The organism is Kribbella lupini (assembly GCF_039529595.1).
GTDB classification, from domain to species: Bacteria; Actinomycetota; Actinomycetes; order Propionibacteriales; family Kribbellaceae; genus Kribbella; species Kribbella lupini.
The window spans coordinates 1,293,711-1,351,381 of sequence record NZ_BAAANC010000001.1; the positions used below are offsets into that span (position 1 = coordinate 1,293,711).

A 57,671-nucleotide genomic window follows, 5' to 3' on the forward strand; every position below is an offset into this window, starting at 1 on the left:
GCGGCCGGCGGTGGCGTCGCGACCGCCGTACCGAGCTTGTTGGCCGCTTCGCGCAGCTCCGCGACCTCCGACCGGCACGACGAGCAGTCGGCCAGGTGCGCCTCGAACCCGATCCGCTCGTCCTCGGGCAGTGCGTTCAGTACGTAGGGACCGGTCAGCATGTGCACGTCCGGTGTCGTCATGGCCCTCACCTCCCCGTCACGCCCAGGCAGTCGCGCAGCCGGATCAGGCCGTCGCGCATCCGCGCTTTGATCGTCGCCAGTTTCGCGTCCAGCAGTTCGGCCACCTCGCGGTAGGAGTAGCCGCCGTAGTAGGCCAGTGTCACCGACTCGCGTTGCAGCTCGGTCAGGGCCGACAGGCAGTGGCGGACCTGCTCGACCTCCAGGTTCGTGGTGACCGCTTCGGCCACCTCGTCGTACGCCGTGGTGGAGCTGGCCGCCGCGACCGCCTGCTCCCGGTCGGTGGCCGACTGCTCCGAGCGGACCCGGTCGATCGCGCGCCGGTGCGCCATCGTCAGGATCCAGGAGGTCGGGGAGCCGCGGTCGGCGTCGTACCGGGTGGCGGTCCGCCAGACCTCCACCATCACCTCCTGGGTGACCTCCTCGGACTGGGCCGGGTTGCGCAGCACCCGGCGGACCAGTCCGAACACCCGCGGAGCCATCTGGTCGTACAGGTGCGCGAACGCGTCGGTGTCACCGCGCGCCACCCTGGCCATCAGCTCGGCAGGCGTCGTACCGCCGGTGCCGGTCACCACCGGCCACGGGAGGGCTGTCGACTCCTCGCTCACGGGCATCCTCTTCGCTCGTCGCACACTCGGTCGGAAGAGCTTCGGAGCAGGAGCCTCGGCGGATGGGTCTGTCTGCTACCTGATTATGCGCTCGGGTGCGCTGTAGATCACGCAGCGCTCGCCGCGGGTGAAGCCGGCCAGGGTGATGCCGAACTTGCGGGCCAGGTCGACGGCCAGGCTGGACGGGGCTCCGACGGCGACGATCATGCCGATGCCGGCGGCGACCGACTTCTGGACCAGCTCGTACCCGGCGCGACCGCTGAGGGCGAGCACCAGGCCCTTGCGGCTGTGCTGGTTGAGCACGGTCCACCCGATCACCTTGTCGACCGCGTTGTGCCGGCCGACGTCCTCCTTGACGACCACCTTGCGACCGTCCGTCGTGAACAGGCCGGCCGCGTGCAGCCCGCCGGTCCGGCCGAACGTGGGCTGGGCGTCGCGCAGCAGGTCCGGCAGCCGCAGGACGAGGTCGAGCGGGGCCTCCACCGGGTCGACCGGCTCGTACTCGCGCTCGGCCAGCTCGTCGAGGCTCTGCTGGCCGCAGACGCCGCAGGCGGCCGAGGTCACGCCGTACCGCTGCGGGGGCTCGCGGTCGGGCGGGCCGTCGAAGGTGACGGTGACCGTGTTGAACTGCTGCTCGCGGGTCAGCACGACGTCGGTGCAGTAGGCGACCGTACGGATGGCGTCCGGCCGTACGGCGAAGCCCTCGGCGAGGCAGAAGCCGGCGGCCAGCTCGAAGTCGGACCCGGGCGTGCGCATCGTGACGACCAGCGGCTCGGGCGGTCGGCCCGGCCACTCCAGCCGCAGCTCGAGCGGCTCCTCGGTGACCACGACGTCCTCGCGCCGCGACGTCCTCCCGCCGTCCTGAACCTCGACTTTGTAGCGCGTCACCGGGCCTTTGGTCATGTATACAATCCTATGCTGTCGGTGGTGACCCGACGATCGGAGGCTGCTGTGCGGATGTCGCGCCGGATGCTGCTCACGAGTTCGCTGGTCGGCACCCTGACCGTCTCGGCGGCCGGTGTCGGTCGCGCGACCGCCTTTCGAGGAGCCATGAGCACACCGCGCACTGTCAAGGACCGCGTCGAGGCGCTGGTCGAGCTGTACCGCGACGACGTCGCGCCGATCGTGGCGCTCGGCGACCCGGTCCTGCGACACCAGGCCGAGCCGTACGACGGGCAGCTGGACGGCGAGCTGCTGCACGAGTTCGTCGACCTGCTCCGGCGGACGATGAAGGCGGCGCCGGGCGTCGGGCTGGCCGCGCCGCAGGTCGGGATCTCGTTGCGGATGGCCGTGATGGAGGACCCGGCGACCGTGCCGGAGGAGATCGCGGAGGCGCGGGAGCGGTACCCGCTGGAGTTCTTCGCGGCGCTCAACCCGTCGTACGAGGTGGTCGGGCGGGCTCGGCGCGGGTTCTACGAGGGGTGCTTGAGCATGCCCGGCTACACCGGCGTGGTGAACCGGGCGCTGAAGGTCGACGCCGTCTACACCGATCTGACCGGCGAACGGCGGAAGCTGGCGCTGTCCGGCTGGCAGGCGCGGATCCTCCAGCACGAGACCGATCACCTGAGTGGGACGGTGTACGTCGACAAGCTGGAGCCGCGGTCGCTGGCGACGTCGGCGAACTACACGAACCGGTGGGCCGATCCTGTTCCCACCAAGGCCGCACGGGAGCTGGGCTTCCACCTCGACTAGCTGGACCAACCTCTGCGCAGGGCCAGCCAGTCGAGGAAGGTCCAGGCGTAGAGGCGCTGGTGACGGCGGAGCTCGGGCGTGCAGCCGGGTGGTGGCGGGGCGTCGAGGTTGTCGAGCATGTACGCCGCCACGACGGCCGCGCCGCAGTCCAGGTGGTCGGCGGGGACGTCGGCGGTGAGTGGTGAGCTGCTGATCGCTGCCTGCGTGTCGATGCCTTCGTACTGGGCGATCGGGAGCAGGCAGAACCAGTCGAACCACTTCGGGCCGAGGGACAGCCAGTTCCAGTCGACGGTCCAGCAGGTGCCGGCCTCGTCGATGAGGAGGTTGTCGGGGCGCAGGTCGCTGTGCATCGCGGTGTCGCCGGCGAGGGCTTCGGGGTAGAGCGCGATGAGGTCGGACAGCTCTTGGAGTACGTCGGGCAGCCAGGGCTGGAAGCCGGGCGGGAGTGGGCGGTCGCCGGTGTGGAGCTGGTCGGGAAGGTCGACCGGCCAGCCGCCCGAGGCGAGGTCGTCGACGAGGGCGTCGAGGTCGGCCAGGGGTGTGGGGGTGAGGGCGTCGGCCATCAGTTCGCAGGCCGTGGTGACGGCGGCGAAGTCGTCGGCGGTCCAGGGGGAGCCGGGCATGCGGCCGTCGATGCGCTCGGAGGCAACAGCAAACCATTTGGTTTTGTCAGTCTCAGTGGTTGCTGTCGCGACGATCTGGGGGACACGGATGGCGTCCGGCAGCTGCGGGACGATCTCGGCTTCGCGTCGGTAGGCGCCGTACGCGTGCAGGGTGTCCGGTGCGGCCTTGACGAAGAGCTCACGGCCGTCGGCGAGGGTGACGGGTGCTGCGAAGCCGCCGGTGAAGCCGGAGCCGACGGGGTGGCCGGCCTCGGTGATCTCGGTGCCTAGGGCAACGGCCAGGGCATGCTGGAGAGCCGCCGGCAGGGTGTCCCAGCCGGGGCGGTGCGAGGTGGCGGTGTAGTCGACGACTGGTGGACCGGACATGCGCAGACCCTAGCTGCCGGGTGCCCCAGCGAGCCTGTCGATTCCGGCGGGCTGTGGACGGTTAGCGTGCGCTGCATGGACGGGTCTGTGGTGCTGCAGGTGCTGGATCTGGTGGGGATCTTCGTGTTCGGGATCACCGGGGCGCTGGTCGGGGTCCGGAAGACGCTGGACGTGTTCGGGGTCCTGGTGCTGGCGATGGTGACCGGGCTGGGCGGTGGGTTCCTGCGGGACGTGCTGATCGGCGCGACGCCGCCGGCCGCGTTGCAGGACTGGCGGTACCTCGTCGTACCGGTGCTGGCCGGGCTGCTGACGTTCTTCCTGCACCCGCGGATCGGGCGGGTCGAGCGGCTGGTGAACATCTTCGACGCGGCCGGGCTGGCGCTGTTCTGCGTGACCGGCGCGGTGAAGGCGACCAGCTTCGGGCTCTCGCCGTTGCCGGCCGCGCTGCTCGGGACCATCTCGGGCATCGGTGGGGGAGTGGTCCGCGACGTCCTGTCCGGCCGCGTGCCGGTGGTGCTGCGCTCGGAGATCTACGCGACCCCGGCCCTCCTCGGCGCCGGCATCGTGGTCGTCGCGTCGGCGCTCGACTACGAGGAGCTGTGGGTGCCGATCACCGCCGCGGTGATCTGCTTCGTGATTCGCCTGCTCGCCATCCGCCGCGGCTGGAACGCTCCGCTGCCGCGCTAGTTGTGGGCGAACACGGTCTTCGGCCGGGCGAACGTGATCGACACCCCGGCGACGCCCGCGCACAGCACACCGATCGACACCGGCACCCAGTACGCCGACGAGGCGCCCCACAGGTCGACCGCGTGACCGGCGGCCGCGTTGCCGGGGGCAACGCCGAGCAGGATGCCCGTGACCGTCCAGGTGATCGCTTCGGTCAGCCGCTGCGGCGGCACCCACTCCTCGACGCAAGCGGTGACCGCCACCATCGTCGGGGCGATCGTCAGGCCCGCGCAGAACAGCACTCCGCCCAGTACGACGGTGTTGCCGACCCAGGGCAGTGGCGCCAGCGAGATGGCCAGCAGGATCGTCCCGATCAGCAGCCGGCGCTCCACCGGAGCCCGCCAGTGCACCGAGCCGTACCAGAGCCCGGCCAGCAGCGACCCGAACGCCCACACCGCCAGTACGACGCCGGACATGCCCGGCTGGCCCTGTTCGGCCGTGAAGGCCACCGTGACGACCTCAGCGCTCCCAAGCGTGGCCCCGAGCCCCAGGCCGATCAGCGACAGCAGCAGCAGCGACAGCCACGGCAGCGGCGCCTGCTCGGCTCCGTTGGCCTTGCCGCGGCCAGGCGGGTCGGAGCGTCGCAGGAGCGCCAGCCAGATCCCACCGGCCAGTCCCAGCACGCCGGCGGCCATCAGCGCGACGTACGGGCTGACCTGGGTCGCCAGTGCGGTGACCAGCACCGGGCCGATGATGAAGACCACCTCGTCGCCGACCGCCTCCAGCGCGAACGCGGTCTGCAGGGCCCGGCCGCGACCGAGCAGGTGGGTCCAGCGGGCCCGGACGAACGAGCCGACTTGCGGGCGGGTGCCGCCGGCAAGGAACGACAGCAGGTAGAGCAGGGCGGTCGGAGCGTCGGCCCGGACCGCCAGCAGCAGTCCGGCCAGGCCGATCGTGCAGAGCACGCTCCCGGCGAGCAGCAGGCTGCGCTGGCCGAAGCGGTCGACCAGCCGGCCCTGGATCGGCCCGGTGATCGCACCGGCGACCACCGCGACGCCGGAGACCGCGCCGGCCAGTCCGTACGAGCCGCTCTCCTGCGCGATCAGGATGACGATGCCCAGCCCGATCATCGAGATCGGCATACGCCCGAGGATCCCGGCGGCGCAGAAGGCGGCGGCACCGGGACGGCGCATGAGGTGGACGTAGGGCATCAGCATGGGGGACCGTGCACACCGTATAGGGGCGGCCTGACAAACTCGTGACATGCCCCACCCCGTGTCGCCTGATCCTTCCCCGTACGACGCCGTCCTGCTGCTGTCCTTCGGCGGTCCCGAGAAACCCGAGGACGTGCTCCCGTTCCTCCAGAACGTCACCCGCGGCCGGGGCATCCCGGACGAGCGGCTCAAGGAGGTCGGCGAGCACTACTACGGCTTCGGCGGCCGGAGCCCGATCAACGACCAGAACCGAGCGCTGCTGGCCGCGCTGCGGGAGTCGTTCGACGAGATCGGGCTCGACCTGCCGATCTACTGGGGCAACCGCAACTGGGCGCCCTACCTGACCGACACGCTGCGCGAGATGGCCGCGGACGGGATCCGCCGCGCGGTGGTGATCGTGACCAGCGCCTACCCGTCGTACTCGGGCTGCCGGCAGTACCGGGAGAACCTGGCCGACGCGACCGCCGAGGTCGAGAACGCGCCGGTGATCGACAAACTGCGGCACTACGCAAACCACCCGGGCTTCGTCGGGTCCTTCGTCGAGTCGACCGCGGCCGCGCTGAGCGAGCTGCCGGAGGGTGCCGCAATCGCCTACGTGACGCACTCGATCCCGACCGCGATGAACGCGACCAGCGGCCCGGACGGCAACGGGTACGTGACCTGGCACCTGGACGTCGCCGCCGAGATCACCGCCGAGCTGGAGCGCCGGACCGGCGTCACCCGCCGGACCGACCTGGTCTACTGCTCGCGCTCCGGCCCGCCGCAGGTCCCGTGGCTCGAGCCGGACGTCAACGACCACCTGGAGGAGCTGGCCGCGACCGGTGTGCCCGGAGTGGCCGTCGTACCGATCGGGTTCGTCAGTGACCACATGGAGGTCATCTACGACCTCGACACCGAGGCCGCGGCGACCGCCGACAAGCTGCGCCTGCCGATGGCCCGGGCGGCGACGCCCGGCACCGACCCGCGGTTCGTGACGATGCTGCGCGACCTGGTGGTCGAGCGGGCCGAGGCCGAGCGCGGTGAGCACCCGGAGCGGCCCTGCGTGGGCAAGCTGGGCCCCGGCTGGGACAACTGCCGCCCGGACTGCTGCCCGCCCCTGCGCCGGCCCACGACCCCCACCCAGACCGCCGTACCGACGACAGCAGGACCGAAGGAAACCGCATGAGCACCCCGCAGGAACTGCTGAAGCTGGCCGTCACGGTCGCCACCGAGGCGGCCGAGCTGATCGTCGAGCGGCGCCGCGGCACGATCACCGTCGCCGACACCAAGAGCACCGCGACCGACATCGTCACCGCCGTCGACCGCGAGTCCGAGGAACTGATCCGCGCCCGCGTGCTCGAGGCCCGGCCGGACGACTCGTTCCTCGGCGAGGAGGGCGACGACATCGACGGGACCAGCGGCGTGCGCTGGGTCGTCGACCCGATCGACGGCACGGTCAACTACCTGTACGACCTTCCGACGTACGCCGTCTCGATCGCGGTCGAGCAGGACGGCGTCACGGTCGCCGGTGTCGTCGTGGACGCGCCCAAGGGCGAGGTGTTCACCGCGACGCTCGGCGGCGGCGCGTTCCTGGACGGCAAGCCGATCCGGGTGTCGGACTGTACGTCGCTCGACCGCGCCCTGGTCGGCACCGGCTTCGGCTACGACCCGGACCGGCGGGTGGTGCAGGCCGAGGTGGTCCAGCAGCTGATCGCCAAGGTCCGCGACATCCGGCGGATCGGGGTCGGCGCGATCGACCTGTGCTACGTCGGCTGCGGCCGGCTCGACGCGGTCTACGAGCGCGGGCTCAACCCGTGGGACTACGGCGCCGGCGCGCTGGTCGCGTCGGAGGCGGGCGCCCGGGTCGGCGGCCTGAACGGCGCCCCGGTGTCTCCGGAGATGTCGATCGCCGCCACGCCCGCGGTGTTCGATGCGTTACACGACGCGCTCGCGGCGGCGAACCCGCTGCGCGCATGAGGTCTGCTCATTTGTGCACACAAGCTGCTCGCGCGGGGCGGTAACGCGCAAACTTCTGTTCGGTCCTGACAATTTCTTCGACACGCGGGTCAGAAGGTGGACCCCGACGCGCGCGATGGCCGGGTTATAGGGCACAATCCCTGCCTCGGGAGCGGAAGCGAGTCCGGTCCCAGCCTGTCTGTCAAGGGTTTCGGGGGACCAGAGGATTCCGGGCGGAATTTCTCGGGCGCGTTATCCGTTCCAGGGCTCAGCAGGCAACACCACGGGTACGAAGAGGGCAGGGAAACACCATGGCGACTGACTACGACGCCCCGCGCAAGACGGACGAGGACTCCAGCGAGGAGTCGATCGAAGAGCTGAAGACTCGCCGTCACGACAAGAACTCCGGCAAGGTCGACGAGGACGAGGCCGAGGCGGCCGAGAGCTTCGAGCTGCCCGGCGCCGACCTGAGCCACGAGGAGCTGGCGGTACGGGTTCTCCCGCGCCAGGCCGACGAGTTCACCTGTTCGAGCTGCTTCCTGGTCCACCACCGCAGCCAGCTCGCGAACAGCAAGAACGGCCAGCTGATCTGCCGCGACTGCGCTGCCTGACACACAGCAGCGCGGCCGCCCTGCTCGGCTGATCCGTACCAATCGGGACCGTCCCCCTTCCGGGGGCCGGTCCCTTGGTGCGTTCTAGGCCTTCACGACGTCCTTGGCCGCGCCCTTGACGGCTTCGGTCTCGAAGCCCGGCGGCAGGTGGCCGGTGGACTTCAGCCAGTACTGCGCCGCCCGCTGCTCGGCGAACCGCTTGGCCACCGCCGCGGCCGCGCCGCTGGCGACCGCCCAGCTGACCACCTCGACGTAGCCGGCTTCGGTGCTGCCCTTCGGTGGCTTCCCGCCGGCCCCGATCTTCCAGGCCGTGGTGACCGCCTTGTTGGCGACCAGTCCGACCACCATCGTGAAGACCGCCAGCACCAGCTTCCAGCCGATCTTGGCTCCGATCACCACTGCCTCCTTAGCCGATCCCGTTACCTCAGGATCTTGCCACGCTGTTCTCCGTCAGCGCCGCTGCGAGCCGCTCGGGGTTGCGCGTGGCGATCAGCCAGTACGGCGCCGGGTCGTGCGGGTCGGTGATCTCCACCCGGACCGCGCCGTGCACGTAGCTGCGTAGCACCAGGTACGCCGCCGGGTCGCAGTCGCGGCCGAACGCGGTCCGGACGGCCTCACCGGTCAGGGGCTCGACCTTGCCGAGGTACTCGCGCTCGATCGAGGCGCGGCCGGCGCGGAGCCGCTCGGCGTCCACCTCGACCAGCGCACCGCCGTACCGGATGAAGAGGGCGGTCAGCAGGACCGCCACGACTCCGCCGGCGACCAGGCCGGCCGCCTGTCCGGCGGGGACCGCGACGATCAGCCAGATCGTCAGGACGAGCAGGGCGGCGATGATCCACCAGCGCACCGGCACGCTCAACCGCTCCCGATAGTTCGTCACACCACCAGCCTGGCATGTGGCTCAACAGGTGACGTCGGTAGGGTCGCCTCTCGTGATCGAGCCCCCGACCCGCTCCGCGACCCCGCAGCGTGAGCTGGAACCGCCGGAGCGTCACCCGGAGGCGCCTGCTCCCGGCACGGTCCTGCCGTCGCACTACGAGAACTGCGTGGCCTGCGGACCGTCGCACCCGACCGGTCTGCGGCTGGTGTCGACCGCTGGGCCCGAGGTGAGCATCACCGGCGAGTTCACGGTCACCGCTGACCACCAGGGCGCACCTGGTCTGGCGCACGGCGGCGTACTGGCGCTGGCGCTCGACGAGACGCTGGGCGGTCTGTCCTGGCTGCTGCGGCGGCCGATGGTGACCGGGCGGCTCGAGACGGACTACATCCGGCCGGTGCCGGTCGGTACGACGCTCTACCTGACCGCCCGGTGCCTGGGCTTCGCCGGGCGGCGGATGTACGCGAAGGCGGTCGGCCGGCTGGGCGGACCGGAAGGCAACGTGGCTCTCCGGGCGAGTGCGGTGTTCGTGGTGGTCCCACCTGAGCATTTCGTCGAGCACGGGACGGACATGACGACCGAGCAGGTCCACGACTACGAGGTGAACCCATGACCGAGGTACTGATCCAGCGGCTCGACCCGGAGCTGCCGCTCCCGTCGTACGCGCATCCTGGTGACGCCGGGGCCGACCTGGTCGCCTCGCACGACGTGACGCTGAAGCCGGGGGAGCGGCAGCTGGTCGGGACCGGGATCGCGATCGCCCTGCAGGACGGGTACGCCGCGTTCGTGCACCCGCGGTCCGGGCTGGCCGCGAAGCACGGGGTATCGATCGTCAACGCACCGGGCACGGTGGACGCGGGCTACCGCGGCGAGATCAAGGTGTGCCTGGTCAACCACGACCCGCACGCCGAGGTCACGCTGCGCCGTGGCGACCGGATCGCGCAGCTGGTGGTCCAGCGGGTCGAGAAGGCCCGGTTCGTCGAGGTGACCACCCTGCCGGGCTCCGCGCGCGGTACCGGGGGACACGGCTCGACGGGCGGTTTCGGTGATGTGACACGCTGATCAGGTTGCCGCCCGCTGACCTGCGGGTACGGGAGACTACGGCGGGGTTTGTGCCGCCCCCAGAAGACTGACGATCGAGGAAGTAGGCAAGAGCAGTGATCTTCCGCCGCAAGGCCAAGAACGAGGACGCCCCGGACACCGTGGACGCCGTCGAGGAGACGTCGGGCGTCGAGGACGCCGGCACCGAGGGGTCCGCGGCCACCGAGGCCGGCCAGGACACCGCGGGCGGTCCGTTCGACGTCACCGAGGTGGACCCGGAGACGCTGGAGGCCGAGGACCGGATCGACCTCGGCGCGCTGGTGATCACCGGCCTGCCGGGGATGGAGCTGCGGCTGCAGGTCGACGAGCAGAGCGGCGACGTCCAGGCGATCCTGCTGGTGCTGGAGGACTCGGCGCTGGAGCTGCGCGCGTTCGCCGCGCCGAAGACGGCCGGCATCTGGGACGAGGTCCGCCGCGAGATCGCCGGCGAGGCCACCAAGATGGGCGGTACGGCGTCGGAGACCGAGGGGCCGTTCGGCACCGAGCTCGTGCTCGTCGTACCGGTCCAGGACCCCGAGGGCCAGATCTTCAGCCAGACCTCGCGGGTGATCGGTGTCGACGGTCCGCGCTGGCTGCTGCGCGGCACCATCCTCGGTCGCGCGGCGGTCGAGCCGGACGCGGCGCCGCCGATGGAGCAGGCCTTCCGCAACGTCGTCGTGGTCCGCGGGTCGGAGCCGATGGCGCCGCGCGAGTCGCTGGCGCTGAAGCTGCCCGCGGGCGCCCAGCCGGCCGCCGAGGAAGAGGCCTGATCCCCGTGTCCGGATTCCGGTTCAGCGCGTTCGCGCGCGGATTACACTGATCCCATGGGGAGCGACAAACCCGCAGGGATGTGGCGACGTGCCTTCCGCGGCCTGGCCGGCGACCAGGACGAGCAGGACGCCGAGGTACTCAAGGACTTCGCGCACGACTGTGGCGCGCGGTCGATCACCGGTTGTCACGACCGGGAGATGGTGACGCTGTACGGGACGCTGCGCACCATCACGTTCAGCCCGCGCGGCGGTGTCCCGGCCCTGGAGGGCGAGTTGTACGACGGCACCGGGACGGTGAAGCTGGTCTGGCTCGGCCGGCGCAAGATCGCCGGCATCCACCCAGGCTCGGAGCTGATCGCGTCCGGGCGGATCGGAGTGGTCGACGGCGACCGGGTGATGTTCAACCCGCGCTACGAGCTGCGTCCGACGGCCGCGCATGGCTGAGCCGCGGGCCGGTCAGGACTCCGAGCGGGACCTGGACGGCCACATCGCCCCGGACCTGGGTGGCGAGACGAACCACTCGCCGAAGCACCCGACCGACGAAGAACTGGTCGAGATCCTCAGGCCCGAGCTCGAGGCGGCCGAGGCCGAGCTGACCGACGACAAGCCGGACGGCACGACCACGGACCGGCCGAGGACGACCGACAAGGACTTCTTCCAGGCGCTCGGCGGCTGGGGCGCGCTGCTCGACATCGGGCTGCCGTGGATCGCGTTCCTGATCGTGTACGGCGTCACCGACCACGACCTGAAGCTCGCGCTGATCGTCGCGATCGCCTGCGGTGCGGCCGTCGCCGTGCTGCGGCTGGTCCGCAAGCAGCCGCTGCGCAACGTGCTCGGTGGCTTCGTCGGCGTCCTGATCTCGGCCTGGGTGGCCAACCGCAGCGGCAACGCGGAGGACGTCTACCTGCCCGGCCTGCTGACCAACGTCGGCTACGGCCTGCTCTACCTGATCACCGTGCTGATCCGCTGGCCGCTGTTCGGCCTGCTGTACGGCCTGATCACCCAAACCGGTACGGCGTGGCGGCGCGATCCCGCGATGCTGCGCGGGTTCAGCCGGGCCACCTGGGTGTTCGTCGCACTGTTCGCGATCCGGCTCATCGTCCAGGTGCCGCTGTACCTGGCCGGCAGCCTGAACGCGCTGGGCATCGCGAAGGTCGGCCTCGGCCTGCCGTTCTACGCCCTCGCGCTGTGGCTCGCGTACGCCGTACTGCGGGGCTCGTTGCCGGCGGACAAGTGGGACGAGGCGCGCGACCACATCACCCACCTGCTGGGTGGCGGTAAGAAGAAGTAGTTGTCCGGCGCTGTCATGTAGCGGACGTGTCCTCTATGTGACAGCGCTTTTCCGCGACCGCGCGTGATCGCGGTGCCTAGGATTTCGCGACTTTGTCCGTAGAAACCCTGTGAGGCACCTGTGACTCCACGCCCTGGTCGCGCTCGGGCGGTGACCGCCGTCCTCGCGGCGGCGCTGACCGTCGCCGCGACCCTGACCGGTGGTTCCGCCACCGCGTCACCCGCCCCCACGCTGCCGATCGCAGCACCCGGCACGACTCCTCGGACCGTCACCCTCATCACGGGTGACAAGGTCGAGGTGACCGTCGCCGCCGACGGCAAGCAGAACTACCGCGTCACCGGTCCGGACGGCCGGCTGGCCGACCACGACGTGCACGTGGACGGCAAGGACACCTACGTCTACCCGCGCTCGGCCGCCCGCTTCCTGGCCGCCAAGCTGCTCGACGAGAACCTGTTCAACGTCACCCGGCTGCTGGCCGACGGGTACGGCGACGAACTCCCGCTGATCGTCACCTACACCGACGCCGCCACCCGGTCGCGCAGCCAGCGGGTACCGTCCGGTGCTCGCAAGCAGCAGACCCTCAGCAGCATCCAGGGCGCTGCGCTCTCCACCGACCAACCGGCGGCCTTCTGGCAGTCGCTGACCTCCCAGGCCGCGCGGTCGACCGCCTTTGCGGGCGGCATCGAGAAGGTGTGGCTGGACGGCAAGTTCAAGGCCGACCTGGCCGACAGCGTCGCGCAGGTCGGAGCGCCCGAGGTCTGGCGCGGCGGCAACACCGGCGAGGGCGTCGACGTCGCCGTACTGGACACCGGTGTCGACCTGCAGCACCCCGACCTGGACGACCGGGTGGTGGCCTCCACCAGCTTCGTGCCGGAGCTGGACGTCACCGACCGGCAGGGCCACGGCACGCATGTCGCGTCGACGATCGCCGGGACCGGTGAGGCCTCCGGCGGCGCCGAGCGAGGTGTGGCGCCGGGTGCACGGCTGCACATCGGCAAGGTGCTCGACAACGCGGGCAGCGGCCAGGAGTCCTGGATCATCGCCGGCATGGAGTGGGCCGCCCGTGAGCAGCACGCCAAGGTCATCAGCATGAGCCTCGGCGGAGGCCCGACCGACGGCACCGACCCGATCAGCCAGTCGCTGAACGAGCTGTCCGCCGAGACCGGTGCGCTGTTCACCGTCGCCGCGGGCAACGCCGGACCGGGCTACTACACCGCCGCCGCGCCGGGCATCGCCGACGCGGCGCTGACCGTCGGTGCGGTCGACGGCGCCGACAAGCTCGCGGAGTTCTCCAGCTGGGGACCGCGGGTCGGCGACGGCGGCCTCAAGCCGGACATCACCGCGCCGGGCGTCGACATCCTCGCCGCCCGTTCGCAGTACGCCGCCGAAGGCAGCGGGTACTACCAGCTGATGAGCGGTACGTCGATGGCGACGCCGCACGTCGCCGGTGCCGTCGCGCTACTCGCGGCGCAGCACCCGGACTGGACCGGCCAGCAGCTGAAGGACGCCATCGTCAGCAGCGCCAAGCCGACCCCGGAGTACATCCCGTACCAGGGCGGCAGCGGCCGGCTGGACGTCGCAGCGGCCAGCAAGTCGAAGGTGCGCGCCACCGCGTCGGTCTACTCGGGCTTCCACCCGTGGCCGGTGCAGCCGAACGAGTCCGTCGACCGGACCGTCACCTACACCAACGACGGTGACCAGGCGGTCGGGCTGAACCTGTCGACCGAGGTCGCCGACGCACCGGCCGGGCTGTTCGCGTTGTCGAGCCCGAAGGTGACGGTGCCCGCGCACGGCACCGCTGAGGTCAAGGTGACCGTGGCGGTGAACGCCGTACCGGTCGACAAGCAGTTGTCGGGCCGGCTGGTTGCTACCGGTGCGGGCGTCCAGCTGAGCACGGTGATCGGTGTCGGGCGCGAGGGGGAGCGGTACCAGCTCACTCTGAACGCCAAGGACCGCAGCGGTCGTCCGCTGAGTGGTGACGCGATTCTGATCGGCCGGGGGAGCTACGGGCAGTTCGTCGTCGGTGAAGAGGGTGCTGAGCTGAGGCTGCCGCCGGGCGACTACACGACCTGGCTGACCACCGATGTGGAAGGCGCCAACGGGCCGAGCAGCAAGGGGCTCGCCGTACTGACGCTGGTCGACATCCACCTCGACAAGGACATGACCGCGACGTACGACGCGCGCAAGGCGCGGCAGTTGACTGCCACGGCGCCGCAGTCGACCACCCTGGGCGAGGTGCGGGCGAACGTGTACCGCGACTTCGGGCGGGACTTCTCGGTCGGGTCGTCGCGCTGGCCGAGCCCGGCGTACGACAGCGTGTGGGTACTGCCGACCGGCAAGGTGACGGACGGGGACTTCGTGGCCGGTGCGCGCTGGCGGTTGGAGCAGCCCGCACTGACGGTCGACGGGTACAGCGACCTGCTGGTACGCCGGGCAGCGCAGCCGTTGCCTCGCGGTCGTCAGCAGCTCGACGCGGTCTTCGTCGAGCAGGGACTGGCCGACCGGAACGGGAGTCACCGCGGCAAGGCGGTCGTCGTACGGAACAACGGGTCGGTCGAGCAGCAGGCCGCGGCGGCCGTCGCGGCCGGGGCCAAGCTGCTGGTCGTCGTCAACGACGGGCCGGGCAAGCTGGAACCCTGGACGGACTCGATCTGGGCACCGAACCCGCCGCCGATCACGATCGCGACGCTGACGCACGACGAGGGCGAGCAGCTGATCGCGCAGCTCGGCAAGGGACGCCGGACGTTGACGGTGACGTCGAACCCGACGCTGGACTACCAGTACGACCTGTCGCACTACTGGGATCACGTGCCGAGCGCGCCGTCGTACCGGCCGGGTGCCCGCGAGCTGGCCCGGATCGATGTTGCCTACCGCAACTTCCGTCCGGGGCGCGGGCTGGAGAACCGGTACGACGTCTGGAACACCGACTGGGAGTCGGCGATGAACACCTCCGGCACCGCGGTGCAGGGCGATCGGACGGACTGGGTGACGGCTGGTGTGCCGTACCAGGCGAAGGCCGAGATCTCTCGCGAGGTGCAGCAGACGGAGCCGGGGTGGCGGAGCTACTCGGGTGCGAGCCGGAGTGAACTGCAGTGGTTCGGCCCGGTGCAGCGGCCCCGGATGGCCAAGGGACTGTCGCCGGTGCGTTCCGGTGAGCAGCTGGCGGCCGTGTCGCCTGGATGGGGTGACGGCGGTGACCACGTCGGTACGGCGTTCGGCAACTGGGACATCACTCAGCAGCTGAGCCTCTACCAGGGCAGCACGTTGGTCGCGCAGGAGGCGCGTGACCAGCTGACCGTGAGCGGGCTGAAGGCGGAGCGGTTGCCGTACAAGCTGGTCGCGGACAACACGCGCGGCACGTACCCGCACCCGTACTCGACGGCTACGCGGACGGAGTGGGGCTTCACGTCGTCGGCGACCGACACGGTGCTGTCGTTGATCCAGCTGGACTACACCATCGGCCGGAACGAGCTGACGGTCACGCCTCGCTGGTCGGAGACCAACGCCACTGCGGGCATCCGCAAGCCGACGCTGGAGGTCTCATACGACGACGGCAAGACCTGGCGGTCGGCATCGCTGCGCCAGGACAAGTCGGGGTGGACCGCTCGGCTGGACGCGCCGCGAGGTGCCAGCTTCGTCAGCCTGCGCACGCGGGCTGAGGGGTCGGGCGCCTCGATCGACCAGCGCATCGATCGCGCATTCGGTCTGAAGTAAGACAGCGGGTGGGGAAGGCGGTGCCTTCCCCACCCGCTCACTTCCGGTGGTGCGGGGACAGCATGTCCTCGAGCTGTTCCTCGGTCTCGTCCGCCGCGACGAACAGCAGTTCGTCGTTCAGCTCCAGCGTGCCTTCCGGGTCCGGTCGCAGGACGCGGCCTTCGCGGATGATCGTGACCAGCGCCGTGTCGGTCGGCCAATCGATGTCGCCGACGCGCAGGCCGATCATGGGGGAGTCCTCCGGCAGCGTCAGCTCGACCAGGTTCGCGTCGCCCTGGCGGAAGGTGAACAGCCGGACCAGGTCGCCGACCGAGACCGCTTCCTCGACCAGCGCCGACATGATCCGCGGCGTCGACACCGAGACGTCCACGCCCCACGCCTCGTTGAACATCCACTCGTTGCGCGGGTGGTTGACCCGGGCAACAGTGCGCGGTACGCCGAACTCGGTCTTGGCCAGCAGCGAGACGACCAGGTTGACCTTGTCGTCACCGGTGCTCGCGATCGCCACCTGGCAGCGCTGCAGCGCGGCCTCCTCCAGCGACGACAGCTCGCACGCGTCGGCCAGCAGCCACTCGGCGCGCGGCACCGACTCGGCCTTGATCGCCCGCGGATCCTTGTCGATCAGCAGCACCTCGTGCCCGTTCTCCAGCAGTTCGCCGGCGATCGAGCGGCCGACGTTCCCCGCCCCGGCGATGGCTACCCGCATCACAGCTCCTCAGGCTTGGCGCCGAGCTGGGACTCGATCGCCGCGGCGTCGGTCTCCAGCATCACGACGTGCACCAGGTCACCCTCCTGGATGACGGTGTCCGCCTTGGGCAGCAGACCCTCGCCGAGCCGGGTCAGGAACGCGACCCGGGCGCCGGTGGCCTTCTCGATGTCGAACGCGGCGCGCCCGACCCAGCCGGAGTTCACGTGCACCTCGGCCAGCCGGATGGTCGCCGACGGGTCGCGCCACTCGGGCTCCGACCCGCTCGGCAGCAGCCGGCGGACCATCTGGTCCACCGTCCACTTCACCGTGCCGACGGTCGGGATGCCGAGCCGCTGGTAGACCTCGGCGCGCCCGGGGTCGTAGATCCGGGCGACGACGTTCTCGATCCCGAAGTTCTCCCGGGCGACGCGCGCGGCCAGGATGTTGGAGTTGTCGCCGTTCGAGACCGCCGCGAACGCCTCGGCGTCCTCGATCCCGGCCTCGATCAGCACCTCACGGTCGAATCCCATCCCGGTGATCGTGCGGCCGGAGAAGTTCGGGCTCAGCCGACGGAACGAGTCGGCAGACTGGTCGATGATCGCCACTGTGTGGCTGCGCTTCTCCAGGGTCCGGGCGAGCGTCGACCCGACGCGTCCGCAGCCCATGATGACGACGTGCACTCCGTGATCACTCCCTGCCCCGCGGGGGGCCGCTGGCATCCATTCGGCGGTGTAGACGCTACACCGGCCCGGGGCTCCCTCTAACATCCTCCGTGTGACCCCCGCTCTCGGCGACATCGGCAAGCGACTGCTGATCGGCCGCAAACTTCGCAGCACCCAGCTCGGCGAGACGTTGCTGCCGAAGCGGATCGCGCTGCCCGTCTTCGCCAGTGACGCTCTGTCGTCGGTGGCCTACGCCCCGGACGAGATCTTCCTGACCCTGTCCCTGGCCGGGCTGACCGCGCTGACCTTCTCGTGGAAGGTCGCGATCGTCGTCGCGCTGGTGATGCTGGTGGTGGTCGCGTCGTACCGGCAGAATGTGCACGCCTACCCGTCCGGCGGCGGTGACTACGAGGTCGCGAACGTGAACCTCGGGCCGACCGCGGGCCTGACCGTGGCCAGCGCGCTGATGGTCGACTACGTGCTGACCGTCGCGGTGTCGATCTCGTCGGCCGCCCAGTACGCCGCTTCGGCGATACCGGCGCTGGAAGGTCACCAGGCGACCGCCGCGGTGATCGCGGTGCTGTTCCTGTCCACGATGAACCTGCGCGGCGTCCGCGAGTCCGGTACGGCGTTCGCGGTGCCGACGTACGTGTTCATGGTGACCATCCTCGGGATGGCCGCCTGGGGCTTCGGGCGGCTGCTGTTCGGCAACCTGCCGGACGCGGCGACCGCGACGTTCGACATCGCCCCGGAGGGCCAGTTCGCGACCGGCGCCGGGGGACTGGCGATGGGCTTCCTGGTGCTGCGGGCGTTCTCGTCGGGCTGCGCGGCGCTGACCGGCGTCGAGGCGATCAGCAACGGCGTACCGGCGTTCAAGAAGCCGAAGAGCAAGAACGCGGCGACCACGTTGCTGCTGCTCGGCACGATCTCGATCGCGATGGTGATCAGCGTGGTCACGCTGGCCAACGTGATGAAGGTGCGGTTCGCCGAGGACCCGGCCACCCAGTTGCTGGACAACGGCGTACCGCTCGGCCCGGGCTACCACCAGGACCCGGTGATCGGGCAGCTGGCCAAGGGCATCTTCGACCACTTCAGCCCCGGCTTCTACCTGGTCGCCGCGGCCACCGGCGTCATCCTGGTGCTGGCCGCGAACACCGCCTTCAACGGCTTCCCGGTGCTCGGCTCGATCCTGGCCCGGGACAGCTACCTGCCCAAGCAGCTGCACACCCGCGGCGACCGGCTGGCGTTCAGCAACGGCATCATCATCCTGGCCGCGTTCGCGATCTTCCTGATCATCGCCTTCGACGCCGAGGTGACCCGGCTGATCCAGCTCTACATCGTCGGCGTGTTCGTCTCGTTCACGATCAGCCAGACCGGCATGGTCCGGCACTGGACCCGGCTGCTGCGGACCGAGACCGACTCCGGCCGGCGGGCCCAGATGATGCGGTCGCGGGTGATCAACACGATCGGCCTGACGCTCACCGGGATCGTGCTGGTGATCGTCCTGATCACCAAGTTCACCCACGGCGCCTACATCGCGATCATCGCGATGGGCGTGCTGTTCCTGCTGATGAAGGGCATCCGGCGGCACTACGACACGGTCGGGCGCGAGATGGCCGTCGAGGGTGACGAGCAGCTGATGCTGCCGTCGCGGGTGCACGCGATCGTGCTGGTCTCCAAGCTGCACAAGCCGACCCTGCGGGCGCTGGCGTTCGCGAAGGCGGCCCGGCCCTACATGCTCGAGGCGGTCACGGTCGACGTCGACCGCGAGGAGTCGGAGACGCTGCAGGCCGAGTGGGAACGGCACAACATCCCGGTCCCGCTGAAGCGCCTGGCGTCGCCGTACCGGGAAATCACCCGGCCGATCCTGCAGTACGTCCGCGACATCCGGCGGCAGTCGCCGCGCGACGTGGTGATGGTCTACATCCCCGAGTACGTCGTCGGTCACTGGTGGGAGCACATCCTGCACAACCAGAGCGCGCTGCGGCTCAAGGGGCGCCTCTTGTTCACACCTGGTGTGATGGTGACGTCGGTTCCGTACCAGCTGATCTCGTCCGAGGCGGCCCAGGAACGACAGGACCGGGTGGAGCGGGTGGCCGGACAAGTACGCCGGGGCGCCCGCAAGACGTCAGGAGATCGGTGAGGGACGAGGACATCGTCGGGACGGTACTGGAGCTGGAGATCGGTCCGGTGGCGCACGGCGGGCACTGCGTCGCGCGGTACGAGGGCCAGGTGGTCTTCGTCCGGCACGGGCTTCCCGGGGAGCTGGTGCACGCGCGGGTGACCGAGCGGACCAACAAGTACCTGCGCGCCGACGTCGTACAGGTGCTCACACCGTCGCCGCACCGGATCGAGCCGCCCTGCCCGTACGCCGGGCCGGGGCGCTGCGGCGGCTGCGACTTCCAGCACGCGAACATCGTCGAGCAGCGGCGGCTGAAGGCGACCGTGGTCTCCGACACGCTGCGGCGGATCGGCGGGATCGAGCGGACCGTGGTGATGGAGTCGCCCGGTGACGACGGGCTCGGCTGGCGGACCAGGATGCGGTACGCCGTGGGGCCCGACGGGCGGCCGGGGATGCGGGTGCACCGGTCGCACGACCTGGTCCCGGTCGACGAGTGCCTGATCGCTCATCCTGCGACGCCGTCCGTGCTGGACCAGCGCTGGCCGGGGACCGAGTCGGTGCAGGCGGTGGTGTCGTCGGAAGGCAAGCAGGCCGTGATCACCGACTCCGACAGCGGCGGCCGGGTCGTCGAGGTCGTCCGGGACCGGCGGTTCCGGGTGGAGGCCGACGGGTTCTGGCAGGTGCACCCGGCGGCGGCTTCGACGCTTGTCGACGCCGTACTGGCCGGCCTGGAGCCCGCAGCGGGTGAGACCGCGCTGGACCTGTACTCCGGGGTCGGGCTGTTCGCGGCGTTCCTGGCCGAGGCCGGGTGCGCGGTGCTGGCGGTCGAGGGGGACAAGGCCGCGGTCAAGAACGCCCGGCGCAACCTGCACGACCTGACCGGCGTCACGCTGGAGCAGGGCGACGTTGACAAGGTCCTGAACGGCGCGGTGCGTCAAGGGCTGTCGCAGGTCGACCTCGTCGTACTGGACCCGCCGCGGACCGGCGCCGGCAAGCACGTCGTACGGCGGATCGCCGGGCTGTCGCCGCGGAAGGTGGCCTACGTCGCGTGCGATCCGGCGGCGCTGGCGCGGGATCTGAAGACGTTCACCGAGCTCGGGTACGGCGTCAGCTCGCTGCGGGCGTTCGACCTGTTCGGGATGACCCATCACATAGAGTGCGTGGCCGTGCTGGAACCTGTGACTGGTTAGTTACCGGGCGGCTCAGGTACCGTTCTGCGCTGGTGCCTCGATGTTCGCTGGAGACCTGATACCCGATGCCGCTCGTCGATCTGGATGACCCGGAGGAGCTCCGCGCCCGCTGGAGCGCCCTCGCCGCGGTCGCCCATGCCACCGGCTTCGACCGCCGCTGGTACGCCGACGCCGACGGCTGGTACCACCAGGACGAGACCGGCTCGGACCTGCGGATGGTGCGGCTGTCCGGTGGGCGGTCGGTGTTGTTCGGCTATCACACCCAGCACAGCCGGACCGCGGGGACGGATCTCCTGGCCGGCGCGCCGGACTGGATCGGGCAGCCGGAGGTCAAGCGGCGGATCGCGGCCGGGGATCTGGGGTTCGTGTACGGCTCGTTCAACGGGACGTGGGCGCGGGCGTCGTACGAAGGTGACCCGTGGCAGCCGGTGGACGACGGCTTCCTGCCGATCGGCTCGTGGATCACCTCGGACGAGGAGAGCGCGCGCGAGCTGGTCGAGTGGGCGGCGGAGTGGGCCGACTACTTGGGCGGGCTCGACGAGCTGGTGCCGCTAGGGGTGGGGTTGATCCGGTCTGCCGCTGCTTCGAGGTTGTCGGCCGAGCAGTTGGGTGAGTTCTTCGCGCGACTGGGGATCGGGCGACGGTCGCCGCAGCAGCCGGATCTGTACGCGGCGCTGGCGGCTGTCGCGCAGTTCGATCAGGTGCCGGGTGGTGCTGCTCCTGCTGTCGCTGCGCCTGTTTATGCGCCGGTCGCCGAGGAGCCTGAGGAGGAGGAAGAGCTCTTCATCGTGCCGCCGGGCGTGAGCCCGTTCACCGGCCAGCCCATCGCCGAGGACGCCCACGAGATCATCGGCACCGAGCCGTCTGCTCCGTACGACGCTCAGTCCTATGAGCCGTCTTATGACCCGCAGCCGTCGTACGACCCTCAGCCGCCCGCCCCTTCCCCCGAACCGGCGGACGGCAACTACGGTGTGGTCAACAAAAAGCCCCGCCTCTTCGGCCGCAAGAAGAAGCAACCCCGCGAAGAAGACAACGCCTCCCTGGCCGGCCTCGGCCTGGTCGCCCCCGACCAAGACCCCGAGCCTCCGCCCACCCCCGCGGCTCCGCCACCCCCCGCCGCGCCGACGTCCCACACCTACGACCGCCCGCTCCCGTCCTCGGAGCCCCCACGCGTAGGCGCCCCCGTGGAAGACGGCGAGGACTTCTACGCCAGCCTCTTCGCCGACGCCCCCGCCGCGGCCACGTACACCCCCGACACCCCCACAGACGAGCAACCCGCCCAGCCCCCCTGGTCAGCCAACGACGCCACCAGCGAACTGGCCGCGGTCACGGACGACGCTGCGCCACACCCCCCGACCGCGGACGACACCGCGCCGTACAACCCGCTCGCGGACGACACCGCGCCGTACAACCCCGTCGCGGACGAGACGGCGCCCCACAACCCGGTCGCCGACGACCCGGCCCCGTACGACCCGACCGCTGACGACACAGCCCCGTACGACCCGCTCGCGGACAACACGGCGCCCTACAACCCCGTCGCGAACGACTCGAACCCGGGCGCGTCCCAGGAAGCCCATCGCCCCGCTTCCCCCTTCGCGCCCGCTGGACGCGAACCCCAAGGCCCGCCCCGCGACACCCACGCGGCCACCCCGAGCGAACAAGACTTCGCCTCCCCCTTCGCGCATTCGTCGGCCGACCAGGAGTCCGGCGACGCGCAAGCCCCCGCCGACTCGCCCTTCGCTCCGCCACCGGGTACGTCGCCGTTCGGCCCCGGGTCAGCGGACGACGCCGGCGTCAACCAGCCGTACGCGACCGCAGACGACGATGACACCGGCGTGATCGCCCCCATCGACACCGACGCCCCCATGTCGTCCACCGACGACGACACAGGCGTCATCCCCCCGATCGCCGACCCCGGCACCGTCGACGCCTTCACCGCCGGCGACGACACCGGCGTCATCCCACCCGTCCCCGAAGCCCGCACCCCCGCGGACACAACCCCCGACGAGGACACCGGGGCCATTTCCCCGCTTCCCGCCGCATCGTCGGACGCCGCACAAGACCCCCGCTCAGCGTCGCTGGAAGCGCCCTACGACGCGCACGCCCCATCGGACGCGCCTCAGGATCACCAACGTTCCTCCTCCCCGGATGCGCCCGAGAGCCACCACTGGACTTCGCCCCTGGACGCCCGCCAGGACCAGCACGAGTACCCGCCCTCGGGTCATACCCAGTACCCGGTGTCCCCGCCGGATGCCGAAGCCCAGCACCCAGGCTCGCCCTCGTACGCAGCCCAGGACCCGACCCACCGTTGGCCGTCAGATCCCGCCCACGACCAGCACGCAGGCCCGTCCGGCGACGCCGGCGAAGACCACCGTCCGGGCTCGCCGTCGGATCCCACAGGGGACCAGCACTCGGCTCCGGCTGCCACCCAAGACCAGCGCACGAACTCACCATCGGACGTCGCTCAGGACGAACGCACACGCACGTCCACGGACGCCGCTCACGACCAGCGCCCGGGGTCGTCGCCGGACGCAGCACGAGACGAACGCGCAAGCTCGCCACGGGACGCCGGCGACGACCTCAGCCCGGCCTCACCGTCAGATCCCGCGCAGCACCAACGTGCACGCACGTCCTTGGACGCCACACCGGACCAGCACGCAGGCTCGTCCTCCGACACCACTCAAGACCAGCGCGCAAGCTCGTCCTCCGACGCCACCCAAGACCAACGCGCAAGCTCGTCCTTCGACGCCACCCAAGACCAGCGCCTGGCGTCGCCGTCGGATTCCGCGTGGGACCGCCAGTCGGGCGCACCCTCGAAGTATGCGCGGGCCGAGCAGCGTCCGGGTTCGCCACCGAGCGATGACCAGCATTGGGACGAAGCCCCGGCTTCGCCGTCGGACGATGCGCAGGACCACGACCCGCGTTCGCTCGACGTCCCGCCGAACCAGCACCAAGCCTCGTCGCTCGACGCACTGGATCAGGACCCGACCGCGCCCCTCGACGTACCCGAGGACCTCGGTCCGGCCTCGCAGCTCGACGCGCCGCGGAACCAGGACCAAGCGTCAACGCTGGGCGTACAGGACCAGGACCCGACCGCGCCCCTCGACGTACCCGAGGACCTCGGCCCGGCGTCGCCGCTCGACGCGCCGCGGGACCAGCACGAAGCCTCATCGCTGGACGCACGCGACCAGGACCCGACCGCGCCCCTCGACGTACCCCAGAACCCCGGCCCGACCTCACCGCTCGACGCCTTCGCCCCTGACCACGCGGCGCAGGCCGAGCCGTCCCCGATGGAACGCGAGTGGGTCGGTGGCGCCTGGATCAACGGCGAGTGGATCGAGGACGCCGCCGCGTACCTCGCGGCCAACCCTCACCTGGCCCACCCGCCTCGCCCCGCCCGCCGCCAACGCAGGACTCCGTCCGCCGACCCCACGCCAGCCGACGGCCTCCAAGCGTCCCCGTACGCCGGGGCTCGGTCCGATGGTCATGCGGCCGAGGCCCGCGCCGACAATCGTCGCCCCGACGGTTATCCCGACGATGCTCGCCTCGACGGACGCGCCGATGACGCTCGCCTCGACGGACGCGCCGATGACGCTCGCCTCGACGGACGCGCCGATGACGCTCGCCTCGACGGACGCTCCGACGACGCTCGCCTCGGCGGACGCTCCGAGGTCGCCCGGGCCGGCGATGGTCCCCCGGACGGGCATCCCGACGATGCTCGCCTCGAGGGACGCCCCGATGACGCTCGCCGCGGCGAAGGCTCCGAGCTCGCCCACGCCGGCGACGGCCGCCCGGACGGGCATCCCGACGATGCTCGCTTCGACGGAACCTCCGAGGTCGCCCGCGCCGGCGACGCCGTCGGCACCGCCGACCTGCCGACGGAATCGATCGAGGCACTTCCGCCCGCCGACGAGTCACAAGAGGCGGACGCCAACCAGGCCGTCGAGACAAGCCCGGACGATGAGCGCGACCACGATCCGCGCCGAAAGCGCGAGTACCAGGCAGCCGACGCAGGTCACGGCGTCGGCGAGCCAGCCGCGGACGACCGGCACGCGGCCGATGCCTCGGGCGTTGACCCGCGGGAACACCGCGACGATCAGACAGCCGACCTACTGCAGGGCGTTGACGGGCCAGCCGCGGACGACCGTCAAGCGGCCGATGCCTCAGGCATTGATCCGCGGGAACACGGCGACGATCAGACAGCCGACGTAGGGCGTGGTGTTGAGCCGGCGGGGGACCGGCACGCGGCCGATGCCTCAGGCATTGACCCGCGGGAACACGGCGACGACCAAGCACGCGACGTACGGGGTGGTGTTGAGCCGGCGGGGGACCGGCACAAGGCTGACGTGTCGGGCATCGGCTCGCTGGACGACGGTGGTCGTTGGGTTGGTGCCGTCGACGAGCAGACCGACGACCGCCGTTCGGCCGATGGATCAGGCGCCGACGGAGATGAAGACGGCGAGCGCGCGGTCGCCGACATGGCGACGGAGTACTTCGAGGCTCTGCCTACTGACGAAGCGCAGGACGCGGACCGGGCTGCCGACGTACGGGGTGGTGCCGACGAGCGGCGTGCGGATGTGCGCGACGAGGCCGAGGCATCGGGCGTTGATGGGGGAGACGGCGGTGGTCGGGTTGTCGACGTTCCGACGGAGCCGCTTGATGTACTGCCGGAGGACGAGGACGGTTCGGGCGACGTACGGCGTGCTGCTGACGCGCGGGGTGACGAGCCATGGATTGGTGCGGAGGGCACCGATCAGCTGATCGGTGAGGAATCCGCGGCTGAGAGTGGTGCGCAGGACGACGTTGACGCGCGACGGGCTGCGGCGGATGAGCAGGCTGAGTTCGAGGACGAGGCGCCGACGGCGGAGCTTGCCGCGGTGGTGGACGAGCCGGCCGGTGAAGACATTGCGCGGGTCGACTCGGGGGAGCAAGCCGCCGCTGGGGACGGGCCGCGGACCTATCCGCCGCTGAGCGATCGGTACGGCGGGTCCGGGGACGAGGTGGACGACTTCGAGTACTCGGACGAGGTCTTCCACGACGAGATCCTCGGCAGCGCGGACTGGACTGCTGACCAGTTGGGCGAGATCTCTGCGGGTGAAGCTCGACCTGAGGTTGAGGGGGAAGCTGGTACGCCGGAGGCGCGGGACGCCGAGGCCGACAGCGCCGAGCCGCAGGTTGTCGAGGCGGAGGGGGACCGCGCCGAGCCGCAGATTGTCGAGGCGGAGGAGGACGGCGCCGAGCAGTCAGCTGCGGCTGAGGAAGCCTCTGTCGAGCAGGCCTCGGACGGCGACCAGGCACCCACAGTTGCCGCCGGCAATGATGAGGCAGCAGACGACGCCGGCGCGGAGGACGCAACCGACGAGCCTGAAGACACTGCCGTGTCCGATGACGACACAGCTGAAGTCGTGGGACTTGCCGAGGCGCTGGCGGCGGACGAGCCGGAGACCGAGGAGCAAACCGCCGAGCAGAAGAACGGTCACCATCCCGAGGACCTCAACGGCCACTCCGCAGACACCGACGGCCAACCCGAGGACCTCAACGGCCACGCCGCGATCAACGGCCATGCCGACGACACCTCCGCCGGCATGCTCATCCCCGAGCTCTCCGGCACCGGCGTACCGATCGCCCTCCCGCTCGGCGTCGAGCAAGCCATGCGCGCCGAGCCCGAGCGCCCCCGCCCCCGCCCGAAGCAGTCTGCGGCCTTCGAGGCTCTCCGTGCCTGGTGTCGCGTGCGCACCAACGTCGTCCCCTCCGGGTTCACCATCCAGGTCCAGGTCCTCGACCCCGCGCGCCCGTCGTACCGGTTCGACCTCGAGCCGGCGCAGGTCGACGACGACGAGTGGCCCGACGACCGGCTCAGCGAGCTGCTCGGCGATCTGTGGATCGAGGAGGCCCAGACCGATCACGGCGGCTGGCTCTTCGCCCGGATCGACGCCGCCGGCCGGACGCTGCGGATCGACCGCTGGTACGACCAGGTCCCCGAGTGGTGGGACACGCAACTCCCCGGCGCGATCGACGTCGAGGGGCTGGTACGGCGCCTGTACCGGCGTGGCCCGGAATGGCAGCCGTCGTACCTGGAGCAGCTGTACATCACCGCGGGATAGCGTTGTCCCCATGTTGCTCAGGATCTTCACCGAACCCCAGCAAGGCGCCTCGTACGACGACCTGCTGGCCGTCGCCCAAAAGACCGAGGAGTGCGGGTTCGACGCGTTCTTCCGCTCCGACCACTACCTCGTGATGGGCGACGAGGACGGCCTGCCGGGCCCGACCGACGCCTGGATCACGCTGGCCGGCCTCGCGCGCGAGACCAGCCGGATCAAGCTCGGCACGCTGGTCAGCTCCGCCACGTTCCGCAATCCCGGCGTGCTCGCGATCAGCGTCGCGCAGGTCGACCAGATGAGCGGCGGCCGCGCCGAGCTCGGACTGGGCGCGGGCTGGTTCGAGGCCGAGCACGCGGCGTACGGGCTGAACTTCCCGGACACGCCCGGCCGGTTCGACCTGCTGACCGAGCAGCTCGAGCTGATCACCGGGCTGTGGGACACGCCGGTGGGGGAGAAGTACGACTTCACCGGCAAGCACTACCAGCTCAAGGACTCCCCGGCGCTGCCGAAGCCGGTCCAGCAGCCGCACCCGCCGATCATCGTCGGCGGCGCCGGCAAGAAGCGCACGCCCGCGCTCGCGGCCCAGTACGCCGCGGAGTTCAACGCCGGCTTCAAGAACGTCGAGGACACCAAGACCCTGTTCGACCGGGTCCAGGCAGCCTGTACGACGATCGGCCGCGACCCCAAGACGCTCGCGCTGTCGGCCGCCCACCGTGTTGCCGTCGGCAAGGACAAGGCCGAGGTCGAACGCCGGGCGGCGAACTTCGGCTGGTCCCTCGACCAGCTCGCCGAGAACGGCGTCGGCGGTACGCCGGCCGAGGTCGTCGACCACCTCGGCCGCTTCGCCGAGCTCGGCGCCGACCGGTTCTACGTGCAGATCATGGACCTCGCGGACCTGGACCACTTGGAGCTGATCGCCTCCGAGGTCCTGCCTCAGCTCTCCTAGGCCGGCGCGGGTCGCCGCATGATCGCCGCGGTCAGGGCGAACAGTGCGGCGGCCCCCGCCAGGGCGACCGGCAGGCCCGCCACGTGCGCGACGAGCGTGATCAGCAACCCACAGATCACCTCGCCGAGGTACTCCGCCTGCGCGAGGAACGAGTGCGTGGTCGCCCGTACGTCGCTGGTCGTGCGCGCGTTGACCCAGATCATCGCGATCACCCGGGTGAGCGGCACGGCGATGCCCGACACGACGACGAGCGCCACACCGCCGCCGACCGCGTCCGGTGCGAACGCCAGCCCGGCGGTCCCGACCGCGCCGACGGCAGCCGCGACGCCGTACGAGTGCCGCGCGTGCTCGCCGTCCAGGCGCCGCTCGACGATCCGCAGCGCCAGTGCACCGACGGCGAGCGCGACGACTCCCAGTCCGGTGAACCAGATGATCGGGTCGAGGCGCCCGGGCAGACCGAGGTCGACCAGCTGCTTCGGTGCGAGGCGGCCGCCGGCGTCGGAGGCACCGTTGATCAGGAACGTCGCGACGAAGATCCGCAGCAGCTCCGGACTCCGGCGTACCAGCGAGACCCCGCGGCGGAACGTCGTCCACGACGTCGACCACCGAGCGCTGCGCGCCGGGACGAAGTTGTGCTCGGTGAAGCGCGCGGCGACGTACAGACTCAGCAGCAGCATGGCCGAGCCCGCGACGACGATCGCGACGTCACGCCGGGTCGACCAGGCCAGCGCTCCGAACGCCAGCAGCCCGGTCGCCGCACCGGTCAACTGAGCGCGGGCGGTCCGCGACAGCACCCCAGAGATCCGGTCCGGCGCATCCAACTCGTCGGTGATCCAAGCGATGTCGGCACCACTCGCGAACGTCCAGGCCAATCCCCACAACACCTGCGTCCCCAGCAGCGCGACGAACGACGTCACCAGCCCGGTGGTCACCATCGCCGTCCCCATCAGGACCTGCGAGAGCACCAGCGACCACTTCCGGCTGAACGTGTCCGCCAGTACGCCGGCCGGCACCTCGCAGCACAGCGCGAAGATCCCTTGCACGGCTCCGATCAACACAATCTGCGAGGCGCTCAGCCCCGCGTCGACCACCAGGTAGACCGAAGTGACCAACCACCACCCGTTGTGCAGCACAGCCCGCGCCCAGCTCCAGTGCACGAAGGCGCGGGTCAGCGCGTCCTGCCGGGAACTGGCCACGCGGCAGTCGATCAGCGGCCGGCTGCTCACGGCAACGCAATTTCGGCTTAGGGTGGTGGCTCGATGTCGTGTATCTTGATGTCGAGAGAGTTTCCCGCTGAGCGGTGGGGCCGGGAAGTTAGGGCAGCCTGACCTGTGGGTCGGGTGGGCGGCTCGGCAGGATGGGTACCAGTGGAACAGGACGGACAGAGGAGCAGGTTGATGGCCAGCGTCGACAGCTTCGGTGCCAAGGGTGCACTCGAGGTCAACGGACAGTCGTACGAGATCTTCAGGTTGGCGGGCATCGAGGGCGCGGAGACTCTGCCGTACTCGCTCAAGGTGCTGCTCGAGAACCTGCTGCGCACCGAGGACGGCGCGAACATCACCGCCGACCACATCACCAAGCTGGGGAACTGGGACGCGAACGCCGCGCCGGACACCGAGATCCAGTTCACGCCGGCGCGCGTGATCATGCAGGACTTCACCGGTGTGCCGTGCGTCGTCGACCTGGCCACCATGCGTGAGGCCGTCGCCGAGCTCGGTGGTGACCCGACCAAGATCAACCCGCTGGCCCCGGCCGAGCTGGTGATCGACCACTCGGTGATCATCGACGTCTTCGGCCGCCAGGACGCCTTCGAGCGCAACGTCGAGCTGGAGTACGAGCGCAACCGCGAGCGGTACCAGTTCCTGCGCTGGGGCCAGACCGCGTTCGACGAGTTCAAGGTCGTCCCGCCGGGCACCGGCATCGTCCACCAGGTCAACATCGAGCACCTGGCCCGCACGGTGATGGTTCGCAACGGCCAGGCCTACCCCGACACCTGCGTCGGCACCGACAGCCACACGACGATGGTCAACGGCCTCGGCGTCCTGGGCTGGGGCGTCGGCGGCATCGAGGCCGAGGCCGCGATGCTCGGCCAGCCGGTCAGCATGCTGATCCCGAAGGTCGTCGGCTTCAAGCTGACCGGGTCCGTCCCGGCCGGCGCGACCGCGACCGACGTCGTGCTGACGATCACCCAGATGCTGCGCAAGCACGGCGTGGTCGGCAAGTTCGTCGAGTTCTACGGCGACGGCGTCGCGGCGGTGCCGCTGGCCAACCGCGCCACGATCGGCAACATGAGCCCGGAGTTCGGCTCCACCTGCGCGATCTTCCCGATCGACGACGTGACGCTGGAGTACCTGCGGCTGACCGGTCGCGGCGACGACGAGGTCGCGCTGGTCGAGGCGTACGCCAAGGAGCAGGGCCTGTGGCACAACGCCGAGGTCGAGCCGCGCTTCTCGGAGTACCTCGAGCTGGACCTGTCGACCGTCGTCCCGTCGATCGCCGGTCCGAAGCGGCCGCAGGACCGGGTCGCGCTGAGCGAGGCCAAGGAGGGCTTCCGCGGCGCGCTGACCGACTACGCGACCGAGGAGCTCGACGTCGACCCGTCGGAGCTGGGCAGCTTCCCGGCCAGCGACGCGCCGAACGGTCACGGCCACACCAACGACGAGCCGCACGTCCCGCACGGCACCGGCACCGCGGGCCGCCCGTCGAAGAAGACCAAGATCAGCCTGAACGGCCAGGAGGTCGAGCTCGACCACGGCCACGTCGTGATCGCGTCGATCACCTCCTGCACCAACACCTCCAACCCGTCGGTGATGCTGGCCGCCGCGCTGCTGGCCAAGAACGCCGTCGACAAGGGCCTGACCAGCAAGCCGTGGGTGAAGACCTCGCTGGCGCCGGGCTCGAAGGTCGTCACCGACTACTACGAGAAGGCCGGCGTCACGCCGTACCTGGAGAAGCTCGGCTTCCACCTGGTCGGCTACGGCTGCACGACCTGCATCGGCAACTCGGGCCCGCTGCCCGAGGAGGTCTCGGCCGGCGTGCAGGAGGCCGACCTGGCGGTCGTGTCGGTGCTGTCCGGCAACCGCAACTTCGAGGGCCGGATCAACCCGGACGTCAAGATGAACTACCTGGCGAGCCCGCCGCTGGTGATCGCGTACGCGCTGGCCGGGACGATGGACTTCGACTTCGAGACCGACCCGCTGGGTCAGGACACCGACGGCAACGACGTGTTCCTGCGCGACATCTGGCCGAGCGCCGACGAGGTCGAGCAGACCATCGCGACCTCGATCAACAAGGAGATGTTCACCAAGGACTACGCCGACGTCTTCGCCGGTGACGAGCGCTGGCAGTCGCTGCCGACGCCGGAGGGCAAGACCTTCGACTGGGACGCCGACTCGACGTACGTGCGCAAGCCTCCGTACTTCGAGGGGATGGCCAAGGAGCCGTCGCCGGTCACCGACATCAGCGGCGCGCGCGTGCTGGCCAAGCTGGGCGACTCGGTGACCACCGACCACATCTCCCCGGCCGGCTCGATCAAGGCCGACAGCCCGGCCGGCAAGTACCTGGCCGAGCACGGGGTGGACCGCAAGGACTTCAACTCGTACGGCTCGCGCCGCGGCAACCACGAGGTGATGATCCGGGGCACGTTCGCCAACATCCGCCTGCGCAACCAGATCGCGCCGGGCACCGAGGGCGGCTTCACCCGCGACTTCACCAAGGCCGACGCGCCCGTCACGTCGATCTACGAGGCCTCCGAGGCGTACGCCGAGGCCGGTACGCCGCTGGTCATCCTCGCCGGCAAGGAGTACGGCTCGGGCTCGTCGCGCGACTGGGCGGCCAAGGGCACGGCGCTGCTCGGCGCGAAGGCGGTCATCACCGAGTCGTTCGAGCGGATCCACCGGTCGAACCTGATCGGCATGGGCGTCCTGCCCCTGCAGTTCCCCGAGGGCGAGAACGCGGAGTCGCTCGGCCTGACCGGCGAGGAGACCTTCGACATCAGCGGCGTCACCGCGCTGAACGACGGCAAGGTCCCGCGCACCGTGCACGTCACGGTCACCGGCACCGACGGCGCGGTCAAGGAGTTCGACGCCGTGGTCCGGATCGACACCCCCGGCGAGGCGGACTACTACCGCAACGGCGGCATTCTGCAGTACGTGCTCCGCTCGCTGATCGCGAACTGACGCACGGCGGCCCGCGGTACGTGGGCTGACGAACTGACGACGAAGGCCGGTCCTGAGGGCCGGCCTTCGTCGTTCGCCGGCGACGCTCACCTGGTCGCGACGACCCGCCGGCCGGTGGAAGCCTGCGGCTGAGGTCATCTGCCGGTCAGCTCCGTTTGGTGTGGACGGTCCTGCGTGGGGTAGGACGGTCCTGGCGAACGATCCGATGGAGAGGCTGGGCGGCGTGGATCTCGGGGTGCTGGTGCTGGGGGGACTGGTGATCGTGATCGCGGCCGTCGTGCAGTCGACGATGGGGCTCGGGCTGATGCTGGTCGGGGCGCCGGTGATCACGCTGCTCGACGCGTCGCTGATGCCGGGCGGGTTGCTGGTGCTCGGGATGGCACTGCCGGTGCTGACCGTCATCCACGAGTGGCGGCACGTCAACTGGCGTCAGGCGGGTTGGCTGACCGGCGCTCGCGCCGTGACGACTCCGCTCGGCGTACTGCTGCTCGGTTGGTTGTCGGCACGGGCGATCGGCGCCGTGGTCGGCGTCGTCGTACTGGTTGCTGTCGGCCTCACCGCCTGGAAGCTGCGGGTGGCGACGAGTCGGCGCAACCTGATCATCGCCGGAGCGATCGCGGGGGTCTCGGGCACAGCTGCGTCGATCGGTGGGCCGCCGGCGGCGGTCGTGCTGCAGCACGAGGAGGGCCCGCGGTTGCGAGCGACGCTCGGTGCGTTCTTCGTGGTCGGGTCGCTGGTGTCGTTGTGCGGGCTCGCGATCGGCGGTGAGCTGACCGCGCACCAGTTGGCGTACGGCGCGGTGTGGTTGCCCGCGTTGGCGATCGGATTCGCGGTCGCCGTACCGCTGCAGAAGCGGCTCAACGGTCCGCGGCTGCGCCAAGCGGTGCTCACGCTCGCGGCGGCGTCGTCGATCGTCGTCATTCTCCGGTCGGTGCTCTGAGTTTGTCGGTGCGGCCCGCTTTACTGGCCGGGTGGCAGTTCATCCGCGAGCGGTGGTCCAGGCCGCGTGCGCCCAGTACGGCGAGGACGTGGTCGTCGGCTGGTGCATCGCGCTGCTCACCGGGGAGATCTCCGGCGAGGATGCGTTCGGACCCGACCTGCCGAAGCTAGTCGCGCTGACCGGGCAGGCCAACCCGGGCGGCTGGCAGCAGCCGGTCGACCCGGTGAACTACTACTGGGTGCGCGTCTGGGCCGCCCGGGTGCTGATGTACGCCTGGCGGGACGAGGCCGTAGACGCGCTGCGGGTTGTCGCCGACGACCCAGCGTGGCGGGTCCGCGAGCACGTCGCCCGGATCACCGCCCAGCGCGAGCTCGGCGAGCTGGTCGACCAGCTGATCCCGATGCTCGACCACGAACTGCCCCGGGTCCGGGCGGCCGCCGTACGGGCCGTCGGTGCGGCCGGTGAGTACGAGCACGCCGAGGCGATCGAGCCGCTGCGCGACGATCCGGACCCGACGGTCCGGGCAGCTGTCGAGAAGGCGGAAGAGAAGCTCGCCGCCCGGCTGGACCGCCCCCTGACCTGAGCCCGCTCCCGAAGCTCGACCTGCGGCAAAAGCTGGACGACGCCTACTGAGACAGCGCGTCCCGCAACTGACTCGCGTACGACGCGGCCTCGGCGTCGTCGGCGTACTTGGTCCGCGGCCAGAAGAACCCGCGCAGCCCGTCACCCTTCGTCCGCGGGACGACGTGCACGTGCAGGTGCGGCACCGACTGCGACACGACGTTGTTCACCGCCACGAACGACCCCTGCGCGCCGTACGCCGTCCGGACGGCCGCCGCGACCGACCGCGCCGCTCCGAAGAGCGGCACGGTCAGTTCGTCCGGCAGTTTGACCATCGTCGCGACGTGCTCGCGCGGCACGATCAGCGTGTGCCCCTTGAACACCGGGCGGATGTCGAGGAACCCGACCACCTCGGGCGTCTCCAGCACGAGGTGCGCCGGCGTCGACCCCGCGACGATCGAGCAGAACAGGCAGTCGGCCATCACCCGAGGGTTTCGTCCACGAAGCACCAGCGCCAGTTCTCGCCGGGCTCGAAGCTGCGCATCACCGGGTGCTCGGTCTGCGCGAAGTGCTTGCTGGCGTGCTTCATCTGCGACGAGTCGCAGCAGCCGACGTGCCCGCAGTCGAGGCACAGCCGCAGGTGCACCCAGGTGCCACCCTCGGCCAAGCACTCCTCGCAGCCCTCGGGCGTGTTCGGCGTCTTCACCACCGGAGCGTCGGCGAGGTGGTCGCACGGACCGCCCGGAGGGGCCGGTACGCGGAGGTCGTCGGACTGTCCGCCGACGTCGTCGGCTTCTGCGCGATCCAAGATGGACTCCTCGATGTCGAGTGCGATCTGTGCCCGTTGCAGGACCTCGTCGGCGACGAGGCCCTCGTCCCGGACCTTGAGGATGTGGCCACGCTCGGCCTGCAGCATGACCATCCGAAGTCGACGATATGCCTCACTCGGCGTTTCGTACTCGGTTTCCGGCCGGCCGAGTCGCTCCCAGGCGGCCAGCGCGCGGGCCTCGCCGCGCTGCCGGAGCAGTTCGACGACCTGCTGCGGGTCGTCCGGCGTCAGGACCTTGTCGAGCTCCTCTTCGCCGGCCTTGTGCGCGGCCTGCAGTACGGCGGCCTCCTGGAGCGCGTCCTCGGCCGGGTCAGGACCCGGTAGGTGCATCCGCCGTACCAGCCAGGGCAGGGTCGAGCCCTGCAGCAGCAGCGTCCCGGCGGTGACGGCCAGCGCGATGAACACGAGCACCTCGCGGTGCGGCGTGTTCTCCGGCAGGACGAACACCGCGGCCAGCGTCACCACGCCGCGCATTCCCGCCCAGGACAGCACGGTCAGCGCCTGCCAGGACACCGGCCCGGGCCGCGACCGGCCGAGGACCTTGCGGGACAGGATCGTCACCGGGAACATCCAGATCGGCCGGATCAGCACCACGGCGAGGAAGACGCCGATGGTGGCGATCGCGATCGTGCTCGCCGACAGCGGGCTGCGCGACAGGTCGTCGAGGATCCACCGGGTCTGCAGGCCGATCAGCAGGAAGACCGTGTTCTCCAGCAGGAACTGGAACGTGCGCCAGTTGGTCCGCTCCGAGATCCGCGACGCCGCCGACTGGATGATCGGCGCCTTGTGCCCGAGCAGCAGACCGGTGACGACAACAGCCAGGACGCCGGACGCGTGCACGTGGTGGTTCTCCGCGGCGACGTACGCGATGAACGGCGCGGTCAGGCTCAGCGTGGTGTCCAGCACCGGGTCGGTGAAGCGCTTGCGGATCTTGGCCAGCACGATCGCGACGATCAGACCGACCACGACACCGCCGCCGGCCGCGCGCAGGAAGTCGAGGCTGACGTCCAGGAACGTCGGCGTGATCGCCGCGGCCGCGATCGCGGTCCGCAGGCAGACCAGCGCGGTCGCGTCGTTCAGCAGGCTCTCGCCCTCGAGGATCGTGACCACCCGGCGGGGCAGACCGACCTTGCGGGCGATCGCCGTGGCCGCGACGGCGTCCGGCGGCGCGACGACCGCGCCGAGCGCGAACGCGGCCCACAGCGGCAGCGGCTTTTGCCCGTCGGCCTCGGCCATCCCACCGAGCAGCCAGTACGCGACCAGGCCGACGCCGACCGCGGTGAAGGCCACGAGTCCGACCGACAACGTGCCGATCGAGCGCCGGTGCTGGGAGAAGTCGACCAGGCTGGTCTTGATCGCCGCCGAGTACAGCAGCGGCGGCAGGAAACCGACCAGCACCACCTCGTGCGACAGCTCGACCCGGGGGACGAACGGCAGGTACGACGCCACGACGCCGATCACGACGAGCAGCAGGGGAGCCGACACCCCGATCCGGCGGGCCAGCGCGGCCCCGGTCGCCACCACGGCGACCAGGGCGACGATCTCGATCGCGATTTCCACGCGCACAGTGTGTCAGGCGGAACCCCGGTCCCGCCCGCAAGGACCAGGCGTCTGTGGACAACCCGCTCGCGCCCGGCTGTTCCAACGGTCTCGAGTCTCGTTTACGGTGACCGCACCGGTCCGTCCCCGTACGAGGAGTCACCGTGCGCCGTCTGAAGACCCTTGCCCTCGGCACCGTGCTCGCCCTGCTGGCCGCCGCGCTGCCGGCCTCGGCCTCCACCTCGGCCGATCCGGTGACCAGCAACGGCTGCGTGGAGAGTGTGCCGGAGCCGGGCAGCACGACGCCGGTCCGGATCTGCTACTCGCTCTTCAAGCCGGCCGGCGCCTCCGCGCGCCGTACGGTGCCGCTGGTGTTCCACAGCCACGGGTGGGGCGGCAGCCGGACCAAGGACGCCGCCGCGTTCGCGTCGTACCTGCAGGCCGGGTACGGCGTCCTGAGCTTCGACCAGCGCAGCTTCGGGGAGAGCACCGGTGTCGCGCACGTGATGAACCCCGACCTCGAGGGCCGCGACGTGGTCCGGTTGGTCGACTTCGTCGCCGGGCTGGACTGGGTGACCAGGCAACGGCCGGGCGACCCGCTGATCGGTGCGATCGGTGGCTCGTACGGCGGCGGCTACCAGTTCGCCGGGGCGTTCACCGAACTGCGGGACACGGGCCGGACCCGGTTCGACGCGCTCGTCCCCGAGATCACCTGGTGGGACCTCAAGCAGAGCCTCGCGCCGGACGAGTCGGCGCGGACGATGTGGCTGACGCTCCTGTACGCCGGTGGCGGCAAGAACCTCCCGCCGGCGATCCAGGCCGCGTTCGTCGCGCTGATCACCACCGGGACCTGGCCGACCGGGCAGGCAGGCCGCGAGCTCGACGCCTTCTTCGCGAAGAACGGTCCGGCCTGGCACGTGCGCCACGGCCGCAAGCTCGACGTACCGGTGCTGATCGGGCAGGGGCTGTCGGACAACCTGTTCAACCTCAACCAGGGACTGCAGAACTTCGACCGCGCGCTCACACCGCGGGCCCGGGCGCGGTCGATGCTGGTCGGCTACAACGGCGGCCACACGTTGCCGAGCGTCGTCCCGCCGGGCTACGCGACGCCGGGCGACCCGTGCTCGATCGCCCTCGGCAGCCCGAACTTCGGCGCGCTCGCGCAGCGGTTCCTCGACCTCAACCTCAAGCACCGCCGCAGCGGGCTGACCGGTTTCGGGCGCTACCACCTGGCGACCGCCGACGGCCGCTGCGCGACCGAGCGCAGCCTCAGGCCGAACCAGCGGTTCGCCGTCGGCAGTGTGAGCAGCAGCGCGAACGCCGGGCTGCCGGTCACGGTCGAGCTGGCCAAGGGCCCGATCACCGTCACCGGTGTGGCGCGGCTCGACGCGAAGGTGACGACGCTGCTGCCGGACGCCGCCGCGTATCTCGCGCTGAGCGTGGGCGCGTCGCCGCTCGACGCGAAGGTCGTGCAGAACAACACGATGCCGCTGCGCGAACCTCGCGTCGTACGGAACGCCCGTCGGACGGTCGAGCTGCCCGGGATCGCCGTCGACGTACCGGCCGGGAAGTCGCTCTACCTCACCGTCGCACCGGCCGCCGACATGTACGCCGGACAGAACGGCCGGCTGCCGAACGCGGTGAAACTCGACCGTGCGGCGCTCAGTCTGCACCGCAGTTACTGAAAGTTTCGTGAGTGCGCCTGCAAAAGCTTGCGGGTGACCCTCAGTTGGTGGACTCTTGGATCGCTGCCGGGCCGGCCGCACTGGGACGGGGCGGTTCCAGTCGTGGACGGTCCGGCTGCCTGATCTCTAGCGGACCTGGTCGAGGTAGGTCTTGTACGCCGTCAGGAACGGCTCCTCGGTCCGCACCGCACCCGACAGCCAGTCGCAGGACGCCTGCGCGGCCCGGATCACGTCCGGCGGGTAGTCGTACCTCACCTGGTGCTCGGCGAACTCGTCCTCGTCGTCGACGTAGAAGCTGCCGTCGCGGCGCTTCACCACGTCCAGGTCGAGGTCGATCATCGTGAACTCCTCGTCGCCGAACGTGACCGGTGTGGTGATGTCGCAGTAGATCTCGGTCTTGGCCGGTACGTCGTTGAAGCTCGCCGTGAACCACTTGTCGCGCGGGAACAGCTGCACGCAGGCCGCGTCCATGGTGATCGCCGGCTCCTCGCCGCGCTGGGCGACCGCCCCGGCCGGCGCACCCAACCACACGCCGTACTGGTCTTCTCCGAGATAGGTCATCCACTGGTGCCAGTGGAGCTTGCCGTCGTACTTGCGATACACAACCCGCACCTTGCGCATGGCGTCACCGTACCGGCGCGACCGGTCACCTCCACGATCGCTATCCTGTGCCGATGCGACGGATGCTCATCACCGGCGGCGCCGGCTTCATCGGCTCGAACTTCGTGCACGACACGGTACGGCGGTACCCCGACGTCGAGGTGACGGTGCTCGACGCGCTCACCTACGCCGGCAGTCAGAGCAACCTGGACCCGGTCGCCGAGCAGGTCACCTTCGTGCACGGCGACATCTGCGACGCCGAGCTGGTCGACAAGCTGGTCGGCACGACCGACGTCCTGGTCCACTTCGCCGCCGAGTCGCACGTCGACAACTCGCTGAACGACCCGTCGCCGTTCATCAAGTCGAACATCATCGGCACCTTCACGCTGCTCGAGGCGGTCCGCAAGCACGACAAGCGGATGCACCACATCTCCACCGACGAGGTCTTCGGCGATCTGCCGCTGGACTCGGTCGACCAGTTCACCGAGACCACGGCGTACGACCCCTCCAGCCCGTACTCGGCGAGCAAGGCGAGCTCGGACATGCTGGTCCGCGCCTGGGCCCGCTCGTACGGCGTGGCCGCGACGCTGTCGAACTGCGCGAACAACTACGGCCCGTACCAGCACGTCGAGAAGCTGATCCCGCGGCAGATCACCAACGTCCTGATCGGCGACAAGCCCAAGCTGTACGGCGCCGGCGAGAACGTCCGCGAGTGGACCCACGTCGAGGACCACAACGACGCCGTCCACCGCATCATCACCGACGGCCGCCTCGGCGAGACGTACCTGATCGGCTCCGGCGACGAGCGCAGCAACAAGCAGATCATCCAGAAGATCCTCACCCTGATGGGCGAGCCCGAGGACGCCTTCGTCCACGTCAACGACCGCCCCGGCCACGACCTGCGCTACTCCAACGACTCCACCAAGATCCGCACCGAGCTCGGCTGGGTCCCGCGCTACGCCGACTTCGACGCCGGCCTGTCCGCGACCATCGACTGGTACAAGGCCAACACCCCCTGGTGGGAACCCCAGAAGGGCACCGCCGAAGCCAAGTACAAGGTGCTCGGCCGCTGACCTGCAACAAGCTGCAACACCCGTAGACGCCACCCCTGCCCGCCCTCCACGATGATGCGTCCCCGGCTTCCGGGGCGCTGAGTCCTGGGGAGGTCCGGATGCAGGGGTGGAGTCTGTTCCGACGGGGAGCCGTCACCGCGGTGGTGGCGTTGGGAGTCGGAGGCCTGGGCGGCCTGACCGCGGCGGCCGACGACCCGCCGGTCCCGCCGACGCCGCCGGCGATCTCGGTGAGCTACCAGGGCGTCCCGATCGCGGACTGCCTCGAGCAGACGGTCTGTCCCCAGGTGATGCCGCTGGGGGAGTCGGTCGCGGTCACCGTCGCCGCGACCTCCGGCGACGTGGTGAGTGTGCGGTACGGCTTCTCGGGTCAGCTTCCCGTCGACGTCGACGGGAGCACCGTGTCGGTGACCATGGCTCCGCCGCACGAAGGGTGGGCGACGCTCGAGGCCCGGAGCATCAACGCGATCGGGCAGTTCAGCTCGCCGGCGTACTTCATGTTCAACGTCGGGCCGCGTCCCGCCGCCGTCGGGTCCTGGGGGTTCGACGAAGGCACCGGTACGACGGCCGCTGACGGACCCGGCCTGACCCATCCCCTGACGCTCGGCGGTGGAGCCGCGCTCGACGCCAAGGGACGCATCGACGGCTCGCTCGCGCTGGACGGTGTCGACGGGACGGCTCGAGCGACCGCGCCGGTGATCGACACGTCGAAGAGCTTCAGCATGTCTGCCTGGGTCCGCCCGACGAACGCCGCCACGACCGGTGTCGTCGCCGCGGTCACCGGCACGAGGACCACCGCCGCCGGTCTCGGCTACGACGCGGGGACGAAGCGCTGGACCTTCGCCCGGACCTCCGCCGACGTCAACCTCCCGGCGGTCTCCAAGGTGTCGTCCAAGGAGGCACCGGTCAACGGCGCCTGGGCGCATCTGCTCGGCACGTACGACGCGGCCACCGGTCAACTGCAGCTCTTCGTCAACGGCCGGCTCCAGCAGACCGCGCAGTCGGCGGTGGGCTGGCAGGCCGCCGGCCCGCTGACCGTCGGCCGCGGCAAGTCCGCCGGTACGCCGACCGGCGCGTTCGCCGGTTCGGTCGACCGCTTGGCCGTCTGGCAGCGCGTGCTGGTCGCGGACGAGATCCCGCCGCTGGTCGACCCGCGGGTCGGTGGCGGCGGCAACGACCGGATCACCGCCGGCCTGGCGGCGTACTGGCCGCTCGACGACGCCGTACGGACGAACGGGACCTCGCGGACGCCGGAGCAGGTCCGTGGTGCCGATCTCACGTTGACGGGCTTCGCCAAGCCGGCGGGCGCCTTCGTCGACGACCCGGAGCTCGGGCGCGTGCTGGAGCTGACCGGGCGGTCGCAGGAGTCGCTGTCGCTGAATGCCTCCACCGTGGACGGCAGCGCGAGCTTCACGGTCGCGGCGCGGGTGAAGATCGACGACCCGTCCAAGCCGATGGTGGTCGCGCGGCAAGGGACCGCGGGCAAGGACACCTGGCGGCTCGAGTACCGGCCGGTGGACACGTTCACCAGCCAGTGGCGCTTCATCCGTGGCGACGCCGGTTCGGCGACCGAGACGGTGGCCGTGGCGAGTATCGACCATGACTCGCTGCCCGGCTGGCACCTGCTGGCAGGCTCGTACAACGCCAACCTGGCCAACGGCACCCCCAGGCTCGAGCTGACTGTCGACAACCGTCCGTCCGACGGTTCGATCGTGCCCTACCAGGCCACTCCGCCGCGGGCGGGAACCACGGTGGTCGGCACCGGCCGGACCTCAGGTCAGGCGTTCGACGGCCGGATCGACGACCTGCGCGTCTACGCCGGCCTCGCAGCGAGCTTCCGGCTGTGCGCCGACTACCCGGGCACCGAGGGTTGCGGCGCCTAGTCCGCGAGTTCGCGAACGCGGTCCAGGTAGGTCTTGTAGACCGTCAGGAACGGTTCGGCGGTGGTGATGTTGGACACGACCCAGGCGCACGTCGCCTGGGCCGTGGCCACTACTTGCGGTGGGTAGCCGTAGTGGACCTGGTGGGCCGCGAACTCGTCCTCGTCCATCACGCGAACCGTGCCGTCGCGCAGCCGGCGGATGTCGAGGTCGAGGTCGACGGCGGTGACCGTGCCGACGCCGAACTCCGGCGGCATGGTGATGTCGCAGTAGATCTCGGTGGGGTGGGGCGCGTCGTTGAACAGGGCGCTCCACCACTGGCCGCGGGGGAACAGGCGGACACGGGTGTGGTCGACGTTGATCCAGGTGCCGTCGGCGCGCTGGGCGCGGTCGCCGGGGCGGGAGCCGACCCAGAGGCCGTGGTCGTCCTCGCCGAGGTGGAGGGACTCCATCAGGCGGTGCGGGCGGCCGTCGTACTTGCGGAACAGGGTCCGCACCATCTCCATGCCGGTTACTCTAGGTGAGATGGGTCGGACCGGTGAACAACCCCAACGTCCGGAGCGTCCCGTACTGTGAGATTGCTCCGGAAGGCCTTGCCGCGTTCGGCATCGGCGGCCGGGGTGCATAGACTCGACCATTCGAGGACAACCCTGCGGAGGAGCTCGATGCGCTTGCTGGACACGGTCGGAGGGCCGGCGGACCTCAAGGACCTGACCGATCAGCAGCTGACGGACCTGGCCGCGGAGATCCGCGACGTGCTCGTCGAGACGGTGTCGCGGACCGGTGGTCACCTCGGTCCGAACCTCGGCATGGTGGAGATCACCCTGGCGATGCACCGGGTCTTCGACTCGCCGCGCGACCGGCTGGTCTACGACACCGGTCACCAGACCTACGTGCACAAGTTGCTGACCGGCCGGGCGCCGAAGTTCGACACCCTGCGCCAGCAGGGCGGCCTGTCGGGGTATCCGAGCCAGGCGGAGTCCGAGCACGACCTGGTCGAGAACAGTCATGCCTCGACGTCGTTGTCGTACGCCGACGGCCTGGCCAAGGCGTACCGGCTCCGCAAGGAGGACCGGCACGTGGTCGCGCTGATCGGTGACGGCGGCCTGACCGGTGGGATGGCCTGGGAGGCGCTGAACAACATCGCCGCCTGCGACGACCTGAAGCTGGTCGTGATCGTCAACGACAACGGGCGGTCCTACAGCCCGACCGTCGGTGGCCTGGCCACGCACCTGACCAGCCTGCGCACCAACCCGCGGTACGAGAAGATCCTCGACCTGGTGAAGACCAACCTCGGCCGCACGCCGTACGTCGGACCGCCGATGTACGAGGTGCTGCACGGAGTGAAGAAGGGCCTCAAGGACATGCTGGCCCCGCAGGGCATGTTCGAGGACCTCGGCCTGAAGTACGTCGGTCCGGTGGACGGCCACGACCGGGTGGCGATGGAGGACGCGCTGGCGAAGGCGAAGGCTTTCGGCGGGCCGGTCCTGGTGCACGCGGTCACCCAGAAGGGCTTCGGGTACGCGGCTGCCGTGCAGGACGAGGAGGACAACTTCCACCAGATCCGCCCGGCGTACAAGCCGCGCGGCTGGACGGACGTGTTCGCCGAGGAACTGGTCGAGATCGGCCACCGGCGACCGGACGTGGTCGCGATCACCGCGGCGATGCTGCACCCGACCGGTCTGGCGGCGTTCGGCAAGGAGTTCCCGGACCGGATCTTCGACGTCGGGATCGCCGAGCAGCACGCGGTGACGAGCGCGGCCGGGCTGGCGATGGGTGGGCTGCACCCGGTCGTGGGCTTGTATGCGACGTTCCTGAACCGGGCGTTCGACCAGCTGCTGATGGATGTTGCGCTGCACAAGTGCGGCGTGACGTTCGTGCTGGACCGTGCCGGGGTGACCGGTGACGACGGCGCGTCGCACAACGGCATGTGGGACATGTCGCTGCTGCAGCTCGTGCCGGGGCTGCGGCTGGCCGCGCCGCGGGACGGCAAGCGGGTCGCCGAGCTGTTGAACGAGGCGGTCGAGGTCGACGACGCGCCGACCGTTCTGCGCTACGCCAAGGGCGAGGTGTTCCCCGACATCGAGGCGATCGACCGCATCGGTACGACGGACGTCCTGGTCCGCACCGGCACGGACGTGCTGCTGGTCGGGATCGGTTCGATGGCCGCGACCGCGGTCGACGTGGCCGAGCGGCTCGGCGCGCAGGGCTTCGGGGTGACTGTGGTCGACCCGCGCTGGGTCAAGCCGGTCGCGCCCGAGTTGGTCGAGCTGGCCGGCAAGCACAAGTTCGTCGTCACGATCGAGGACAACGGCCGCGTCGGTGGCTGTGGTGCCGCGATCGCGCAGGCGATCCGCGACGCCGGGGTCGCCACACCGGTCCGGGACTTTGGGATCCCGCAGCGCTTCCTCGACCACGCCAAGCGGCCGGCGATCCTGCAGGAGATCGGCCTGACCGGTCAGGAGCTGGCCCGCGAAGTGATCGAGCTGATCACCCGGGACCAGGGGGACGCGATCACGAGTGAGCCCGACACCGCCCGCGGCCGGCCCACCGGGGCCTGATCCCGAGCCTGCCCCCTGGTTCCCCCAGGAGCAGGCTCCGGACGTAGCCCGGAAGCACCCCGTTGACCCGGCCGAGGCCGACACCGGGGAGCTCCCGGCTGCCGCCGCATGGTTCCCCGAGGAGCAGCCGCGGGAGCCGGCCTATGCGCCCGAGCCGTCGCGTCACCAGCCGGCCCAAGCGCCGGAGCCTTCGCTCGACCAGCACACCCAGACACCAGCGCCTTCCCGCGACCAACAGCCCCGGGGCCGCCACGCCGCGGCCCCCAAGCGGCGTGGCGTCGGGCCGGTCCTCATCGCGCTCGTCCTCGTCGCGGCTGCCGTGGCCGGCGGGCTCGCGCTCCACAAGTCCGGGACCAGCAGCACGACACCGCCTGTCGCCGCCGCCCCCAAGACCCCCGAGGTCGACCGCGCCGCCCGGGCGTCCGGCGTCGACGCCGTACTGACCGCGCGCGCCGAAGCCGTCAAGCTCAACAAGCCCGACCAGTTCCTCGCCGCCGTCGACCCGGCCAACAAGACACTCCGCGCCCGCCAGCGCACGCTCTTCGACAACCTGCGCCGTTTCGGCTTCGCCAGCCTGAAGTACGAGCGCCTCCAGGAGCAGTACGACCAGGCCCTCACCGACAAGTACGGGCCGAGCACCTTCGTCGTCGCCGTCGCGATGACCTACCAGATCCGCGGCATCGACCCGGTCCCCGCGCGGACGATGCTCGGCTACACGTTCGTCCAGCGCCCCGACAAGAAGTGGACGCTCGTCTCCGACAGCGACCTCGACCGGCGCCTCCCGCGCGGCTCGCACCAAGAGGCCTGGGACATCGGCGAAGTGCTGGTCAAACGGGCACCCCGGGTCCTCGTCGTCGTGGAGACAGGTCAGACGAAGCTCGCCGCCAGCCTGCTCACGAAGGCCGGCAGCGCGGTCAAGGCGGTCAGCAAGAGCTGGCCCGGCGGCTGGACCGGCGCCGGCGTGGTGATCGCGCTCGACGACAAGATGGTTCGCGGTGCCGACTACACGCTGCCGAAGAACGCCGAGGACGCGCTCGCGATGGCGACCTGGGTCTACCGCTCGCTGCCCGGCGAGGTCAGCGGGGTAGGGGAGCGGACCGACTCGTACGTCGTGATCAACCCGCGCAACCGGAGCAAGGTCGACGCCCGGACGCTCGCGCACGAGTTCACCCATGTCGCCACCGCGCCGTACGGGACCTTCGCGCCACGTTGGCTGGTCGAAGGCGCCGCGACCTGGGTCGAGTTCCTCCCGATGGACGGCGCGCGCGACCTGGCGATCGGCACGTACCGGCAGACCGTCCGGACCAAGTACCTGGCCAACGCCAAGTCGCTTCCGGCCGACGGGACGTTCTTCCAGAACTCGCTGAAGTCGTACCCGCTGTCGTGGCTGGCCGTCGACCTGCTGATCGAGCGGTACGGCGGAACCGAGCTGGTCACGCTGTACCAGGAGATGGCCGCTCTCGGGCAGACCCAGGCCGAACGCGACCGGATCATGATGGAGCACCTGAACCTGACCGAGGCTGGTCTCTTCCAAGCCCTCAAGGCCGCGGCCGCCGCCTGATCCACCAGGCGGAACCGGTTACGGAACCGGTCGGGGAATCCCGGGGATTCCAGGGGCAATCTTGTATACCCGGCGTGTCGGTGGTGGATTCAGCAGGACCGAGTAGGGTAGCCGGGCTGTCGCTGGACGGGCGGACCGGAGGAATCGACCCGACGTGAGTTTGTCACCCCCTGACGCTGCCCGGCCGGGCGCTCAGGCACCGCCCCCGAGACCCCGCCGCTGGCTGGGTCTTTTGGTGGTGGTCGTGCTGACCTGCGGCGGGGTCGCGTACGCCGTCGACCAGCGCGAGGACGACGCCCGCAACCGGCCCAAGGTGAGCGTCGGCCCGACCTCCCCACCGAACCAGAGCAACAAGCCGCCGTCCAAGACCGCGGCCGCGGTCGCCGCCCGGCGCCAGGCCGTCGACACCGTGCTGCTGCGGCGCGCGAAGGCCGTCCGCGACGGCAACGAGCGGCTCTTCCTGGCCGACGTCGACCCGGCCGACACCAAGCTGCGCCAGGAGCAGCGGACGCTGTTCGCGAACCTGGTCGAGATCGGTTTCACCGAGGTCGGGTACAGCCAGGCCGAGGAGCGGTTCGACCAGGCCGCGGTCCGCGAGCACGGCTCGTCGACGTACCTGGTCCGGATCCTGATGCGGTACCAGATCCCCAAGGTCGACCACGACCCGGTGACCACCGAGCTCGGCTACACGTTCGTCAGCCGCGGCGGCCGCTGGGTGATCACCGACGACCGCGACCTCGACGACGAGCTCGGCCCGACCGCGCACCGCGAGCCGTGGGACCTCGGCCGGATCGAGGTCCGGCGCGGGCCGCGGGTGCTGGCGATCGTGGAGAAGGGCGACACCGACCGGGCCAAGGCGATCGTTGCCGAGGCCAACGAAGCGCTCACCCAGGTCGCGGCGTACTGGCCGCGCCGCTGGCGCGGGTCGGTGCTGATCGCCGCGCTCGACGACACCGAGGTCCGCGACGCGCGCTTCGCCGACGAGGACGTCGAGTCCGCGGCCAGCGCCGGTTCGACGTTCACCTCGCTGCCCGGTCAGGACACCGCGGACGGCACGGTCGGCGGCGCGTACATCGTGGTGAACCCCAAGGAACGCGACCGGATCGACGAGATCCTGCTGTCGCACGAGATCACCCACGTCGCGACCGCGGACCTCGGTGGCTACGAGCCGCTCTGGCTGGCCGAAGGCGCCGCCGAGTACGTGTCCTGGCGGGGGATCGAGGCGGTCAGCGGTCCGGGCGAGGTCGCCAAGTGGGAGCAGGAAGTGATCGACCAGGCCCTGCCCGGTCTCGTTGCCCTGCCGTCGGATCTCGGTTTCTACCAGAGCAACACCGACGTCTACGGCGTGAGCTGGCTGGCCGTGCGCTTCCTGGTGCGTGAGATCGGTCTGGCGGCGGTCGAGGACCTGTACGAGGATCTCGCCCGGCACGGCACCGACCAGGGCAACCGCGACCGCATACTCCTGACCCGCACCGGGTACACCGAGGCGACCTTGTGGATCTCCCTCAAGGACTACCGGCCCCAACGCTGAGTGGCGGTTTGACCTCATCGCGTCAGAGGGGCACGCTCGGGATGTTCCGTCCGAGTTCTAGGAGGCGTAATGAGTCTGTTGCGGACCAAGACGATCGAGCAGTCGATCGCGGACACCGACGAGCCGGAGTACCAGCTCAAGAAACGCCTCACCGCCCTCGACCTGACCGTGTTCGGCATCGGCGTGATCATCGGCGCCGGCATCTTCACGCTCACCGGAAGGGCCGCCCAGGCGTACGCCGGGCCGAGCATCGCGCTGTCGTTCGTGCTGGCCGCGATCTGTTGCGGCCTCGCCGCGTTGTGCTACGCGGAGTTCTCCTCGACCGTCCCGGTGTCGGGATCGGCGTACACGTTCTCGTACTTCTCCCTCGGTGAGATCTTCGCCTGGATCATCGGCTGGGACCTGCTGCTGGAACTGATGCTCGGGGCAAGCGTCGTGGCGCAGGGCTGGTCGACGTACGCCGCGCTGTTCCTGGAGCAGATCGGCCTGGGCTGGCCGGACTCGATCGGCCCGGAGAGCAACGTCAACGTGCTGGCGATGCTGCTGATCATCGTGCTGACGATCCTGGCCACGATCGGGATCAAGGAGTCGCTGCGGGTCAACCTGGCGCTGGTCGCGGTCAAGCTGTTCGTCGTGCTGTTCGTGATCGTCGCGGGCCTGTTCTACGTCAAGGGCTCGAACCTGACGCCGTTCATCCCGCCGAGCGTGCCGGCCGAGAGCGGCGCCGTGAGCATCACGACGCCGTTGTTCCAGGCCCTGTTCGGGTTCACGCCGTCGACGTTCGGCGTGATGGGCCTGGTGTCGGGTGCATCGCTGGTGTTCTTCGCGTTCATCGGGTTCGACGTGGTCGCGACCACCGCCGAGGAGGCGAAGAACCCGCAGCGCGACCTGCCCCGCGGCATCATCGGCTCGCTGGCGATCTGCACCGTGCTGTACGTGCTGGTCTGCATCGTGATCACCGGAATGGTGAACTACAAGGACATCAACGGTGAGGCCGCGCTGGCCGAGGCGTTCCGGTCGGTCGGCCGTCCCGGCTTCGCGACGCTGATCTCGGCCGGTGCGGTCGCCGGTCTGACCACCGTCGTGCTGACGCTGATGATCGGCGCCGCGCGGGTGGTGTTCGCGATGAGCCGCGACCACCTCGTGCCGGCCAAGCTCGGCAAGACGCACCCGAAGTTCGGTACGCCGTACCGGCTGACCATCGGGATCGGCGTCGTGGTCGCGATCGTCGCGGGCGTCACCCCGATCGGCAAGCTCGAGGAGATGGTGAACATCGGCACCCTGGCCGCGTTCACGCTGGTCTCGATCGCCGTCCCGCTGCTGCGCAAGAAGCGGCCGGACATCGAGCGCTCGTTCCGCGTCCCGGGCAACCCGGTGGTGCCGATCCTGGCCGCGGTGATCTGCGTCTACCTGATGCTGAACCTGTCGCTGGAGACCTGGCTGCGGTTCGCGATCTGGATGGTGCTCGGCTTCGTCGTGTACGCCGTCTACGGCTACCGCCGCAGCCGCGTCGGCCGCGAGGAGCAGACCGGCGAGGTCACGAAGGCCTAGTACTGCGCAAGGCCGCGCCCCCGGATCTCGTCCGGGGGCGCGGCCTGTGCCGACGGTAGGATTCCTCAGTCGACTTTCGCAGAGGCAGGACTCCTTCCATGAAGCACCCGAGGCGCCTGCTGGCGGCCGTTGCCGCGCTCGCGCTGGCCGGCACCGCCGGCGCTGTGGTGGTGACGCGCTCGGGAGACGCACCGGCCGGGAGTACGGCGTCCGCGTTGCAGGCGCCGGGCCCGTCGCACGAGCTGAGCGACGCCGAGAAGAAGAGTCGGCAGCACGAGGTCGATCTCCTGCTGGGCAAGCGGGCGACCGCCGTACTCAAGGGTGATCTGCACGGGTTCCTCGCCGCGGTCGACCCGAAGCAGCCGAAGCTGGTCGCGCGGCAGAAGCTGCTGTTCGGGAACCTGCGCAAGTTCGGCTTCAGCACGCTGAAGTACTTCACCGCCGACGACTGGGCGGCGCCGAAGCTGGCCGAGAAGTACGGCCCGTCGACGTACAGCACGCGGGTGATGATGCGGTACCAGATCGCCGGCGTCGACCCGAAGCCGGTGCAGACCGATCTCGGCTACACGTTCGTGCGCCGGGACAACCTGTGGGTCCTGGTCGAGGACGGCGCGATCGACGAGACGCTGAGCCGCGACGGGCACCGGCAGCCGTGGGACTTCCAGGAGGTCGCGCTGGTCCGGCGCGGCAAGGTCGTCGTCGTGGTCGCGCAGCGCGAGCTCGCTCTGGGCACGACGATCGCGCGGGTCTCGCAGGACGCCGTCGCCGCAGTCCGCCGGCACTGGCCGCGCGGTTGGGACGGCGCGGTGCTGGTGGTCGCGATGCCGGAGCCGCAGGTGATGGCCACCCTGTGGACGTCGGGCAGCGGCCGCGGCTGGACGATCGCCGCCAAGGCGGTCACCTTGTACGAGGGGGAGCAGCTCGGCAAGCCGTCCGGGCCTGCGGTCGGCAGCCGGATCGTCATCAACCCGGCGCTGCGCAAGGACCTCGACGAGGACCTGCTGGTGCACGAGATGACCCATGTCGCGACCGTGCCGATCGGCCCGCTGGTCCCGCTCTGGCTGGCCGAGGGCCTCGCCGAGTACGTGCGCTGCCGGTCGGTCGAGGACGATCCCGAGTGGACCGTCGACCCGTACCGCAAGACGGTCAAGACCAAGTACCTGCCGGGGATGAAGACCCTTCCCGACCGCGCCGCCTTCGACGCGAACGGCGAACGGGCCTACGGCCAGAGCTGGTGGACCGTCGAGTACCTGGCCGACCGCGTCGGCATCAAGAAGATTGCCGCCCTGTACGCCGACGTCGCCGTCCACGGCACCACCGAAGCGGCGTACAGCGCGATCCTGAAACGCCACACCGGCAAGACGCCGGCCGAGCTGACCGCCGCGGTCAAGAGGTTCCGCGGTTAGTGCTGCTGGGGCCGGAGCGGGCTTCCGGGCTCCGCACCGACCCCAGCAGATTCAGGGACCTCAGGCCAGCGACGCGACGCCCTTGGGCAGGAAGCGCTGCCCGTTGACCTTCTCGGCGATGCCCGAGCGGTCCAGGTACGGCGTGATGCCGCCGAGGTGGAACGGCCAGCCGGCGCCGAGCAGCAGGCACAGGTCGATGTCCTGCGCCTCGGCGACCACACCCTCGTCGAGCATGATCCGGATCTCCTCGGCCAGCGCGGTCAGTACGCGGGTGCGCAGCTCGTCGGCGCTGGACGGCTGGTCGCCGACGGTGACGAGGGCCTCGACCTCCGGATCGACCGACGGCTTGCCCTCGGCGCTCCAGACGTAGAACGAACTCTTGCCTGCAGCAACGACCTTGGCGAGGTTCTCCGAGACCGCGAACCGGTCCGGGTAGGCCCGGTTCATCGTCTCCGCGACGTGCAGCGCGACCGGCAGGCCGACCAGCTGCAGCAGCACGAACGGCGGCATCGGCAGGCCGAGCGCCGACAACGCCTTGTCCGCCTCGGGAATCGGCGTGCCCTCGTCGACCGCCGCGCTGACCTCGCCGAGGAAGCGGGTCAGCAACCGGTTCACCACGAAGGCCGGCGCGTCCTTGACCAGCACGCACGACTTCTTCAGCTTCTTGCCGACCGCGAACGCCGTCGCCAGCGCGGCGTCGTCGGTCTGGTCGGCGCGGATGATCTCCAGCAGCGGCAGCACCGCGACCGGGTTGAAGAAGTGGAAGCCGACGACCCGCTCGGGGTGCTCCAGCCCGGCCGCCATCTCCGTGATCGGCAGCGACGAGGTGTTCGTCGCCAGGATCGCCTCCGGCGCGACGATCTTCTCCAGGTCGGCGAAGATCGTCTTCTTCAGCTGCAGCTCCTCGAAGACCGCCTCGATCACGAAGTCGGCGTCGGCGAAGACCGAACGGTCCACCGAGCCGGTGACGAGCGCCTTCAGCTGGTTGGCCTTGTCGGGGCGGATCCGGCCCTTGCCGAGCAGCTTGTCGATCTCGCCGTGCACGTAGCCGACGCCGCGGTCGACCCGCTCCTGGTCGAGGTCGGTGAGCACCACCGGCACCTCGAGTCGCCGTGCGAACAGCAGGGCGAGCTGGCCGGCCATCAGACCGGCGCCGACGACGCCGACCTTGTTGACCGGACGGGCCAGGGACTTGTCCGGCGCACCGGCCGGACGCTTGGCGCGCTTGTTGACCAGGTCGAACGCGTAGAGGCCGCTGCGCAGCTCCTCGCTCATGATCAGGTCGGCCAGCGCCTCGTCCTCGGCCGCGAACCCGCGGTCGCGGTCGTTGTCCTTGGCCGCCGCGATCAGGTCCAGCGCCCGGTACGGCGCGGGCGCCGCGCCGCTCACCTTGAGATCGGCGAACGCCTTGCCCCGGGCAACGGCCGCGTCCCACGCCTCGCCGCGATCGATCTCCGCCCGCTCGACGACGACCTCACCCGTGAGGACCTTCGAAGCCCAGAGCAGCGACTGCTCGAGGAAGTCGGCCGAGTCCAGCAGCACGTCGCCGATCCCGAACTTCACCGCCTCGGGGCCGGACAGCATCTTGTTCTGGTTCAGGGCGTTCTCGACCACGACCTTGACGGCCTTGTCGGCGCCGATCAGGTTCGGCAGCAGGAAGTTGCCGCCCCAGCCCGGGAGCAGACCGAGGAAGACCTCCGGCGTGGAGATCATCCCGGCGGCCACCGAGACGGTCCGGTACGACGCGTGCAGCGCGACCTCGAGGCCGCCGCCGAGCGCGACGCCGTTGACGAACGCGAAGCTCGGCTTGCCGCCCTCGGTCAGCTTGCGCATCACGCCGTGGCCGATCCGGCCGAGGTTGAGCGCCTGCTCGCGCTCGGTCAGCTTCGGTACGCCGCTGAGGTCGGCGCCGGCGGCCAGGATGAACGGCTTGCCGGTGATCCCGATCGCGACGACGTCCTCGCGGGCCAGCGCGGCGTCGATCGCCTGGTTCAGCTCGGCCAGACCCTTGGGGCCGAAGGTGTTCGGCTTGGTGTGGTCCTGGCCGTTGTCGAGCGTGATCAGGGCCATCGTGCCGGCCTTGTTCGGCAGCACGACGTCCCGGCTGGGGGCGAGCGTGACCAGCTCGTCGTTCTCGATCGCGGTAGCGGCCTCGATCAACGCGTTCAGGTCGCTCATGCCTTGTTCCCCTCGAAGTTCGGGTTCTCCCAGATGATGGTTCCGCCCATGCCGAGGCCGACGCACATGGTGGTGAGGCCGTAGCGGACCTCGGGGCGCAGCTCGAACTGCTTGGCCAGCTGGACCATCAGCCGGACGCCGGACGAGGCCAGCGGGTGGCCGTAGGCGATCGCGCCGCCGTACGGGTTGACCCGCGGGTCGTCGTCGGCGATGCCGTAGTGCTCCAGGAAGGCCAGCACCTGGACGGCGAACGCCTCGTTGACCTCGAAGGCCTGGATGTCGTCGATGGTCAGGCCGGCCTGCTTCAGCGCCTTGTCGGTCGCCGGGACCGGGCCGAAGCCCATCACCTCGGGCTCGACGCCGACGAAGGCGTACGAGACCAGCTTCATCTTCGGCGTCAGGCCGAGCTCCTCGGCCGCCTCGGCCGAGGTCAGCAGGGCGGCGGTCGCGCCGTCGTTGATACCGGCCGAGTTGCCCGCGGTGACCCGGCCGTGCGGGCGGAACGGGGTCTTCAGCTTGGCCAGGTCCTCCAGCGTCGTACCGGGCCGCATCGGCTCGTCGGTGGTCGCCAGGCCCCAGCCGTGCTCGGCCGAGCGGGTCGCGACCGGGACCAGGTCCGGCTGGATCAGGTCGTTCGCGTACGCCTTGGCGGCGCGCTCCTGGGAGGCGACCGCGAACGCGTCGGTGCGGGCCTTGGTGATGGTCGGGAAGCGGTCGTGCAGGTTCTCGGCGGTGGAGCCCATCACCAGCGCGGAGGTGTCGACCAGCTTCTCGGAGATGATCCGCGGGTTCGGGTCGACGCCCTCGCCCATCGGGTGCCGGCCCATGTGCTCGACACCGCCGGCGATCACCACGTCCTGGGCGCCGAAGGCGATCCCGGAGGCGGTGGTGGTCACCGCGGTCATCGCGCCGGCGCACATCCGGTCGATCGCGTAGCCCGGGGTGGTGTTCGGCAGACCGGCCAGCAGCGCGGCGGTCCGGCCGATGGTCAGGCCCTGGTCGCCGATCTGGGTGGTGGCCGCGATCGCGACCTCCTCGACCCGCTCCGGCGGCAGCGACGGGTTGCGCCGCAGCAGCTCACGGATGCACTTGATCACCAGGTCGTCGGCGCGCGTCTCGGCGTACTGACCCTTGGCCTTGCCGAACGGGGTGCGAACGCCGTCGACGAACACGACATCGCGGATCTCACGGGGCACGAGGCCCTCCTTAGGGTGGGGTGGCACCCCGATGCTACCCGCCGGTAATGAACCGCCCCAAGCAGCCACGCCTGTGCGGCTGCTCACAACGCGGATCGGGGTGGGGACGCAGCGCAGATCCCCAGCGGCGGCTGCACAGGTTTTCGGGGCGATTCGCCGTGGCGCGCGGGCGGGATCGGGCGCATGCTGGAGACAGGCACGCTTCGGGAGTCGCTCTGATGAACAACTTCGATTTCGCCGTCCCGGTCCTGAGCCGGGGCAAGCACCGCAATCCACGCAAGGGCGCCTGCTTCATGGAGTTCGCGTCCTACCTGGCCGGCGAACCGTGGTCGGACCATCCGGCCTGCACGCATCCGCTGCTCGCGGGCGTCGCGCGCGACGTCAACGACTGCACGACGGACGCCGGCCGGTCCCGGCTGGCGCCGCTGATCCCGTCGGTGATCGGCCTGACGCCGGACGACCCGCACGTCGTACCGCGGGTGACCGCACGCTGCATCCAGGAAGCCCTGCCGGTCGTCTCGCAGGAACGCCAGTACATCCTGGCCGTCGCCCTGATCGTGGGGGAGCGGCAGTTGGCGATCCTGGACGGGCGCCCGCTCGACAGCATGGACCCGGCCTCGCAGGAGGCCCTCGACTCGGTCCCGTCGGCGACCAAGTGGGCCCGCGCGTTCACCGCGAAGGCCCATCGCGGGACGCCGGACTACGCCCGCCGTACCGCGCCCAGAGCGGTCTCGTGCGCGGTCGAGGGCATCTCGCAGGCGTGCGTCCCGAACCCGGACGAACGGCTGTACCGGCTGCTCGAGAACGCGATCGAGGAGTGCAGGCGCTGGGTTCCGGCCAAGCCGTCGCGATTTCCGCAGGCTGCTCCGCGGACTGTTGAGGAGGCGACGCAAGTAGCGCAGTAGGCTCGCTGGTGTGACCTTGGAAATCGACACCGGCTCCGGCCTGATGCCCGTGCACGTCTGGGAAGGTTCCGGTCCCGGGCTGCTGCTCCTGCAGGAGATCTTCGGGGTCTCCGACTACATCCAGGAGCGCGGCGCGCAGTTGTCCGCGCTCGGGTACCACGTCGTCGCGCCGGAGATCTTCTGGCGCCTCGACGACGTCGATCTCGACCCGGACGCGCCCGATCTGCTGGACCGGGCGCTCGCTGTCGTGGGCCGGCTCGACTGGGACCTGGCCGTCTCCGACTCGGTGGCCGCGCTGGAGTACCTGCGCGGCCGTGACGCCGGAGTCGGCGTGATCGGCTTCTGCTTCGGCGGCGGTCTCGGCTTCAACGTCGCCGCGGTCTCCTCGCCGGACGTGCTCGTCAGCTACTACGGCTCCGCCCTGCCCAACCTGCTGCCGCTCGCGCCGGACGTGACGGCGGCGAGCCTGCACCACTTCGGTGACGCGGACGACTACCTGCCGCCGGAGACCGTCGACAAGATCGTCGCCGAGCTCGGCGACGCCGAGGTCCACCGTTACCCGGGCGCCGGGCACGCGTTCGACAACCCGATGCCCGCGTTCCACCACGCCGAGGCCTCGGCCCTGGCGTGGCAGCGCACCACCGACTTCCTGTCCCGCCACCTGCCTGCTGAAGGAAACGAATGAGCCTGTACGACATTCCCCTGCGCACCCTGTCCGGCGCCGAGACCTCCCTCGGTGAGTACAAGGGCAAGACCGTGCTGGTCGTGAACGTGGCGTCCAAGTGCGGCGCGACCCCGCAGTACACCGAGCTGGAGAACCTGCAGCAGAAGTACGCCTCCCGCGGGTTCACCGTGCTCGGCGTCCCGTGCAACCAGTTCGGCGGGCAGGAGCCCGGCACCACCGAGGAAATCCAGGAGTTCTGCTCGACGACGTACGGCGTGACGTTCCCGATGCTGGACAAGGCCGAGGTGAACGGCGAGGGCCGGCACCCGCTGTTCGCCGAGCTCACGCTCACGCCGGACGCCGAGGGCAACGCCGGTGACGTCCAGTGGAACTTCGAGAAGTTCCTGCTCAGCTCCGACGGCACGGTGGCGGCGCGGTTCCGGACGCGGACGACGCCGGAGTCTCCCGAGGTCGTCGAGGCGATCGAGCGCCAGCTGTCGGCCTGAGTTCAGTCCAGGGTCTTCGCCGGCGCCGTGACCGTCAGCGCGTCGGTGAGGACCTGGGCGGTGAGCCCGATCTGCCACTCCCGGGCGCCGTGCTCGCGCAGGAACGTCTTCACGACTTCGAGCTCAGGCTCGGCAGGCGGCGTCCAGGCGAGCCGGCGAATGGTGTCGGGGGAGAGCAGGTTCTCCGTCGGCAGCCGGTGGGCCTCCGCGATGTCGCCGACCGCCGCACGGGCAGCCGACAACCGCGCCGCGGCGTCCGGGTCGCGGTCGGCCCAGGCGCGGGCCGGCGGCGGGCCGTCGTACCGGGGGCCTTGCTTCGGCAGTTCGCTGTCGGGCAGCCGGCGGGCGTGGTCGATCGCCTCCCACCAGGTCCGCATGTGGCGGTGCGCGCCGCGGCCCTTGAAGGCGGTCAGCTTCTGCAGCGTGTCCCGGTCGACCGGCATCGCGGCCGCGGCCTCGACGATCGCCGCGTCGGGCAGGATCCGGCCGGGGGAGATGTCGGCGGCCTCGGCGATCTGGTCGCGGGCCTCCCACAGCGCCCGTACGACGGCCAGGCTGCGGCGGTTGCGCACGCGGTGCATGCCCGACGTACGACGCCACGGATCCGGCTTCGGCTCCCGCGGCGGCGCGGACAGGATCGCGGCGAACTCCTGCTCGGCCCACTCCCACTTGCCCTCGCGGCGCAGCTCCTGCTCGATCGCGTTGCGCAGCTCGATCAGCATCTCGACGTCCAGCGCGGCGTACACGAGCCAGGGGCTCGGCAGCGGCCGGGTCGACCAGTCGGCGGCGGAGTGCTCCTTGCGCATCCGGTACCCGAGGACTTCGCTGACCAGTGAGGCCAGGCCGACCTTTGGATAGCCGAGGAGACGCCCGGCCAGCTCGGTGTCGAAGACCGTCCGGGGAACCATGCCGACCTCGGCCAGGCAGGCCAGGTCCTGGTTCGCCGCGTGGATGATCCACTCCGCGTCGACGATCGCGTCGCCGAGCGCGGACAGGTCACCGAACGGAATCGGGTCGACCAGCGCCGAGCCGGAACCCTCGCGGCGCAGCTGCACCAGGTACGCCCGGTGGGAGTAGCGGTAGCCGGACGCGCGCTCGGCGTCGACGGCCACCGGGCCGCTGCCGGCCTGGAACGCCTCGACGACCTCCTGCAGCGCGCTGTCGGTGTCGACCACGTCGGACAGCCCGTCCCGCAGCTCGAGCAGCGGAAGGGTGTCGGTCTCGGTCGGGTCCTCGGGGACGGACGACTGCTGGGTCTCGGCCGGGCTCATCGGCCCCGCTGACCACGGCGGGTGGGCATCGCGACCACACCGGGCGGCACCGGCGGCAGCCCTGCCGCGGTGCACAGCACCTCGCCCCACGCCTCCGCGTGCCGCGTCACGTCGACCCCGCCGTCCTCGCCCGGGACCGGGCTCCAGGAGGCGCGGATCTCGATCTCCGCGGTCGCGTCGTCGTCGGCCATCCCGCCGAAACTCTCGGACACCACCCTGGTGACGGTACCGCTCGGGGCGAGGAACTCCGCACCCCGGTCCGCCAGCGCCTCCATCAGCCAGGTCCAGCCCACGCCACCGAGCAGCGCGTCGGTCACCATCTCCGGTTCGACGGCCGCACGCACGTACGCGACACAGCGGAAGGTCGACTGCCAGGCGTCGTTCCCGTCCGGGTCGTAGAGGACGACCAGACGACCGGTGGCGACATCGTCACCGTCGACCGTCACGTCGGCGCTGACCGCGGCCGCGTGCGGAGCGATCCGCTGCGGCGCGGGCATCTCCTCGACGAAGACCTCGGGCCGGAACCGGGCCTCACGCAGTTGCGTCAGGGCCTCGGCGAACTCCGCGGGTGGCGCGTCGACCTGCTTGCGGGCACCCATGCTTCGCAGCCTACGACTGATTACTCACCGGCGCGGGCGACGACGCGCCGGTAACGGGTTTCGGACATGGGATCATTGCCCTGTGCCCGTGAACCAGCCTGCCCAGTCACAGACCGCTGCCGGTAGCTCCTTGGACCGCTCCGCCTTCCTGCTCGCCGCCCGGGGTGAGCCCGGACCGCACACGCCGGTCTGGTTCATGCGCCAGGCGGGTCGCTCGCTGCCGGAGTACCGGGCGATCCGTGAGGGCACCACGATGCTCGAGTCCTGCATGCGACCCGACCTCGTCGTGGAGATAACGCTGCAGCCGGTACGCCGTTACGGCGTCGACGCGGCGATCTTCTACTCCGACATCGTCACGCCGCTCAAGGCAGTCGGTGTCGACCTGGAGATCAAGCCCGGCGTCGGCCCGGTGATCGCCTCCCCGGTCCGGTCGACGGACGACCTGGCCGGGATCCGGCCGGTCGAGCCTTCGGACGTGGCGTTCCTCACCGAGTCGGTCCAGGAGCTGGTGTCGCAGCTCGGCGGTACGCCGCTGATCGGCTTCGCCGGCGCGCCCTTCACCGTCGCGTCGTACCTGGTCGAGGGCGGCCCGAGCAAGGACTACGCCCGGACCAAGTCCCTGATGCACAGCGACCCGAAGCTCTGGCACGCCCTCGCCGACCGGCTCGCCGAGGTCGCGATCGCGTACCTCGTGGCCCAGATCGAGGCCGGTGCCTCGGCGATCCAGCTCTTCGACTCCTGGGCGGGTTCGCTCTCGCCGCGTGACTACGCCCAGTTCGTCCAGCCGCACTCCGCGAAGGTGTTCACCGCGCTCGAGCAGTACGGCGTACCGCGCCTGCACTTCGGCGTGAACACCGGTGAGCTGCTCGGCCTGATGAGCGACGCCGGCGCCGACGTGGTCGGCGTCGACTGGCGCGTCCCGCTCGACGAGGCCGTCCGCCGCATCACCGCGAACGGCGGCCCGGCCAAGCCGGTCCAGGGCAACCTGGACCCGGCTCTGCTCACTGCCGGCTGGAGTGTCATCGAGCCCGAGATCGACCGCATCCTCGCCGAGGGCAAGGCAGCCCCCGGCCACATCTTCAACCTCGGCCACGGCGTCCCGCCGACCACCGACCCCGAGGTCCT

At 70.5% G+C, this 57,671-nt stretch carries 48 protein-coding genes (2 of these 48 cut by a window edge); 30 read left to right on the forward strand and 18 right to left on the reverse strand.

The annotated features are described in order from the left end of the window. The 3 genes from ABD235_RS05860 to fdhD all read right to left on the reverse strand — a co-directional run. A protein-coding gene (locus ABD235_RS05860) for an anti-sigma factor (protein WP_344170558.1) crosses the window boundary here: on the reverse strand, nucleotides 1-182 show its start. 595 nt of this gene lie to the left of the window's left edge; only the first 182 of its 777 coding nucleotides appear in the window; the start codon lies at nucleotides 180-182; the stop codon falls past the left edge of the window. Between the two features lie 5 nt (nucleotides 183-187). Next, complete coding sequence (locus ABD235_RS05865) at nucleotides 188-787, reverse strand: sigma-70 family RNA polymerase sigma factor (protein ID WP_344170560.1); 600 nt, start codon at nucleotides 785-787, stop codon at nucleotides 188-190. Between the two features lie 75 nt (nucleotides 788-862). Beyond that, nucleotides 863-1,690, reverse strand: coding sequence for a formate dehydrogenase accessory sulfurtransferase FdhD (gene fdhD / locus ABD235_RS05870; RefSeq protein WP_344170563.1), 828 nt, complete (start codon nucleotides 1,688-1,690; stop codon nucleotides 863-865). Between the two features lie 24 nt (nucleotides 1,691-1,714). Here fdhD and ABD235_RS05875 point away from each other — a divergent pair, with 24 nt between their 5' ends. Next, nucleotides 1,715-2,479 carry a peptide deformylase gene (locus ABD235_RS05875; protein ID WP_344170566.1) on the forward strand — a complete coding sequence of 255 codons (765 nt, stop codon included), beginning with the start codon at nucleotides 1,715-1,717 and terminating at the stop codon, nucleotides 2,477-2,479. On the opposite strand, the gene ABD235_RS05880 is transcribed toward ABD235_RS05875, so the two are convergent. Beyond that, a complete protein-coding gene (locus tag ABD235_RS05880; RefSeq protein WP_344170569.1) occupies nucleotides 2,476-3,468 on the reverse strand; it encodes a phosphotransferase family protein in 993 nt (330 codons plus the stop codon). The two genes, ABD235_RS05875 and ABD235_RS05880, sit on opposite strands and share 4 nt — an antisense overlap. 75 nt (nucleotides 3,469-3,543) lie before the next feature. On the opposite strand from ABD235_RS05880, the gene ABD235_RS05885 reads away from it, so the two are divergent. Continuing rightward, complete coding sequence (locus ABD235_RS05885) at nucleotides 3,544-4,155, forward strand: trimeric intracellular cation channel family protein (RefSeq protein WP_344170572.1); 612 nt, start codon at nucleotides 3,544-3,546, stop codon at nucleotides 4,153-4,155. Here the strand turns inward: ABD235_RS05885 and ABD235_RS05890 are convergent. After that, nucleotides 4,152-5,351: an MFS transporter gene (locus tag ABD235_RS05890; protein ID WP_344170575.1), complete on the reverse strand. Its 1,200-nt coding sequence runs from the start codon at nucleotides 5,349-5,351 to the stop codon at nucleotides 4,152-4,154. The two genes, ABD235_RS05885 and ABD235_RS05890, sit on opposite strands and share 4 nt — an antisense overlap. 46 nt (nucleotides 5,352-5,397) lie before the next feature. Between ABD235_RS05890 and ABD235_RS05895 the strand changes: the two genes are divergently transcribed. The 3 genes from ABD235_RS05895 to ABD235_RS05905 all read left to right on the forward strand — a co-directional run bounded on the left by ABD235_RS05895 (nucleotide 5,398) and on the right by ABD235_RS05905 (nucleotide 7,894). Continuing rightward, entirely contained in the window at nucleotides 5,398-6,513 is a 1,116-nt protein-coding gene (locus ABD235_RS05895) for a ferrochelatase (protein WP_344170578.1), read from the forward strand. Then, on the forward strand, nucleotides 6,510-7,304 hold the full coding sequence (locus tag ABD235_RS05900) for an inositol monophosphatase family protein (RefSeq protein ID WP_344170581.1): 795 nt from the start codon (nucleotides 6,510-6,512) through the stop codon (nucleotides 7,302-7,304). Before ABD235_RS05895 ends, ABD235_RS05900 begins: the two co-directional genes overlap by 4 nt. A gap of 290 nt (nucleotides 7,305-7,594) precedes the next feature. Continuing rightward, on the forward strand, nucleotides 7,595-7,894 hold the full coding sequence (locus ABD235_RS05905) for a DUF4193 domain-containing protein (protein ID WP_012921380.1): 300 nt from the start codon (nucleotides 7,595-7,597) through the stop codon (nucleotides 7,892-7,894). An 84-nt stretch (nucleotides 7,895-7,978) separates the two neighbouring features. Here ABD235_RS05905 and ABD235_RS05910 read toward each other — a convergent pair whose 3' ends face one another. Beyond that, entirely contained in the window at nucleotides 7,979-8,290 is a 312-nt protein-coding gene (locus tag ABD235_RS05910) for a DUF4235 domain-containing protein (protein WP_344170584.1), read from the reverse strand. A 28-nt stretch (nucleotides 8,291-8,318) separates the two neighbouring features. Further along, entirely contained in the window at nucleotides 8,319-8,774 is a 456-nt protein-coding gene (locus ABD235_RS05915; protein WP_344170587.1) for a DUF3093 domain-containing protein, read from the reverse strand. A gap of 52 nt (nucleotides 8,775-8,826) precedes the next feature. On the opposite strand from ABD235_RS05915, the gene ABD235_RS05920 reads away from it, so the two are divergent. The 6 genes from ABD235_RS05920 to ABD235_RS05945 all read left to right on the forward strand — a co-directional run bounded on the left by ABD235_RS05920 (nucleotide 8,827) and on the right by ABD235_RS05945 (nucleotide 15,626). After that, nucleotides 8,827-9,384: a PaaI family thioesterase gene (locus ABD235_RS05920; protein WP_344170590.1), complete on the forward strand. Its 558-nt coding sequence runs from the start codon at nucleotides 8,827-8,829 to the stop codon at nucleotides 9,382-9,384. Beyond that, nucleotides 9,381-9,833, forward strand: coding sequence for a dUTP diphosphatase (dut, locus tag ABD235_RS05925; protein WP_344170592.1), 453 nt, complete (start codon nucleotides 9,381-9,383; stop codon nucleotides 9,831-9,833). Before ABD235_RS05920 ends, dut begins: the two co-directional genes overlap by 4 nt. A gap of 95 nt (nucleotides 9,834-9,928) precedes the next feature. Next, nucleotides 9,929-10,621 (forward strand): DUF3710 domain-containing protein, encoded by a 693-nt coding sequence (locus ABD235_RS05930; protein ID WP_344170594.1) that lies wholly within the window; start codon nucleotides 9,929-9,931, stop codon nucleotides 10,619-10,621. Between the two features lie 54 nt (nucleotides 10,622-10,675). Then, complete coding sequence (locus ABD235_RS05935) at nucleotides 10,676-11,065, forward strand: OB-fold nucleic acid binding domain-containing protein (RefSeq protein ID WP_344170597.1); 390 nt, start codon at nucleotides 10,676-10,678, stop codon at nucleotides 11,063-11,065. Next, nucleotides 11,058-11,912 carry a DUF3159 domain-containing protein gene (locus tag ABD235_RS05940; protein WP_344170600.1) on the forward strand — a complete coding sequence of 285 codons (855 nt, stop codon included), beginning with the start codon at nucleotides 11,058-11,060 and terminating at the stop codon, nucleotides 11,910-11,912. The genes ABD235_RS05935 and ABD235_RS05940 overlap by 8 nt, the downstream gene beginning before the upstream one ends. A gap of 150 nt (nucleotides 11,913-12,062) precedes the next feature. Beyond that, the gene (locus ABD235_RS05945; protein ID WP_344170603.1) at nucleotides 12,063-15,626 is read left to right on the forward strand and encodes a S8 family peptidase; all 3,564 of its coding nucleotides are present in this window, start codon (nucleotides 12,063-12,065) and stop codon (nucleotides 15,624-15,626) included. A 37-nt stretch (nucleotides 15,627-15,663) separates the two neighbouring features. Here the strand turns inward: ABD235_RS05945 and ABD235_RS05950 are convergent, their stop codons facing one another. Both ABD235_RS05950 and ABD235_RS05955 read right to left on the reverse strand, forming a co-directional pair. Further along, nucleotides 15,664-16,332, reverse strand: a complete 669-nt coding sequence (locus tag ABD235_RS05950; protein ID WP_077016494.1) for a potassium channel family protein — start codon at nucleotides 16,330-16,332, stop codon at nucleotides 15,664-15,666. After that, complete coding sequence (locus ABD235_RS05955) at nucleotides 16,332-16,994, reverse strand: potassium channel family protein (RefSeq protein WP_344170608.1); 663 nt, start codon at nucleotides 16,992-16,994, stop codon at nucleotides 16,332-16,334. Before ABD235_RS05955 ends, ABD235_RS05950 begins: the two co-directional genes overlap by 1 nt. A gap of 94 nt (nucleotides 16,995-17,088) precedes the next feature. On the opposite strand from ABD235_RS05955, the gene ABD235_RS05960 reads away from it, so the two are divergent. The 4 genes from ABD235_RS05960 (at nucleotide 17,089) to ABD235_RS05975 (ending at nucleotide 27,335) form a co-directional block, all read left to right on the forward strand. Next, nucleotides 17,089-19,119 carry an APC family permease gene (locus ABD235_RS05960; RefSeq protein ID WP_344170611.1) on the forward strand — a complete coding sequence of 677 codons (2,031 nt, stop codon included), beginning with the start codon at nucleotides 17,089-17,091 and terminating at the stop codon, nucleotides 19,117-19,119. Next, a complete protein-coding gene (locus ABD235_RS05965; RefSeq protein WP_344170614.1) occupies nucleotides 19,116-20,288 on the forward strand; it encodes a class I SAM-dependent RNA methyltransferase in 1,173 nt (390 codons plus the stop codon). Before ABD235_RS05960 ends, ABD235_RS05965 begins: the two co-directional genes overlap by 4 nt. Before the next feature lie 65 nt (nucleotides 20,289-20,353). Continuing rightward, nucleotides 20,354-26,392: a hypothetical protein gene (locus ABD235_RS05970; protein ID WP_344170617.1), complete on the forward strand. Its 6,039-nt coding sequence runs from the start codon at nucleotides 20,354-20,356 to the stop codon at nucleotides 26,390-26,392. A 10-nt stretch (nucleotides 26,393-26,402) separates the two neighbouring features. Continuing rightward, complete coding sequence (locus ABD235_RS05975) at nucleotides 26,403-27,335, forward strand: LLM class F420-dependent oxidoreductase (protein ID WP_344170620.1); 933 nt, start codon at nucleotides 26,403-26,405, stop codon at nucleotides 27,333-27,335. Here the strand turns inward: ABD235_RS05975 and ABD235_RS05980 are convergent. Next, nucleotides 27,332-28,561, reverse strand: a complete 1,230-nt coding sequence (locus ABD235_RS05980) for an MFS transporter (protein ID WP_344170623.1) — start codon at nucleotides 28,559-28,561, stop codon at nucleotides 27,332-27,334. The genes ABD235_RS05975 and ABD235_RS05980 overlap by 4 nt on opposite strands. Nucleotides 28,562-28,732: 171 nt before the next feature. Here ABD235_RS05980 and acnA point away from each other — a divergent pair, with 171 nt between their 5' ends. The 3 genes from acnA (at nucleotide 28,733) to ABD235_RS05995 (ending at nucleotide 33,036) form a co-directional block, all read left to right on the forward strand. Continuing rightward, on the forward strand, nucleotides 28,733-31,513 hold the full coding sequence (gene acnA, locus ABD235_RS05985; RefSeq protein WP_344170626.1) for an aconitate hydratase AcnA: 2,781 nt from the start codon (nucleotides 28,733-28,735) through the stop codon (nucleotides 31,511-31,513). Between the two features lie 205 nt (nucleotides 31,514-31,718). Continuing rightward, nucleotides 31,719-32,453: a sulfite exporter TauE/SafE family protein gene (locus ABD235_RS05990; RefSeq protein WP_344170629.1), complete on the forward strand. Its 735-nt coding sequence runs from the start codon at nucleotides 31,719-31,721 to the stop codon at nucleotides 32,451-32,453. Between the two features lie 31 nt (nucleotides 32,454-32,484). Beyond that, nucleotides 32,485-33,036, forward strand: coding sequence for a HEAT repeat domain-containing protein (locus tag ABD235_RS05995; protein ID WP_344170632.1), 552 nt, complete (start codon nucleotides 32,485-32,487; stop codon nucleotides 33,034-33,036). A 43-nt stretch (nucleotides 33,037-33,079) separates the two neighbouring features. Here ABD235_RS05995 and ABD235_RS06000 read toward each other — a convergent pair whose 3' ends face one another. Both ABD235_RS06000 and ABD235_RS06005 read right to left on the reverse strand, forming a co-directional pair. Beyond that, complete coding sequence (locus ABD235_RS06000) at nucleotides 33,080-33,496, reverse strand: HIT family protein (RefSeq protein WP_344170635.1); 417 nt, start codon at nucleotides 33,494-33,496, stop codon at nucleotides 33,080-33,082. Next, complete coding sequence (locus ABD235_RS06005) at nucleotides 33,496-35,403, reverse strand: Na+/H+ antiporter (RefSeq protein ID WP_344170638.1); 1,908 nt, start codon at nucleotides 35,401-35,403, stop codon at nucleotides 33,496-33,498. The genes ABD235_RS06000 and ABD235_RS06005 overlap by 1 nt, the downstream gene beginning before the upstream one ends. Before the next feature lie 143 nt (nucleotides 35,404-35,546). Between ABD235_RS06005 and ABD235_RS06010 the strand changes: the two genes are divergently transcribed. After that, nucleotides 35,547-37,067 (forward strand): CocE/NonD family hydrolase, encoded by a 1,521-nt coding sequence (locus ABD235_RS06010; RefSeq protein WP_344170641.1) that lies wholly within the window; start codon nucleotides 35,547-35,549, stop codon nucleotides 37,065-37,067. A 126-nt stretch (nucleotides 37,068-37,193) separates the two neighbouring features. Here the strand turns inward: ABD235_RS06010 and ABD235_RS06015 are convergent, their stop codons facing one another. Then, nucleotides 37,194-37,688 carry a DUF402 domain-containing protein gene (locus ABD235_RS06015; protein WP_344170644.1) on the reverse strand — a complete coding sequence of 165 codons (495 nt, stop codon included), beginning with the start codon at nucleotides 37,686-37,688 and terminating at the stop codon, nucleotides 37,194-37,196. 53 nt (nucleotides 37,689-37,741) lie between these two features. Here ABD235_RS06015 and rfbB point away from each other — a divergent pair, with 53 nt between their 5' ends. Then, nucleotides 37,742-38,740 carry a dTDP-glucose 4,6-dehydratase gene (rfbB, locus tag ABD235_RS06020; RefSeq protein WP_344170647.1) on the forward strand — a complete coding sequence of 333 codons (999 nt, stop codon included), beginning with the start codon at nucleotides 37,742-37,744 and terminating at the stop codon, nucleotides 38,738-38,740. Between the two features lie 98 nt (nucleotides 38,741-38,838). Continuing rightward, on the forward strand, nucleotides 38,839-40,620 hold the full coding sequence (locus ABD235_RS06025) for a LamG domain-containing protein (protein WP_344170650.1): 1,782 nt from the start codon (nucleotides 38,839-38,841) through the stop codon (nucleotides 40,618-40,620). On the opposite strand, the gene ABD235_RS06030 is transcribed toward ABD235_RS06025, so the two are convergent. Beyond that, nucleotides 40,617-41,123, reverse strand: coding sequence for a DUF402 domain-containing protein (locus ABD235_RS06030; RefSeq protein WP_344170653.1), 507 nt, complete (start codon nucleotides 41,121-41,123; stop codon nucleotides 40,617-40,619). The two genes, ABD235_RS06025 and ABD235_RS06030, sit on opposite strands and share 4 nt — an antisense overlap. Nucleotides 41,124-41,282: 159 nt before the next feature. On the opposite strand from ABD235_RS06030, the gene dxs reads away from it, so the two are divergent. The 5 genes from dxs (at nucleotide 41,283) to ABD235_RS06055 (ending at nucleotide 49,227) form a co-directional block, all read left to right on the forward strand. Continuing rightward, nucleotides 41,283-43,178, forward strand: coding sequence for a 1-deoxy-D-xylulose-5-phosphate synthase (dxs, locus tag ABD235_RS06035; protein ID WP_344170655.1), 1,896 nt, complete (start codon nucleotides 41,283-41,285; stop codon nucleotides 43,176-43,178). Next, a complete protein-coding gene (locus ABD235_RS06040) occupies nucleotides 43,138-44,739 on the forward strand; it encodes a hypothetical protein (protein WP_344170658.1) in 1,602 nt (533 codons plus the stop codon). Before dxs ends, ABD235_RS06040 begins: the two co-directional genes overlap by 41 nt. Before the next feature lie 235 nt (nucleotides 44,740-44,974). Further along, nucleotides 44,975-46,270 carry a hypothetical protein gene (locus ABD235_RS06045; protein WP_344170660.1) on the forward strand — a complete coding sequence of 432 codons (1,296 nt, stop codon included), beginning with the start codon at nucleotides 44,975-44,977 and terminating at the stop codon, nucleotides 46,268-46,270. Between the two features lie 69 nt (nucleotides 46,271-46,339). Continuing rightward, nucleotides 46,340-47,821, forward strand: a complete 1,482-nt coding sequence (locus ABD235_RS06050; RefSeq protein ID WP_344170663.1) for an APC family permease — start codon at nucleotides 46,340-46,342, stop codon at nucleotides 47,819-47,821. A gap of 98 nt (nucleotides 47,822-47,919) precedes the next feature. Then, nucleotides 47,920-49,227 (forward strand): hypothetical protein, encoded by a 1,308-nt coding sequence (locus ABD235_RS06055; RefSeq protein WP_344170666.1) that lies wholly within the window; start codon nucleotides 47,920-47,922, stop codon nucleotides 49,225-49,227. A gap of 60 nt (nucleotides 49,228-49,287) precedes the next feature. Here ABD235_RS06055 and ABD235_RS06060 read toward each other — a convergent pair whose 3' ends face one another. Next, nucleotides 49,288-51,405, reverse strand: a complete 2,118-nt coding sequence (locus ABD235_RS06060) for a 3-hydroxyacyl-CoA dehydrogenase NAD-binding domain-containing protein (RefSeq protein WP_344170669.1) — start codon at nucleotides 51,403-51,405, stop codon at nucleotides 49,288-49,290. After that, a complete protein-coding gene (locus ABD235_RS06065) occupies nucleotides 51,402-52,601 on the reverse strand; it encodes a thiolase family protein (protein WP_344170672.1) in 1,200 nt (399 codons plus the stop codon). Before ABD235_RS06065 ends, ABD235_RS06060 begins: the two co-directional genes overlap by 4 nt. Before the next feature lie 218 nt (nucleotides 52,602-52,819). On the opposite strand from ABD235_RS06065, the gene ABD235_RS06070 reads away from it, so the two are divergent. The 3 genes from ABD235_RS06070 to ABD235_RS06080 are packed head-to-tail and all read left to right on the forward strand — an operon-like array spanning nucleotide 52,820 to nucleotide 54,676. Next, on the forward strand, nucleotides 52,820-53,506 hold the full coding sequence (locus ABD235_RS06070) for a hypothetical protein (RefSeq protein WP_344170675.1): 687 nt from the start codon (nucleotides 52,820-52,822) through the stop codon (nucleotides 53,504-53,506). 10 nt (nucleotides 53,507-53,516) lie between these two features. Then, nucleotides 53,517-54,191 carry a dienelactone hydrolase family protein gene (locus ABD235_RS06075; protein ID WP_344170678.1) on the forward strand — a complete coding sequence of 225 codons (675 nt, stop codon included), beginning with the start codon at nucleotides 53,517-53,519 and terminating at the stop codon, nucleotides 54,189-54,191. Then, a complete protein-coding gene (locus ABD235_RS06080; protein ID WP_344170681.1) occupies nucleotides 54,188-54,676 on the forward strand; it encodes a glutathione peroxidase in 489 nt (162 codons plus the stop codon). The genes ABD235_RS06075 and ABD235_RS06080 overlap by 4 nt, the downstream gene beginning before the upstream one ends. Before the next feature lie 2 nt (nucleotides 54,677-54,678). Here ABD235_RS06080 and ABD235_RS06085 read toward each other — a convergent pair whose 3' ends face one another. Beyond that, on the reverse strand, nucleotides 54,679-55,947 hold the full coding sequence (locus ABD235_RS06085; protein ID WP_344170684.1) for an HRDC domain-containing protein: 1,269 nt from the start codon (nucleotides 55,945-55,947) through the stop codon (nucleotides 54,679-54,681). Continuing rightward, nucleotides 55,944-56,546, reverse strand: coding sequence for a DUF3000 domain-containing protein (locus ABD235_RS06090; RefSeq protein WP_344170687.1), 603 nt, complete (start codon nucleotides 56,544-56,546; stop codon nucleotides 55,944-55,946). Before ABD235_RS06090 ends, ABD235_RS06085 begins: the two co-directional genes overlap by 4 nt. Nucleotides 56,547-56,676: 130 nt before the next feature. Here ABD235_RS06090 and hemE point away from each other — a divergent pair, with 130 nt between their 5' ends. Further along, nucleotides 56,677-57,671, forward strand: the 5' portion of a protein-coding gene (gene hemE, locus ABD235_RS06095; RefSeq protein WP_344170690.1) for a uroporphyrinogen decarboxylase. Its footprint extends 46 nt past the window's final position; 995 of the gene's 1,041 nt are visible here — the first part of the coding sequence; its start codon is at nucleotides 56,677-56,679; the stop codon falls past the right edge of the window.

Excerpts from the sequence above, each read along its gene's own strand:
- ABD235_RS05990 (WP_344170629.1), top strand. The coding sequence starts at position 31,719 with ATGGAGAGGCTGGGCGGCGTGGATCTCGGGGTGCTGGTGCTGGGGGGA.
- ABD235_RS05890 (WP_344170575.1), bottom strand. The coding sequence starts at position 5,351 with ATGCTGATGCCCTACGTCCACCTCATGCGCCGTCCCGGTGCCGCCGCC.
- ABD235_RS06090 (WP_344170687.1), bottom strand. The coding sequence starts at position 56,546 with ATGGGTGCCCGCAAGCAGGTCGACGCGCCACCCGCGGAGTTCGCCGAG.
- ABD235_RS05900 (WP_344170581.1), top strand. The coding sequence starts at position 6,510 with ATGAGCACCCCGCAGGAACTGCTGAAGCTGGCCGTCACGGTCGCCACC.
- ABD235_RS05885 (WP_344170572.1), top strand. The coding sequence starts at position 3,544 with ATGGACGGGTCTGTGGTGCTGCAGGTGCTGGATCTGGTGGGGATCTTC.
- ABD235_RS05895 (WP_344170578.1), top strand. The coding sequence starts at position 5,398 with ATGCCCCACCCCGTGTCGCCTGATCCTTCCCCGTACGACGCCGTCCTG.
- acnA (WP_344170626.1), top strand. The coding sequence starts at position 28,733 with ATGGCCAGCGTCGACAGCTTCGGTGCCAAGGGTGCACTCGAGGTCAAC.
- dxs (WP_344170655.1), top strand. The coding sequence starts at position 41,283 with ATGCGCTTGCTGGACACGGTCGGAGGGCCGGCGGACCTCAAGGACCTG.
- ABD235_RS06050 (WP_344170663.1), top strand. The coding sequence starts at position 46,340 with ATGAGTCTGTTGCGGACCAAGACGATCGAGCAGTCGATCGCGGACACC.
- ABD235_RS05950 (WP_077016494.1), bottom strand. The coding sequence starts at position 16,332 with ATGCGGGTAGCCATCGCCGGGGCGGGGAACGTCGGCCGCTCGATCGCC.
- ABD235_RS05935 (WP_344170597.1), top strand. The coding sequence starts at position 10,676 with ATGGGGAGCGACAAACCCGCAGGGATGTGGCGACGTGCCTTCCGCGGC.
- ABD235_RS06085 (WP_344170684.1), bottom strand. The coding sequence starts at position 55,947 with ATGAGCCCGGCCGAGACCCAGCAGTCGTCCGTCCCCGAGGACCCGACC.
- ABD235_RS06025 (WP_344170650.1), top strand. The coding sequence starts at position 38,839 with ATGCAGGGGTGGAGTCTGTTCCGACGGGGAGCCGTCACCGCGGTGGTG.
- fdhD (WP_344170563.1), bottom strand. The coding sequence starts at position 1,690 with ATGACCAAAGGCCCGGTGACGCGCTACAAAGTCGAGGTTCAGGACGGC.
- ABD235_RS06015 (WP_344170644.1), bottom strand. The coding sequence starts at position 37,688 with ATGCGCAAGGTGCGGGTTGTGTATCGCAAGTACGACGGCAAGCTCCAC.
- ABD235_RS06080 (WP_344170681.1), top strand. The coding sequence starts at position 54,188 with ATGAGCCTGTACGACATTCCCCTGCGCACCCTGTCCGGCGCCGAGACC.
- ABD235_RS06000 (WP_344170635.1), bottom strand. The coding sequence starts at position 33,496 with ATGGCCGACTGCCTGTTCTGCTCGATCGTCGCGGGGTCGACGCCGGCG.
- ABD235_RS05880 (WP_344170569.1), bottom strand. The coding sequence starts at position 3,468 with ATGTCCGGTCCACCAGTCGTCGACTACACCGCCACCTCGCACCGCCCC.
- ABD235_RS06070 (WP_344170675.1), top strand. The coding sequence starts at position 52,820 with ATGAACAACTTCGATTTCGCCGTCCCGGTCCTGAGCCGGGGCAAGCAC.
- dut (WP_344170592.1), top strand. The coding sequence starts at position 9,381 with ATGACCGAGGTACTGATCCAGCGGCTCGACCCGGAGCTGCCGCTCCCG.
- ABD235_RS06060 (WP_344170669.1), bottom strand. The coding sequence starts at position 51,405 with ATGAGCGACCTGAACGCGTTGATCGAGGCCGCTACCGCGATCGAGAAC.
- ABD235_RS06055 (WP_344170666.1), top strand. The coding sequence starts at position 47,920 with ATGAAGCACCCGAGGCGCCTGCTGGCGGCCGTTGCCGCGCTCGCGCTG.
- ABD235_RS05940 (WP_344170600.1), top strand. The coding sequence starts at position 11,058 with ATGGCTGAGCCGCGGGCCGGTCAGGACTCCGAGCGGGACCTGGACGGC.
- ABD235_RS06030 (WP_344170653.1), bottom strand. The coding sequence starts at position 41,123 with ATGGAGATGGTGCGGACCCTGTTCCGCAAGTACGACGGCCGCCCGCAC.
- rfbB (WP_344170647.1), top strand. The coding sequence starts at position 37,742 with ATGCGACGGATGCTCATCACCGGCGGCGCCGGCTTCATCGGCTCGAAC.
- ABD235_RS05975 (WP_344170620.1), top strand. The coding sequence starts at position 26,403 with ATGTTGCTCAGGATCTTCACCGAACCCCAGCAAGGCGCCTCGTACGAC.
- ABD235_RS05970 (WP_344170617.1), top strand. The coding sequence starts at position 20,354 with ATGCCGCTCGTCGATCTGGATGACCCGGAGGAGCTCCGCGCCCGCTGG.
- ABD235_RS05905 (WP_012921380.1), top strand. The coding sequence starts at position 7,595 with ATGGCGACTGACTACGACGCCCCGCGCAAGACGGACGAGGACTCCAGC.